Raw genomic sequence first — 57,671 nt, forward strand, 5'->3', positions numbered from 1 at the left:
GCCCAGCACGCCGAGTTCACCTTCGACGGAAATACCGCCCAGATGCGCCATTTCGGTGACCGTCTTCGTGACGCCGACATTGTAGTCCCAGTCGGCCGGGGTTTTCGCATCGGCCTTGAGCGAACCGTCCATCATCACCGATGTGAAGCCGGCCTGGATGGCGGTCATACAGCTCGAAGCATCGTTGCCGTGGTCGAGATGCACGCAAACCGGAATGTGAGGATAGATTTCGACGACGGCATCCATCATGTGCTTCAGCATGATGTCGTTGGCATAGGCTCTGGCGCCGCGCGACGCCTGGATGATGACAGGCGCATCGGCGGCATCGGCCGCTTCCATGATGGCCAGGGCCTGTTCCATGTTGTTGATGTTGAAAGCGGGCACGCCATAGCCATTTTCCGCAGCGTGATCGAGCAACTGTCTCAGCGTAATGCGTGCCATTCAACTCTCCTTTGATAATACTAGGCGGCGACAATCAGCCGATCATCGACCGAAATATCGGCGTTTTCCACGGCATGAGAACGGCGATTCCGCAAGCTGGCGACACCCATCGGCGCTTGCCTAGAGGTTTTCAGGCAATTCCCCACACACGAAATCCCACTCAGGCGCAGATCAACATATCCAGCTACATAACAATATAAAATGACAAAATCACATTATTTATGACATTTTGCCTCGATGTACCCTTCGCGCCTTGGCCGGCCCCTGGGTGGTGCTCCATTGAAACTTTGTCTGCCCCCATCAGGCGAGGCGTTGTGTAACTATCCTGCTAGCTTCGACTGGCCGGCCACGCCTTGCATTTGCCTCCAGTCCGACGCGGAGAGGCAAGTTGAACGCCGTGGATGGTGGAGAGAGCATGGATCTGCAAAAGATCAAAACGCTGATCGAATTTGTCGGTCGGTCACGCATTTCCGAACTGGTGGTGAGCCAGGACGGGACGACCGTGCGGATCTCGAACGGCACTTCCAGACAGGCGACCGCTGCGCGGCAACAGCCTGCGCGCTCACCTGTCGTCAAGGCTGCTGTTTCGACTGATGGCGACAAAGCCGGTCAAATGGTCGTCGCGCCTGTCTTCGGGTTACTGCATCGATCGCCAAGTCCCGGCGCGCCGCCTTTCGTCAAGCTGGGCGATGTCGTCGAAGCGGGCCAGAGCCTCTGCATCATCGAGGCGATGAAAGTTTTCAACACGGTGTCGGCGCACAAAACGGGGCCGATCCTGCGTATCCTGGCCGATGACGGTCAGGAAGTGGAAGCCGGGCAGCCGCTGATGGAGATCGGCTGATGTCGCCACGTGAACGGGACCGTCGGTTCGACACCGTGCTGATCGCCAATCGCGGCGAGATCGCGCTGCGCATTCAGCGGGCATGCCGCGAGCTGGGCCTGCGTTCGGTGATGATCTGCTCCGAAGCGGACCGGGATGCGCCCTATGGCGCGACGGCCGACGAATTCGTCTGCATCGGGCCTTCGGCGCCGGGTCAAACCTATCTCAACCAGGCCGCCATCTTGCTTGCCGCGCGCACGATGGGGGCAGAGGCCATCCATCCGGGATACGGCTTCCTGTCGGAGAATGCGGGTTTCGCCCAAGCCGTGGAGGATGCCGGCCTGATTTTCATCGGGCCGCCCGCCTCGGCGATCCGCATGATGGGCGACAAGATTGCCGCCAAGCGAGCGATGATCGAGGCTGGCGTACCCTGCGTGCCTGGCCCAGATACGGCGCTCCCCGACGATGTCGCGACAATCAAGAATATCGCCCACGACATCGGCTATCCGGTGATTGTGAAGGCTGCGGGCGGCGGCGGGGGACGCGGCATGCGCGTCGTTCGCGACGACTCCGCATTGGAAGATGCCGTGTCGGTGACGCGGGAAGAGGCCAGAAGAGCCTTCGGCACGCCGGAGCTCTATCTCGAGAAATTCCTCGAGCATCCCCGGCATGTCGAGATCCAGGTTCTCTGCGACAACCACGGCAATACCGTGTGGCTCGGTCACCGCGATTGCTCGACGCAGCGGCGCCATCAAAAGGTGGTCGAGGAGGCGCCAGCGCCGGGCATTCCTACGGACATTGCGGCGGCTGTCGGCGAGCGTTGCGCGGAGGCATGCCGCCGGATCGGTTACCGGGGCGTGGGTACATTCGAGTTTCTCTACGAGAACGGTGCGTTCTATTTCATCGAAATGAACACGCGTCTTCAGGTCGAGCATCCGGTCACGGAAATGACCTCGGGCATCGATATCGTCTGCGAGCAGCTTCGCGTCGCGCAAGGGCTACCGCTTAAGATTTCCCAGGCGGATGTTCAGACATCGGGCCACTCCTTCGAATGCCGCATCAATGCGGAAGATCCATTCACCTTTGCCGCGTCTCCGGGCCGGATCACCAATGCGCGGTTTCCGGCAGGCCCCGGTGTCCGTGTCGATAGCCATGTGGAGACAGGCTACAAGGTGTCGCCCCATTACGACTCCCTGATCGCGAAACTAATCGTGCATGCGCCGACGCGCGACCAGGCAATCCGCCGCATGCAGGTAGCACTGGCGGATACCAGAATCGAGGGGATCGAGACCAACGTTGCGCTGCATCGGGAAATTTTTGAGGACCCGGCTTTCTGTGCCGGCGGAACGGACATTCATCATCTTGAGCACTGGTTGAGCGAGCGGAAGCCATGATGAAGCGAGCAAAACGGACAGCCAAAGTGATGACCGAAGACTTCACCGACCCGGCGGTCATGCAGCAGATTGCTACCTGGCTGGAAAGTGCCGGCGCAAGCGCGATCGAGGTCGAGACGGAGGACGGCCGTCATGTTCGAATCGTCATGGACGACGAGGCCTCTCTGCGCGCCGACGACGGCCCACGCGACATGGTTCCGACAGCTCCTGCGAGCGTCGTAGCCGCGAAGGCGTCTTTCGCCGGACATTTTCTCGACACCCACCCGGCGCGCGGCACGCCCGCAGCGGCGGAAGGCATGGCTGTTACCGCCGGGGATATCGTCGGGTTCACCAAGGTGGGACCGCTCCTGATGCCGGTTCGCGCGCCCGACGCCGGCACGTTGAACGAATACCTGGTTAAGGCCGGTGCTCTGGTCGGCTATGGCGACACCATTTTTTCGATCGAGCCAGCACAATGACCGACATGCAAGCAACAGCTCTTTCAACACCGGGGCTTATCTCTCCCGCGCTTGCCGATGCTCCGAAAATCTCCGTCATCGGCACCAGCGCCTATCTGGTGGAAGCGCCGGGGGATTTCGATCTTCCGACCCAGAGGCGGATCTGGGCGTTGGCCAAGGCGGTGGAGACGTGGTCCGAGGTTCGCGAAATCGTCCCAGGGGTTACCAACCTTCTGGTGATCCTCAAGCAGACACCCGAGGAGCCGGACGAGGTGGAGGCTCGGCTGAGACGGGAATGGGATCGTGCTCACGGTATCGATCTTGCCGGCAAGACGATTGAGATTCCGGTGACCTATGGCGGTGAGCATGCGACGGATCTCGCGGCCGTTTGTGATTTCTCGGGCCTGAACGACCGTGAGGTCGTCCGGCTGCATTCGGAAGGCAACTATACCGTTTTCGCACTCGGAAGCGCTCCGGGTTTTGGCTATCTGCACGGCCTTGATCCGCGCATCTACATGCCGCGCAAGACGGTGCCGTCGCTGAGAATGCTCAAGGGCACGGTGACGATCGGCGGTATGCAGACGGGTGTGTCGGTTCTGACGGGGCCGAACGGCTGGAACTCCATCGGTTTCGCGGAGCTTTCCGTATTCGATCCCGCGAGGACGCCGCCGGCGCTGTTGGCCCCCGGCGACAAGGTTCGCTTCCTGCCCGAAAGGATCGAGCTGTGATCGAAGTTCTTCAGACCGGACCACTGAACACAGTGCAGGACCTTGGCCGCTTCGGCTACAGGAACATCGGCGTCACGTCGAGCGGCGCGATGGACAGGCTGGCGCTTACCGTCGGCAATCTGCTGCTTGGCAATGAGGAGGGGGCGGCGGCCCTTGAGATCCAGACCTTCCCGTTTCGCCTTCGGTTCGAGAAAGACACGGTCGTTGCCGTCACTGGTGCTGACTGTGACGCGCGCCTCGACGGGCGCCCGCTACCGCCCTGGTGGGCAATGCCGGTTTCGGCGGGGCAGGTGCTGGAGCTCAGCACACCTCTCCAGTCTGCTCGCGCCTACCTTTGCCTTGTCGGCGGGCTTGATGTCGAGCCGGTGATGGGCTCGCGCAGCACCTCGCTACGAGGCGGATTTGGTGGACTGGAGGGTCGCTTTCTGGCGGCGAATGATCGCTTGAGTATCGCCGAGATGCAGATCAGCGCAGTGCCGGATGGTGGTTTCGGCGCCATGCCGCCGGAAGCAGCGCTTGCCGCGCATTTCCCGGCGCCGGAAGACGGTGTGCTTCTCGTTCGGGCCATCCCGGCCGGAGAATACGCACTTTTCGGCGACGAGGCGGAACGTTTCTGGACGCAGACATGGAAGATCTCGTCCCAAAGCGACCGCACCGGCTACCGGCTTTCGGGTGCCCCCATCATGCTTGCCTCACCCATGGAGATGCGCTCGCACGGCGTTGTTCCAGGCGTTGTCCAGATGCCGCCGGCGGGAGAGCCGATCATCCAGATGAGCGACGCCAATACGGCCGGCGGCTATCCCAAGATTGCCGGTGTGGCGGAGGTCGATCTCTGGCGGCTGGGTCAGGCGCGCATTGGCAGCTGCATCCGGTTCATTCGCTCCGATGTTGCCGAGGCGCGCGCTGCCGAACAGGCGGTCAAATCCTATCTCGACGATATCAGACGCACGGTACCGATGCTCGCTCAGGCGCTCGGGGCCATGTCGCGCCGATAGCGATCAAATAGAGCAAGGCAAGACAGGAGAGGAAACGATGAAGATCGATCTCAACTCGGACATGGGCGAGGGTTTCGGACCCTACCGGCTCTGCGACGACGAGGCGCTGATGGACGTTGTATCGTCGGCGAATATCGCATGCGGTTTCCACGCCGGCGACCCGGAGACCATGGCGCGCATGGTGCGGCTGGCGAAGGCTCGCGGCGTCGGCATTGGCGCGCATCCGGGCTTTCCCGACCGCCTCGGTTTCGGGCGCCGGGAAATGCCGGTCGAGGCGGACGAGATGCGCCAGCAGGTCCTCTATCAATTGGGGGCACTGACGGCGATCGCCAGGGGCGAGGGGGTTCCGGTCGCCCATATCGGCTTCCACGCCGCCATGGGCAATATGATCAACCGCGACGCTGCGCTTGCCGACCTGATCATGCAAGCAATCAGCTCCGTGGATCCCGATCTTATCGTCTTCTCCATGCCCGACACGGAGATAGAGCGGGCGGCGAAACGTTCAGGGTTGAGGACGCTGACGCTCTTCCTCGCGGATCGAGCCTATGACGCCACCGGCCAACTCGTGTCGCGCAAGCTGCCGAATTCCGTCATCAAGGAAGAAGCCAAGGTCCGCGCGCGCGTGCGGCAATTTCTGGAGAGCGGAACGGTCACGACCATCGATAACCGGACGATCGAGGTGCGGGCACGCTCGATCCTGGTCCATAGCGATACGCCGGGCTCGCTTGAACTGGCAAGGATTGTCCGCAGCGAGATCGAGGCCACCGGAGCAGCGATCGCGCCGGCCCGCGACATCCTTGCCTGAACAGCCCGGCCGCAACCCAATATTTCAACGATCACCGAAAGTAGCAAACAATGCCGACCCTAGCCGACCGCCTCAAGAATGTTTCCATATCCGCCTCCGCTGCTATGACACAGCGCGCCCGCGATCTTGCATCGAAGGGGATCAATGTTGTTTCCCTGTCGTCGGGCGAGCCGGATTTCCCAACGCCACTCCATGCGATCGACGCGGCCCATGCCGCGGCTCTCGCTGGAGACACCAAATATCCGCCGCTCGACGGCACGCTTGCCCTGAGAACGGCCATTGCGCGGAAATTCAAGCGGGAGAACGGGCTCGACTATGATCCAAGCCAGATCGTCGTCGCCGGCGGCGGCAAGCAGGTGATCTTCAACGCAATCCTTGCGACCTGCAACCCGGGAGACGAGGTGGTGATCCCCGCGCCGGGCTGGATCAGCTATGCCGATATCGTCCGCTTTGCGGGTGGCGTGCCTGTTCCCGTCGCATGCAAGCAGGAAAACGGTTTCAAGTTGCGTGCCGAGGATCTGGAGGCGGTGATCACGCCTAGGACGAAATGGCTGTTCCTGAATTTTCCGAACAATCCGACGGGCGCTGCCTGCTCGCGGGCCGAAATGGCGGCGATTGCCGAGGTCATGCTGCGCCATCCCGACGTGTGGATCATGACCGACGACATTTATGAGCATCTGATCTACGACGATTTTGAGTTCTGTACGATCGCCGAGGTCGAGCCGCGCCTCTACGACAGGGTGCTGACCGTCAACGGCGCGTCCAAGGCCTATGCCATGACGGGATGGCGGCTGGGCTTCTGCGGTGGGCCAAAGGATTTGATTTCCGCCATTAGCAACGTCAACGGCCAGAACAGCGGTGGAACGTCCACGATCACCCAGGCCGCCGCCGTGGCGGTTCTGGACGGTCCGCAGGATCTTTTGAAGGAGCGGGCGGCGATCTATAAGCAGCGCCGCGACTTCGTGCTCGACAAGCTCGCCTGTATCGAGGGGCTTACCTGCCACAAGCCGGAAGGGGCATTCTACATTTTCCCCAGTATTGCCGGTCTTATCGGCAAGACCAGCAAGTCCGGCCGTAAAATAGAAACCGATGCGGATTTCGTCATGGGGCTCGTTGACGAGCAACATGTGGCGACCGTGCAGGGCGGGGCCTACGGCATGAGCCCGTTCTTCCGCATCTCCTACGCCACCAGCATGGAGAAGCTCGCCGACGGCTGCGCGCGCATAGCGCAGTTCTGCCATGATCTGAAATAGGATGGGACCTGAAATAACATGATGAGGCAGGCTGAGCGGCGAGAGGCTTACTGCTTCAGCCGCTCGGTCAGCTCCCGGAGAATCTCCTGCACGGCGGCGGCAGGGTCGGAGAGCGATGTGTGTTCGGACACGCAGAGCGACAGCGTCTCCTCGATCTTCGGCGAGATGCTCCGCGAAACAATCGGACCGGTGCCCTCGGACACGATACGGTCGGCGACTGCCTTGGGCATGATGGTCGCGCCGAGGCCGGTGCCGACGGCCCGCGCCAGCGTCCGGATGACCTCGACCTCACCGATTACCGTCAGATTGGTGCGGCTTCGCGAGAAGGCGGTTTCCACTGCCCGCCGCACGAAATTGTAGGGCGGCGGCAACAGGAACGGCAGGGATTCGAGTGCTGAAATGGCAATCGGGGCGTCGCTGGCTTCGATGCCGAATTTCTCATGCGCAACAAGGTAGAAATCCTCCCGGAGAAGGGGGGAGAACCGCAGGCCTTTCATCGGGCCAGCGCCATGGATCAGCGCGATTTCGAGCCGGTTGTTCATCAGCATCTGGCTGTATGTCTGCCCGACGCTCTCCGTGAGGTGAAGCACGATGCCCGGATGGCGACGCCTTGTTTCCGCCAGAAGCTCGAAGGAGAGCGTTGCGGCACCGCTGAACGGCGTGAGGCCGACGGAGACCCGGCCCGCGAGATGCTTGCCCGCCGCGACCACATCGGCGTGGGCTTGTTCCATCTGGCGCAGGATGATCTGGGCGTGCCGATAAAGCTCGGCACCGGCATCCGTCATGACGACACCTTGCTGGCTTCGTATGAGGAGCTTCGTTCCGAAGTGTTCCTCGAGTGCGGCGAGCTGCTGGCTGAGTGCTGGCTGTGCGATGTGGAGTATATCGGCAGCTCTTGTGATGCTGCCGGTATCAACGATCACAACGAATGATTTGAAACGCCTGATATCCATTCGATGTTGATGCTCACCATTGCAGCCGACCGGCATGTTACAGCCTGACTGTTAGTTTACAACGTCTTCCCTCCCAAGCACTTTTTAAGCGGAAAACGCTGGAGTGGAAGCGCCGCCGACCGGCCTTCGGCTATGAAAACATGTGGATTCATCCAATGGAATCAATGCCCGGATGCGGCTGGATACCCTTCATAAGATAGGCTTATCCCTCCAAAGATAATCGGAATTATCGCCCGACGGAAAGGTCGGCTAAGGTTCCGCAAACAAAAGGGAACAGTGATGCCATTCTCCGATTATAAGACCGCACTGGTCACAGGTGCGTCCTCCGGAATAGGGGCGGCGATCGTCGAGCGTCTTTGTGCCGAGGGGCTTGAGGTGCACGCGGTTGCGCGCAATGGCGAGCTTTTGCAGAAGCTGGCGGAGCGCACCGGCTGCATCGCGCATGTGATCGACGTCACCGACAAAGCGGCCCTCGCGGATCTGACGAAGCGCATCCCGTTCGATATTCTCGTCAACAATGCCGGCGTTGATCGTCCCAAGAAATTCCTGGATGCCGACGAAGGCGATATCGATCTCCTTATCGACGTCAACCTGCGCGCCGTCCTCCATCTCTGCCGGATGGTGGTGCCGGGAATGGTGGCGCGCGATCGCGGTCACGTCATCAATATCTCGTCGATCGCCGGCGTCTATAATTTTGGCGGCAACTCCTCCTATCACGCGACGAAGGCGGGCGTCAGCATGCTGTCGAACCAGCTGCGCATCGACGCCTTCGGCAAGCGGGTGCGCGTAACGGAAATCTGCCCCGGCCGCGTCGCGACCGACATCTTCGCGCATGTCCATGGTGACAGCCCTGAGGTGCGGGAACGCTTCATCGATGGTTTCGAGCTCCCCCAGGCGAAGGATATCGCCGATGCCATCGCCTTTGCGATCGCAGCACCAGTTGCCGTGAACATCGGCCATATGGAAATCACGCCGACCCTTCAGGTGATGGGCGGCTTGCAAACGGCAAAGCCCCAATCTTCCAAGCAAGGGGATTGAGGTCGTGGGCAAGCTCGATCTCTCCGCGATCCTGAGCAATCCAGAATATGTCTCGATGCTGCTGCACGGGGTCGAGATGACCTTTGTCGTGGCGATCGGTTCCTGGCTTCTGGCGATGACCCTTGCCATGCTTCTTCTCGGCCTGCGATATGCGCCCGGTCTGGTCGGCAATGCAATCGTCTCCGCCTATGTCTCCTATCACCGGAACGTCCCGACGCTGGTGCAGCTGATGCTCTGGTATTTCGGCATTTTCGCCCTGATGCCGCAGCCGGTCACCGATTGGCTGAACGATCACAATGCCGAGGCGACCTTCGCGATCATCGGGCTTGGCCTGTGCCAGGCGGCCTATTTCAGCGAAGATCTTCGCTCCGGCCTGCGCTCGGTGAGCCCTGGGCAAATGGAGGCGGCGCGCGCGCTCGGCCATGGATATATCTCGGCCATGCGCTTCGTGATGATCCCGCAGGGGATCAGAAATGCGCTGCCCGCGCTGATCAATCATAGCGTTTCCCTGTTCCAGAACAGCAGCCTGGCAGTCGCAATCGGTGTCGCGGAACTGACCTACGCCGTCAAGGAAGTGGAGAATCTCAGCTTCCTGACCTTCGAGACCTATCTGCTGGCCACCGTTCTCTATCTCGCCTTCTCGCTGATGATCATGGTTGCCGGCGGATATGTCACCCGGAGAACCAATCCGATCAGGAGTGGACGGGCATGATCGGCGATATCATCCAGATCATCCATGATTACTGGCTCCTGCTGCTCGTCGGGCAATATCCGAATGGCCCGATCGGCGGGCTTGCGGCAACGCTGATCCTCTCGGTCCTGGCAATCGCCTTTGCCTTTCCGTTTAGCATCCTCCTGGCGCTGGCCCGGCTTTCGAAGTCACCGTTTTTGAGGTGGCCCGTCACCGCGCTGGTTTATTTCACGCGTGGCGTACCTCTGCTGATGCTCATCCTCTGGGGTTATTTCCTCGTGCCCCTGCTGACGGGCGCCGACGTTCCGAGCTTCGTTACCATGCTTGTGACGCTGGTCGTCTATCAGGGCGTTTTCCTCAGCGAAGTCGTGCGCGGCGGCATTCTTGCTCTGGGGCACGGCCAGACGGAAGCGGCCCGGGCGCTTGGGCATGGCTATTTCAATACCATGCGCTACGTCGTCCTGCCCCAGGCGCTGTTCAACGTGATCCCAAGCATCCTTTCTGTTCTGGTGTCGACGATTAAGGACACCACGCTCGGATACGTGATCAACGTGCCGGACCTCACTTTCGCGGCCAACCAGATCAACAACCAGCTTTTGACCCAGCCATTCCAGGTCTTCTTCATCCTGGCGGCCGTCTACTACGTGATCTGCTGGTCATTGACCCAGGTGGCATCGTTTCTGGAGCGGCGGATCACCCGCAAGCGCGCCGGCACGGCCGCACAGAAGCCCGAGAACGTCCTGCAACTCAAAGCTCTTACGGATCAGTCGCTATGACCCTCACCCAGTCCTCCCAGAATCCGCCCATGATCCGGCTGTCCGGGGTGCGTAAGTCCTATGGCCATTTCGAGGTCCTCAAGGGGATCGATGCCGAGGTGGCGCGGGGCGAGGTTGTCGTCGTCTGCGGCCCGTCCGGTTCGGGAAAATCCACCTTGATCCGGACGGTGAACCGGCTTGAGGAAATCGCCAGCGGATCGATTACCTGCGACGGCAATGACATGCATGGTTCGGTGCCCGCCAGTGAGATGAACCGCCGACGCAGCCGCATCGGTTTCGTGTTCCAGAATTTCAACCTGTTCCCGCATCTGTCGGTTCTCGACAACATCGCGATGTCGCCGATCCGAGTGAAAGGGGTCGCGCGCGATGTCGCCCGCAGCAAGGCGAAGCAGCTTCTCGACAGGGTGGGGCTGGCCGACAAGGCAGGCGCTTTTCCCGCCCAGCTTTCCGGCGGGCAGCAGCAGCGGGTGGCGATCGCGCGCGCTTTGGCCATGGAGCCGCCGGTGATGCTGTTTGATGAGCCGACAAGCGCGCTGGATCCGGAAATGGTCGGCGAGGTGCTCGCGGTCATGAAGACCCTGGCAGCCGACGGCATGACGATGATGTGCGTCACCCACGAGATGGGATTTGCCCGCGATGTCGCCGATCGCGTCTGGTTCATGGATGACGGGCTGATCCTCGAGGCGGCGCCACCCAAAGAATTCTTTTCCAACCCGCAACATGCGCGTGCTCAGCGGTTTCTCGCTGATTTGCGGCATTGATTTTGTCCAACCCACAGGAGACTTTGCAATGAACATGACGTCATGGACCCTAAGCATCGCGCTCGCAACAACAGCGCTGGCCGGGTCGGCGAATGCGGATCAGCTGGCCGATATTATGACGGCGAAGGTGATCCGTTGCGGAACCTTTGCCGACGTTCCACCCTTTGCCTCTCCGGACCCGAAAACGCGCGAAATGGTCGGCTTCGACGTCGATCTCTGCGGCGCGATCGCCCAAGCACTTGGCGTTAAGCCGGAAATCAAGCCGGTTTCCGTCGAAGCGCGCGTTCCCGAAGTCAAGCTCGGTCATGTCGATATCGCCGTTGCCAATCTCGCCTATACCGTCAGCCGCTCCGAGCAGATCCAGTTCAGCGACCCTTATTACCTGGCTAAGGAAATGCTGATCGTCAAGGTCGGCGATGCCGGCCAGAAGAAGGCTGATTTTGCCGGCGTTCGCCTGGCATCGACCAAGGGTTCGACCTCGGAACTCTCTATCCGCCTCAACAAGTCGCAGCCGCTGACCTTCCAGGATACGGGGTCGGCCTATCTTGCCGTCCAGCAGGGCAAGGCCCGCGGCATGGTCGCCAACACGATGACGACGACGAAGATCGTCAATGAATCGAAGACCAAGGGTGCCGAGATGCGGATGATCGACGAGCCGATGCTCTATCAGCCGATCGGCATCGGTATGAAAAAGGACGAACCCGCGCTGACCGCGAAGATCAATGAAGTCCTGGTCTCGCTCGACAAGTCCGGTGAGATCAACAAGATCTGGGACAAGTGGCTCGGCCCGAACACCGAGTACAAGATGACCCGCACGGACAAGGTCGTCCCGATCACCGAACTGAAATTCGATCCGATCCCGTAATTTTATGAATGGGGCGCGAATGCCCCAGCGCTCTTGGCGATACGGCCGGCTTCTTGCCGCGCCGTATCGCGACCACGCGACGTTTTCAGCCTGCCCGATGAAGCAGGCGTCCAATTGCTAATTTGTCTGGAGGACCATGAAGTGGTGATACTGAAGCAGAAGATCGATCGTCCCAGCCAGGAAGAGATCGCGGCCATCGCGAAATTTTCGCCGGCGACCCTTCACGAAGCTCAAGGACGTCGTGGTGCTTTGTCTTCGCGGTTGAAGCCGATCGATTATCGGATGAAGCTCTGCGGCCCCGCCTTCACCGTCAAATGCGCGCCGCGCGACAACATCATGCTTCAGGTGGCGATCAACTACGCGCAGCCCGGCGATATCATTGTCGTCTCCGCCGGCGAATATGAAGAGGCTGGCTCGTTCGGCGATGTGCTCGCCAATGCCTGCCTCGCCAAGGGCATTGGCGGACTGGTGACCGACACGGGCGTGCGTGACACGCTACAACTGCGCGATCTGGGCTTCCCAGTCTTTTCGCTCAGCGTCTGCATCAAGGGTACCGTCAAGGAAACGCTCGGCGCCACCAACGAGCCGATCCTGATCGGTGACGAGATCGTCCATCCGGGCGACATCATCGTCGGTGATGCCGACGGCCTGGTCGTCGTGCGCAAGTCGGAAGCTGTCGAGGTCGCGAAGCTGGCGCAGGCCAGAGAGGATGCCGAAGCGGGCTACATCGCCGCATACAAGGCCGGAAAGTCGGTGGTCGAAGTCAGCAATCTCGAAGCCGTGCTGAAGGCCAAGGGCCTGGTGATCGAAGGCTGAAAAGCCAGGGCCTGCCGCTCGCTAGGCGCGGCAGGCCTCATTCTTCTTTGACGTGAGATGGAGGCGTGCGGGCGCGCCAGACCTCATGCGACCTAAGCGTTCGTTCCCGGCAGCCCGAAAGCCTGTTGGAAATATCGCCTGAAGGCCAGCATCTGTGGCGAGAATTCGCTGTTGGCCCGCCATGCCAGCCCGACATCCATCGGCGGAACGGGATCCTGGATATTGACCGTCTCGATGCGCCGGCCTTCCAGCGACCAGGGTCTGTGAACCATATCGGAGAGGATGGCGACGCCAAGGCTGTTGGCGACCATGGAGCGGACCGCTTCGATGGAGCTCGTCCGCAGCAGGACCTTGGGCTGATAGGGAGTGCCGCTCCAGTATTTCAGCGACGAGTGCGCCGCCTCGTCGACTGTCAGCATAATATAGGGCTCCTCGGCGATCTCGCGAAGGCCGACGCCGTCGCGTCTCAACAGATTATGTTGCGCGGGCACCCAAAGGCGTCGAACGGAACTCAAGAGCGTCTCCGTAGTCAGCATCGGGTTCAGGATATTCGAGGTCAACAGCACGGAAATATCGTAGCGGTTGGACAGCAGCCCTTCCTCGATGGTCTCGCGATTGACCTCATAGAGTTGGATGCGCAGCCGCGGATACAGGCGCCGCATGCGTTCGATGTGAAGAGGCAGGAAGTATCCGATCACCGTATAGGTCGCGGCGACGACCAGCTCGCCTTCGATATCGCTGCTGACGAGATTGAGATGGGTGGCCTCGTCGACCTTTGCTAATATTTCATAGGCATGGGAGAGAAACTGCCGGCCGGCGGCCGTTAACTCCATTCCCTGCGGGGTTCTGTTGAACAGCATGACGCCCACGGTCAGCTCGAGATCCTTGATCGCCGCAGTCACCGCAGATTGCGAGATCGAAAGGTTCATCGCGGCGAGGGAGATCTGACCGTATTCGGCGGTCGCGACGAAGTATCGAAGCTGGCGCAGGCTGAGGCTCATCGTCTTTTCCCCTATCGGTTAATCTGAAAAATTCACTCATTAAATCAGATATCGCCGCCACAACTGCGGGCGAGCAACGATGGATTTCGATGCAATATGACTAACTATGTGAATTTAAACGAATAATTTTGATGGTTTTTTATGCGCTGATATCAATTTATCAGATAATGATATATTGAAGATTGTATTTTTCAAATCCTATTTTTCCTCCTAGCGTTTCGTCGCAGTCGCAGTCGCAGTCGCAGCCGCAGCGGAGAACAGGCATGAGGAAATACGCTTGAAAGAAGTCGTCGACATCAATTGTGATATGGGAGAGGCCTTCGGCCGGTGGCGTATCGGTGATACGCGCGACGAGCATCTCATTCCATTGATCAGTTCCGCCAATATCGCCACCGGCTTTCATGCCGGTGACCCGAATCTCATGGACGAGACGGTGCGCATGGCGGCCGAACATGGCGTCGGTGTGGGCGCACATCCGGGCTACAACGATCTGCAGGGCTTCGGCCGGCGGAAAATGAACGGGACCAGCAAGGAGATTGTCAACGACCTGGTCTATCAGGTTGGTGCGCTTCGCGAGTTTGCCCGTCGCTACGGCGTGCCGGTCCAGCATGTGAAGCCGCATGGCGCGCTTTATATGGAACTGGCGGCCAACACCGAGCTATCCCGGATTTTCATCCAGTATATGCGCACGGTGGCGCCGAATACGCCGGTCTTCTGCATGGGGCGCTCGGCAACGCATATTGCTGCCCAGGAAGTCGGACAGCCGACGGTGCGCGAGTTCTACGCGGATCGCGACTATGGCGACAATGGCTGGATCGTTTTCACCCGCGACGCGGGCCGTCCCGATCCCAAGGCCGTTGCGATGAAGGTTCTGCGGGCCTGCATCGAAGGAAAGGTCCGCACGGTGACCGGAGCTGACATCGATATCGAGTTCGAATCCGTCTGTTTTCACTCGGACACGCTGGGAGCGCTGGAGATCGCCCAAGAAATACGGGCGGCCCTTGTCGGTGGGGGGCTCCGGATCGCACCCGTTTCCCAATTCCTGAACAACGAGATAGCGCGGAGGCCACATGAGTAAGCTTGAGATCAAATCGCCCCTTCCGGGAACTTTCTATAGGGCTTCCTCTCCAGACGTGCCGGTCTTCAAGGCAGATGGCGATGCCGTTTCAGCCACCGATACGATCGGCCTTATCGAGGTCATGAAGACCTTTCAACAAATTCCCGCCGGCCTCGACGGCAAGAACATCAAGTTTCTCGTCGACAACGAAGAGCCCGTCATGGCTGGGCAGGTCATCGCGGAGGTCGAGGAATGACTATCCGGTCCGTACTCATCGCCAATCGCGGTGAAATCGCCGTGCGGATCATCAAGGCGGCAAAGGCACTCGGCATTCGCACGGTCCAGGTCCATAGCGCCGCCGACGCGGATATGCTGGCGGTCAGGCTTGCGGACGAGGCGATCGATATCGGGTCGCCGGCGCCGAAAAAATCCTACCTGAATATCGAGGCGGTGATCGCCGCCGCAAAGGCATCCGGCGTCGATGCCGTGCATCCGGGCTACGGCTTCCTCTCCGAAAACGGCGATTTCGCCGACGCCGTCGAGGCGGCGGGCATGATATTCATCGGCCCTTCCGGCGATGCGATCCGCATGCTGGGCGACAAGGTGGCGGCGCGGCAGGTTGCGGCAAAAGCCGGCGTTCCGACGGTGCCTGGAAGCGACGGGCGGGTGGCGGGGCTTGACGAGGCGCGGGCGCTGGCGGCAACGACAGGCTTTCCGGTGATGATCAAGGCGGCGGCCGGCGGCGGCGGGCGCGGCATTCGCATCGTCGCTGATATCACCGAGCTGGAGCAACAATTTCCGCTTGCCTCGGCCGAGGCGCTTGCCGCCTTCGGCGACGGTGGCCTCTATATGGAAAAGGTCATCACCCGCGCCCGGCATGTCGAAGTGCAGATCTTCGGCGACGGGCAGAATTTCGTGCATTTCTTCGAGCGCGAATGCTCGCTGCAGCGCCGGCGCCAGAAGGTCTGGGAAGAGGCGCCTGCCTTCCTCCTGCCCGCCACTGTACGCGAGCGGCTTTGCGGTAGCGCCGTGGCGCTCGCCCGCGAGGTCGGTTATCGCGGCGCCGGCACGGTGGAATATCTCTATGATGACGAGACGGGTGACTTCTATTTCATAGAGGTCAACACCCGCATCCAGGTGGAACATCCGGTCACCGAGATGATTACCGGTTTCGACCTGGTTCAGGAGATGTTCAAGGTGGCGGGCGGCACGGCCCTTTCGGTATCGCAGGGCGATATCAGGGCGAGCGGTCACGCGATCGAGTGCCGCATCAACGCCGAGGACCCATTCAAGGCGTTCCAGCCGTCACCGGGAACGATCACGAAACTCTCCGTTCCCGAGGGCGAAGGCATAAGGTTCGATACGATGCTTTATGAGGGCTACACGATCCCGCCCTTCTACGATTCCCTGCTTGGCAAGCTGATCGTGCACGCCGAGACGCGCGATGCCTGCCTTGCAAAGCTAGGCCTCGCGCTCCAGGCGCTCGCCATCGAGGGTGTGCCGACCACGGTGCCGTTGCATCTGGCACTGGCGCGCGATGCGAGGGTCGCCAACGGCCTATTCCATACCCGCTTTCTCGAACACTGGCTGGACAATGATTTCGCTGCTCTCGCCGGCCGGACCCAGGAGGTTGCCTGATGCCCGCACGCTATACATTCGGAGGTGACGAACATCTCTTCGTCGAATGCAGCGATGAGATGTCGCTTGAGGCTTTCTTCAAGAGCCTGTCGATGGCAACCGGCGTTCGTGATAGCGCCATCAAGGGCGTCACTGAAATCTGCCCGGCGAACGCCTCCTTTCAGGTCAAGTTCAACCCGGACCTGATCAAGCCAGACGACCTTCTCAAGGAGGTGCGGGCGATCGAGGGGGCGGCCGAAAAGGCCGAGCCGGTGATCAAGACGCGCATCGTCGAAATTCCGGTCTTCTACAACGACCCTTGGACGCATGAGACCCTGATGCGCTTCCGCGAGCGCCATCAGGAGCCGTCCGGCACCGATCTCGATTATGCCGCCGGGATTAACGGTTACGGCGCGGTCGACGATTTCATCGCTGCTCACGCCGGCTCGCCTTGGTTCGTCTCCATGGTCGGCTTCGTCGCCGGTCTGCCGTTCATGTACCAGATGGTCGAGCGTCAGCGGCAGATCGAGGTCCCAAAATATCTGCGTCCCCGCACCGATACGCCGCGACTGACGGTCGGTCATGGCGGCTGCTTCGGCTGCATCTATTCGGTGCGTGGCGCGGGCGGCTACCAGATGTTCGGGATCACGCCGATGCCGATCTTCGATCCGACGCAGACGACGAGCTATCTCCGAGACTTCATGGTGTTCTTCCGCCCGGGCGATATCGTCAAGTTCAAGCCGATCGATCGCGACGGCTACGACAAGGCCGTCGAGGAGGTCGACAAGGGCCTGTTCAGCCCGCCGATCCGCGAGGTCAGCTTCGATCTCAGGCAATACCAGACCGATATCGACGGCTACAATGCCAAGCTGGAGGGCGTGCTTTATGGCCATTAAGGTTCTTCATCATGGCCTGGCGACCACCGTCCAGGATCTGGGCCGGCCGGGCTATTTCCACCTCGGCATTCCCATCGGCGGGGCGATGGACCGCTACGCCATGCGCGCGGCAAACTTGCTCGTCGGCAATGACGAGGGTGCTGCGGGCCTTGAGGCTGTGTTTATGGGGCCGCAGCTGGAGTTCTCGGATGACGCCGTGATCGCGGTAAGCGGCGCCGATATGCCGGCCAAGATCGACGGCGTCGCCCAGCCGGGATGGACCGCGCTGACGATCAAGGCCGGTCAGGTCCTGAGCTTCGATTTCCTGAAGTCCGGGGCGCGCATCTATATCGCGGTATCGGGCGGCATCGACGTGCCCATAGCGCTCGGTAGCCGGTCGACCTATCCGATCGGCGCGCTCGGCGGCTACAAGGGCAGGGCGCTGGCGGTGGGCGACGAGCTCCCGGTCGGGCAAGGTTCCGTGGTGAAAGAAGGCAAATCGGTCGAAGAGGGCCTACGCCGCACTCCGGGCACGCCGGCTGAGCTTCGGGTCTTGCCCGGGCTCTACTGGGATCGTCTGACGGATGAGGCCAAGCAGAGCTTCTTTGCCGATCCATGGAAAGTCGCGCCCGAAGCCGACCGTATGGGCTATCGGTTCCGCGGCGGCCGCAAGCTCGAATTTGTCGAGCGCAAGCAGCCCTTCGGCGCTGGTTCGGATCCATCCAACATCGTCGACAGTTGCTATCCCTACGGCTCGATCCAGGTGCCCGGCGGTACCGAGCCGATCATTCTGCACCGTGATGCCGTCTCCGGTGGCGGCTATTTCATGCTCGGCACGGTGATTTCGGCCGACATGGATCTGATCGGGCAAATGCAGCCGCATACGCCGACCCGCTTCGTCGAAGTGACGATGGAACAGGCGCTTGCGGCAAGGGCAGAGCGGCAGGCGCTGATCGAGCGCATGCGCGCCTCCCTGATCTGAGGGGAAAAGCGATGGCCGTCTTGCCAGTCCCGCGCCGAAGACAGAACATGCAGCCGTCCAGCGGCCGCCTGCTCCTACTCGAGAACGCGCGTCAGATAGGCGGCCGTCACGCTCGGGCCGGGAATGATCGCAACGATCTTCATCTGGGCGATCATGCGCTTCACCGAGGCGTCCAGATGGTTTTCCATCATCGCGGCGGCGGCGGTGATGGCGCCGCGCAACAGCAGCTCCGTCACCAGGCGAAGCTCGGTGATGACAGCGGGATCGCCCGGCAGCCCAAGCCGCCGCAACAGCCGCTCGGTCGCCGTCACCGGCAGAAGATTGTTGCGGATCGATTCCTTCAGTCGCTCATTCGGCGTCGCCAGGATGCAGATGTCGACGAAATCCGTATAAATGGCTTCCAGAGCCTTGAGATGGTCGGCGATATCGTGCCTTTCCAGTTCGGACAGGCGCTGAAAAAGCTCGCTCAGCCTGCTGCGGTCAACAGATTCGGCTCCGGCGATCAGGGCTTGGGGTTCGAGCATTCCGCGCAGCACGAAATGATCCTTGATCATTTGCGCGGTCAGCGGTCCGGCGATCCAGTGGGACGACTGGTTCTTGCGCACGAGACCGCGCTCGCGCAGGCGCGTCAGCACGTCGCGCACCACGGTGCGGCTGACGTTGAAATGATTGGCCAGTTCGATCTCGATGATGCGGTATTGTCCGAAGACGACGCAGCCGGCCACGTCGGCCTCGACGGTGTTGTAGATCCGCTCCCAGGAGGAGCGGCTTTGCAGCGCCTCGTCGGCATGGCGCGGAATGGTCAGGCCCAGCGTCTTGATGTCGGTGCGGTTCGGCTCGATGCCCCGATCGGCAGGCCCGACGAGATAGCCGCGACCGTTGAAGCGATGCACAAGCCCTTCGCTTTCAAGCGCCTGAAGCGCCCGTTGCACGGGCGCACGCGAAATCTGAAGGATTTCAGCGATCGGGCCTTCGAGAAGCACGACGCCGAGCGGGAGCGTGCTGTCCTCGATGTTGCTGCGCAGGACATCCTCCGCGATCTCATAGCGCTTCTGCGCGTTGGGTCGTGCGCCGTATTCGGTCATCTGATTCAATGTGCCCACACCATTCCGATGCCTCACTCTTACGCTATTTATAGCGGTAAAATAGCTCAAAAATAAATGCTTATTGAATACAAAGTTTGATTTTTATGCGGTGCATATGCGGACTGATGGCGCGACTGGATTGTGGCGTTATGCCGGTATGTGCCCGATTTTACGGATTTTTTGTACGAAGGTCGCGGATCATCGACTCTTCGATGGGGGCTATATACGGTAATTTCCGAGCGCCTGACCGGGGCGGGCGCGCAGTTGTGCGACTTTCGACACCCTTTGGTCTTTCATCCGCAATTTCTTTCACTGTCGTCATCCGTTTTGTTTTAAAAAGTCTATTGAATACAAAAATCATTTATGCAATGCTTCAAGACATCAAGGCGCTCGTCAGAAGCGCCACAGGTGGAACTCGTTGAAACGCCAAGGAACATCTCTTTGAAGCGCATGTGATGCATGCGTGACGGCTGACGTCCAGCGTTCGGATCGATCCGATTCCGAGCCCTGGCGGAGCTTTACCCAAAGGGTGGTCCTTGCCTGGAACTGGTAGGAATTCGGTGTCGACCGTTCTTCAACTCAAGCAAGTCGCCAAGTCCTATGGCGGTGTACCTGCGCTGGCCTCGGTGGATTTTGCCCTGCCAGGCGACGCCTATATCTCGCTGCTTGGCCCCAGCGGTTCCGGCAAGACGACGCTGCTGCGCGTCATCGCCGGTTTCGAGGAGCCCGATTCCGGTTCGATCCTGTTTCATGGCGAACGTCTCGATGGGGTCGAGCCGCATGCGCGCGGCATCGGCTTCGTCTTCCAGAACTTTGCTCTTTTTCCCCATCTCTCGGTCACCGATAACGTCGCCTTCGGGCTGCGCAACAGGAAGATTGATCCGGTCACGGATGTCAGCGTCGTCAATGCAAGGGTCCGCGACATGCTGGCCCTCGTCGGGCTCAAGGGCTTGGAGGATCGCGCCGTCACGCAGATATCGGGCGGCCAGCGCCAGCGCGTCGCCCTGGCGCGCACCCTGGTGACGGAGCCGAAGATGGTGCTTCTGGACGAGCCGCTCGGGGCGCTCGACGCCAATTTGCGCAGTCGCATGCGAAGCGAGCTGAAGACGATCCGTGAACGCTGCGGCGTCACCTTTCTGCATGTGACGGGCAGCGAGTCCGAAGCACTGGCGATGGGCGACATGGTTCTGGTGCTCGATCAGGGCCGCATTGCGCAGGCGGCGACCTCGGATGTGATCTACAATCGTCCGGCCTCGGCGGCCGTGGCGCGCTTTCTCAACTGCTATAACCTGTTTGCCGGCGATGTTGTCGACGATCACTTCGTCAGCCAGACCGGACGTTTCCCGCTGAACGCTTCGCTGAGGAAAGCGCCGCAGCCGGGCTATGCCATTCGCCATGATCGCGTCGCCATCCGCCCCTTCGATGCGGCGATTTCCACCGAAGAAATCCGCATCGACGGTGATTTCATCGCCAGCGAATATTCCGGCGCGGCCATCAACTCTTTCTTTGCGCTCGGTGACGGGCGCGTCTTCGAAGTGGAGTCGCATCTCAGTCATTCGCGCCCGCCCGCCTTTGTCGAAAAGAGCCGTTACGCGCTGGTCTGGAAGAAGGAGGACGCTCTTGTCTTCGGCTGACGCGCGCCTCTTGCAACGACCCCACGGACCTGCCCAGGAGAACGAGAGATGACCATGGTCGTAACGAGCGAGGATGCCGTGCAGGAGACGACGATCACGCGCCGTCCATCGAGAAAGGCCCTGTGGTTGCTGGCGCCGGGCGTGCTCTGGATGCTGCTCTTCCTGGTGCTGCCGCTTTTGATGATGGTCTATGTCTCCTTCTGGACCCAGACGACCTTCAAGATCGAGCCGACGCTCACCCTGCAAAGCTGGATCACTTTTCTCACGAGCCCGACCTACCTAGGCGCGCTCTGGACCACCGTCCGCATCTGGCTTCTCGTCCTCTTGTCGACGCTCGTCGTCGGCTATCCGGCAGCGCTCTTCGTCGGCCTTCTCGTCAAGAACAAGACGTTGCAGACAGTTCTTCTCGTCCTCTGCGTGATCCCCTTCTGGACGTCGTTCCTGATCCGCGTTCTCGCCTGGCGCCCGATGCTCGGCACGGAGGGCGCGATCAACATGATCCTGATGAACCTCGGCATCATCCATCAGCCCATCGAGGTGCTGCTGTTTTCCGAGCTGTCGGTGATCATCGGCATGACGCAGATCTATTGCGTCTTCATGGTCGGTCCGATCGCCTTCATGCTCGGCCGCATCGACGCCTCCGTCATCGAGGCCGCCCAGGATCTCGGCGCCGGCTTCTGGCGCATCTTCCGCACGATCATCCTGCCACTCTCCCTGCCGGGCGTGGTCGTCGGCGCGATTTTCGTATCGGTCATGGTGCTGGGAGAGTTCGCCACCTCGGCGGCGCTGTCCGGCCGCAAGGTCAACCTTTTGGGCAACATCATCGTCACCCAGGTCGGCTCGTTGAAATGGGCCTTTGCGGCGGTGGCCGGCGTCGTGCTGACGATCATCATGGGGGCGGTTGTCGCCGTGCTTCTCAAGATCGTTGATCTGAGAAAGGAGCTCTGATTATGAACGCAAGCGGCATCAAGCTCGGCCTCGGCGTCTACACCACCCTCTTTCTCGTTTTTCTCTACGGACCGCTGGTGGTTCTGGCGATCCTGTCGTTCCAGACCGGCCCCGAGGGCGGCCCGCAATTCCCGATCATCGAATGGTCGACCTATTGGTATCGGCATCTGTTCGGCCTGACGCCGCCCTCGCGCATCGCGCCGCTGCCGATCGATCAGTCGCTGATCCGCTCGCTTGCGCTTGCGGTGATGACCATGATCGTCTCCACCGTGCTCGGTGTGACCTCCGCCCAGGCCTTCCGGCGCAAATTCCGCGGCTCCGGCGTCGTCTTCTACCTGATCGTCCTCGGCATGATGGTGCCGGGCGTGTTGGTCGGGCTCGGCATGGCGCTGGTTGCCAATACATTCGGCATCGATCGGCATTGGTGGAGCACGGCATTCGTCCTTCATGTCGTCTATACCTTCCCCTTCGCCTTCCTGGTGATGCTGGCGATCTTCAACAGGTTCGATCCGAGCATGGAGGAAGCCTCCTGGTCGCTCGGCGTGACACCGGCACGGACCTTCCGCAAGGTCACCTTTCCGCTGATTTTTCCCGGCGTGCTCTCGGCCATGCTGTTTGCCTTCACGCTCTCCTATGATGAATTCTCGCGTACCTTGTTTGCGTCCGGCCGTGAATTGACGCTGCCGCTGGCGATCTACGGCACCTTCTCGGTCGAGGTTCATCCCAATGTCTTCGCCTTCGGCGTCCTGACGACCCTGTTTTCCTTTGCGCTACTTGGCACCTACGCCACCCTCATGGGGCTGTCGGTTCGCCGCGCCAGGCGCGTTCGCGTTCAGGAGGACGCATGATGACGAAAAAACCTTCGGCGATCGTGACAGGCGCGGGTTCAGGCATTGGCCGTGCGATCGCGCTGAGGCTTGCGGCTGACGGCTACGGCGTGCTGGTGAACGATCTTTCGCGCGACCGCGCGCAGACTGTCGCAGACGAAATCGGCAAGGCGGGTGGCTTGGCTGCGGCCGCCGCCGGCGATGTTTCCCGATCTGAAGACGTGGTCGCCATCCATGCGGCTGCCGTGGCGCAACATGGCGAGGTCGATCTCCTCGTCAACAATGCGGGGATCGTGCATCAGGCATCCTTCGAAAACCTCGCGCTTGAGGATTTCGACCGAATGTTTGCCGTCCATGTGCGCGGCACGTTCTTGATGACCAAGGCGGTCCTGCCGTCGATGCTCGAACGCGGCGAGGGGGGCATCATCAATGTCGCCTCCCAGCTCGGTCAGATCGGCGGCATCGAGCTGGTTCACTATTCCGGCGCCAAGGCGGCGATTATCGGCATGACTAAGGCGCTCGCCCGCGAGGTTTCCAGTCGTGGGGTACGCGTCAACGCCGTCGCCCCCGGGCCGATCAATACGCCGCTGGTGCTTGGCCTTTCGGACGAGTGGCGCGAACGCAAGAAGCGCGAACTGCCGCTTGGCCGGTTCGGCGAGCCGGAGGAGGTGGCGGCGACAGTGGCCTTCCTCGCCTCCCCCGCCGCCAGCCTTTTCGTCGGCCAGACGCTCGGGCCGAACTCCGGCGATGTGATGCTCTGAGAGGAAGATGAATATGACAACGACGGAAAAACGCATTGTGATCGTCACAGGTGCAGGCATCGGGATCGGCCAGGCGACGGCGAAGGCTTTCGCGGCTCTCGGGGATCATGTCGTCGTGACGGATATCTTGAAGGCGGAAGGCGAAGAGAGCGTCCGCGACATCGTCGCCTCCGGCGGATCGGCCGAATTCCGGTTCTACGACGTCCGCTCGACCGAGGCTGCCAATGCGCTGGTTGCGGATCTGGAGGCGCGGTTCGGCAGGATCGATGTCATCGTCGCGAATGCGGGCATCGCCCATCGCACGCCGCTTGCAGACCTCAGCGACGACAAGTGGGATCTGACATTCGATATCGATCTCAAGGGTATCTTCCGGCTGGTGCGCGCCGCCGCAACCGGCATGAGGCGCCGTAGATCGGGGAGCATCGTTGCGCTCTCCTCCATCATGGGTGTCGCCTACGGCTGGGATGAGCATGTGCATTATTCCGCCGCGAAATCGGGTGTCGTCGGGCTGGTGCGCGGGCTGGCGGTGGAACTCGCCAAGGATGGCGTGCGGGTCAACGGAGTCGCGCCTGGCTACATCCGCACTGCGCAACTGCTGTCCGAGGAAAATTCGCTGGGTGCGGAAGGTGCCGAGAAGGCTCCGGAATTCATCCCCATGGGTCGGATCGGTGCTCCCGAAGATATCGCCGATGTCATCGCGTTTCTCGCGTCGAACGGCGCGAGATACATGACCGGCCAGGTTCTGGTCGTGGATGGCGGCCTTCTCGTGGGCCGTTACTGAATCGCGGAGATCCCGGCGGCAACCTGCCGCCGGGCGGCCGGCGATACGACAATGAAAGAAGCTCAAAGCGGCTTCAGGGAACAGCAAACAACACTGGAGAACAGAAATGTCCAAAATGGAAATGAATAGACGCTCTCTGTTGAAGCAGTCCGCCGGCGTGATGGCTCTTGCCGCCATCGGTGGCGGGACGTCCTTGCTCTCGTCGCGCAGCGCCTTCGCGCAGGCCGCCAATCTTGCCGGCGAGCAGCTGCGCACCATCGGCCTGTCGGTCACCGTACAAGAGCGCATTCTCGCCGATTTCCGCAAGGCAAGTGGTGTCGGCCAGACTTCCGGCACGGCGGCGACCTTCCCGGATGCGCAGACGAAGATCCTGTCGGGTTCCAAGGATTACGATTGCTGGGAGATCATCGCCGAGCGCCTGCCGTCGATCGTCATGACCAACAATGTAGAGCCGGTCCCGGCGGCGTCTCTGAAGAATTGGGCCAACATCCGTGACACTTTCACCAAGCCTTCCGACAAGTGGGGCGCCAAGCAGCAGATCGTCGGCCAGATCTGGGCCGACGACGCCCAGACGACGCTGAACATGGTTCCGGCGGTCTATAATTACGACTCGATCGGCTACAATCCCGATATCCTCAGCGCCGAGGAAGCCAATAGCTGGGCTGCACTCTTCGATCCGAAATGGAAGGGCAAGTCGGGTCTGAACACCGATCCGCTGATCGCGTTTGGCCAGGCCATCATGGCGATGAACACGCTCGGTCTGTTGAGCGTGAAGAACCCCGGCAATCCGAGCACGGCGGAAATCGACGAGGCTGCGAAGTTCCTCGTCTCCAAGAAGAAGGACGGCCAGTTCCGCGCTCTCTGGGGTGATTTCGGCGAGCTGGTCAACCTGATGGCCTCCGGCGAGATGGTTGTCTGCGACGCCTGGCAGCCTGCTGTCATGGCCGTCAAGGCGCAGGGCAAGCCTTGCAAATACGCCGTGCCGAAGGAAGGCTATCGCGGCTGGGCGATTGGCCCGTCGATGATCGCTGGCACGACCAACAAGGAGGCCGTGATCGCCTATGCCGATTATTGGCTGTCGGGCGAGCCGGGCATCACCGTCTCCGAGCAGGGCTATTACTCGCCGTCCACCAACATCAAGAACGTCATGGCGCCGGATAAATATGCCTTCTGGTATGAGGGCAAGCCGTGGGTTGGTGCGGCGGAGCGCGGCATCAAGGAAGGCGACCTGCGCGACGGCGGCTCGCTCGAGGAGCGCGCCAAGAACGTTGCCTACTGGCACCAGTGGCCGGACGAATACGACCACCTCGTCCAGAAGTGGGACGAGTTCCTGAACGCCTGACGCAATGCCGGAGCGGCCTGCCGCTCCGCACCCGAAACGCGAGAAGACCGGCTGGCGGTCTTCTCGCCCGCGCCTGGAGAATGGTTATGATTTACGACCTGGAACTCATCAACGCCGGCAAGGTCTACGACAACGGCACGCCGGCCGTCGCCGATTTCAATCTGACGGTCACCAAGGGCGAGTTCATCGCCTTCCTCGGCCCGTCCGGTTGCGGCAAGACAACGACTCTGCGCATGATCGCCGGCTTCGAGACGATTTCCTCCGGCGACATGATGATCAAAGGCGAGCGGATGAACGATGTCCGGCCGCAGAACCGCCCGACGTCGATGATCTTCCAGAATTATGCGCTCTTTCCGCATATGACAGTCCGTCGCAATGTCGGTTACGGCCTTGAGGTCAAAGGTGTCGCAAAACCCGAGCGCGATGCCCGCGTCGACCGGATTCTGGCAACGCTCGGGCTGGAGGATATTGCGGAGCGCAAACCGGACAGGCTTTCGGGCGGCCAGCGCCAACGCATCGCGCTTGCGCGCGGTCTTGTCGTCGAGCCTGATGTCTTGCTGCTGGACGAGCCGCTCGGAGCCCTCGACGCCAATCTGCGCAAGGCGATCCAGAACGAGCTGAAGCTCCTGCAAAAGAGGCTCGGTGTGACCTTTATCTTCGTCACCCATGCCCAATCCGAAGCGCTGGCGCTTTCCGACCGGATCGTGGTGATGAACCAGGGTCGGGTCGAGCAGATCAGCCCGCCGCATCAACTCTATACGCGGCCGAACACGCCATTTGTCGCGCAGTTCATCGGCCGCAACACGATCTTCCACGGCGAGGTGGCCGGCAGCGAAGGAGACAACACCGTCGTCAACACCCCGCTCGGCCTGTTGTCAGGCCGCCCGAATGGCGCGGTTGCCGACAAAGGAAAGGTCGATATCGTCATCCCGTCTGAGGCGATCGAAGTGCATACGAGCGAAGGTGCCGACCGCCAGCGCATTGCCAGCGCTTTCGGCGGCAATGTCGTCGGTGCCCGTATCGAGCGTTTCGATGTCGTCGGCCATATCTCGCACCTGACCGCCAGTCTTCCCGATGGGCGTTCGCTCGCGCTCGAGGCGCATGTCGACAAATACAGGCCCGGCGCCTTTGCGGTCGGTGCCGGCGTGTTGCTTGCCTGGAACCCGGCGGAAGCCACCGTCATTCCCGCTTACTAGAACCATAGAAACCCAAGGAGGTACTTCCCATGGCGAAAGAGATTTTGTGCAGTTTTGGCGTTGACGTTGATGCCGTGGCCGGATGGCTTGGCTCGTATGGCGGCGAGGATTCGCCGGACGATATTTCTCGCGGTCTTTTTGCCGGCGAGGTCGGCAGCCCGCGGCTGGTCAAGCTGTTCGAGCGCTTCGGCATCAAGACGACCTGGTTCATTCCCGGCCATTCGATCGAGACCTTTCCCGAGCAAATGCAGGCCGTGGCGGATGCGGGCCATGAAATCGGTATTCATGGCTATAGCCACGAAAATCCGATCGCGATGACACGCGAGCAGGAGACCGAGATCCTCGACAAGTGCATCGAGCTTGTCACCAAGCTTTCCGGCAAGCGCCCGACGGGCTATGTCGCGCCCTGGTGGGAATTCTCCAACGTCACCAACGAGCTGCTGCTCGAGCGCGGCATTAAATACGACCACTCGCTGATGCATAAGGACTTCACCCCTTATTATGTGCGGGTCGGCGACAGCTGGACGAAGATCGACTATTCGAAGAAGCCGTCCGACTGGATGGTGCCGTTGAAGCGCGGACAGGAGACCGATCTGATCGAGATTCCGGCCTCCTGGTATCTCGATGACCTGCCGCCGATGATGTTCATCAAGAAGGCCCCGAACAGCCACGGCTTCGTCAATCCGCACGATATCGAGCAGATGTGGCGCGATCAGTTCGACTGGGTCTATCGCGAGATGGACTATGCCGTCTTCCCGATCACCATCCACCCCGACGTTGCCGGCCGTCCGCAGGTGCTGATGATGCTCGAGCGGCTCTATGCCCATATGATCAAGCATCCGGGCGTGAAGTTCGTTACCATGAATGAAATCGCCGACGACTTCGCCGCACGCTTCCCGCGCAAGAAGTAAGCGGCGGCAAGGCCTGTGAGGAGGTAGACACCATCATGTGCTCGCTCTGCGGTGTTCTCGGCGGCAACGAACACTGGACCGACGCTGCGGCGCGGCCGGGGGTGTTTACGCGCAATGACAGCCGTCTCGACCGGCGGCGGGAGCGGGCTAACCGCGTCGCCGCCGCCAATCGCATGCTTTCGGCCTTCGGCCTTGTTCTATCGGACTGGCAGGGCGCCTCTTTCGTCCTCTCCACGAAGACCGGCAAGAGCGAGATCGTCGAGGATCTAGGACATCTCTGGCCGGCGGCCGAGCGGCTTATCGGCCACCCCTGCGATCCGCTCGATCCCGGCCTCATCGCCCGTATGGAGGCCAGCCGTGATGCATGACGAGCCCGGCTTCGTGACCGTCAACCTCCTCACCGGATTTCTCGGGTCGGGAAAGACGACCTTGCTCAGGCGGCTGCTCGCGGAGGACGCCTTTGCCGATGCCGCCGTGCTGATCAACGAGTTTGGAGAGATCGGCCTCGATCATCACCTGATCGAGCGGATCGATGACGAGATCGTGCTGCTGCGCTCCGGATGCGTATGCTGCACCGTTCGCGGCGAGCTCGCCGAGGCGCTCAAAGATCTCTATTCCAAGCGCGAACGAGGGCTGGTCCCGCCGTTCCGGCGTGTCATCATCGAGAGCACCGGGCTGGCCGATCCCTTTCCGGTCCTCTCGACCATCAAGGCGGATCCGATCCTCCGGCATCATTTCCGGCCCGGAAGCGTCGTGACGGCGGTGGATGCCGTCAACGGACAACGTCAGCTCGATACCTATATCGAATCCAACCGGCAGGCGGCGATAGCCGACCGACTTGTCATCACCAAGACCGATCTTGCCACCGATAGCGAGAGACAAGCCCTGGAAAGCCGCCTGCGGCGCATCAACCCCGATGCGCTCCTCGTCTGTGCTGGGGATGACGATCTTGACCTGTCCTCGCTGTTGCAGAACGCAACCACAATGCGCGGCGATCACGTCCAGTCGCCGAGTGGCTTTTATTGTGAGGAACCAGTCTGGCTTACCAATGCCGACGGCGCTCCGCATCGTGCCGCGATCTCCTCCGTCACCATGACGGTGGACCGCCCTATCGACTGGACGGCGTTCGGCATATGGCTGACCATGCTGCTCAATCGCCATGGCGAGCGGGTCCTGCGGGTCAAGGGTATTCTCAATCTTGTGGGCGAGGAACGGCCGGTTGCCATTCATGGCGTGCAGCACCTTGTCCACACGCCTGTTCATATGGAAGCCTGGCCGTCGAACGATCGAAGCTCCCGTCTGGTCTTCATTCTGGACGGCCTCGACGGAGAAGTGTTGAAACGGTCCTTCGAGGCTTTTACGCTGGCGGACGCGGACGTTAGGCCACCTCTGGCCATCCCGGCGGAATAGGATAAGTCATTCCTTCATGAATAAGCATCAGTCTCCGGCAAAGGCCACTTCCGCACCTGCGCTGCATCTGGCCGGCCGGCCGAAACTGCGCATTCTCGGGACCGCCATTTCGCTGCTCGAGGAACTGCGCATCCGGGCTCAGGACGATCTCGGCATCGAGGTGACATTCGACAACAATGACTTCCTCACCACCCAGTATAAGGCGGCGAGGGAGCCCGAGACCTATGACATCTACGATCAATGCTTCCACAATCTCGATATCGTCTGGCACTGGCGCGCGATCCAGCCGGTCGACACGAAGCGCATCACCTTGTGGGATGAGATCAACGACCTGACCAAGACCGGCCATATCGGCCCGAACCCGCGACTGGGGCTCGGCGACGTGCCGGCGCGCAAGCTCTATGTCCAGCCTAACCTTGCGCTTGGCGACACGCCGTCCCGTTTCATCTCCATGCTGCCGACGACGCATAATTTCGACAGCTTCGCCTACCGAACCGACCTCGTGGACAATGCTGTCGCCATGCATTCCTGGGGCGCTCTTTTCGATGAGCGATGGGCGGGCCGGGTCGCTCTGGTGGACGAACCGGCCATCGGCATCTTTGATGCCGCATTGGCCGCGCAGGCTGCCGGCCTGATGTCCTTCAACGATATCGGTAACATGTCGATTACGGAAATCGACCAGTTGATCGACCTATTGGAAGAGCGGAAGAAGGCAGGCTTCTTCCGTGGCTTCTGGCAGACGGCGGAGGATGCGGCTCGCTTGATGATGGCTGGCGATACGGCGGTTCAAAGCATGTGGTCGCCGGGTATCGGCATATTGAATTCCAAGGGCGCTCCGGTCGAACAGGCGGTGCCGGCGGAGGGTTATCGCGCCTGGCACGGTGGCCTGTGCCTTTCGAAGAATCTGAGCGGGCGCCTGCTTGATATCGCCTACGAGTATCTAAACTGGTGGCTCTCCGGCTGGCCGGGAGCCGTGGTTGCTCGCCAGGGCTATTATATCTCCACCCCGCAGCGCTCCCGCCAGTTCATGACGCCGTCGGAATGGGATTATTGGTATGAAGGTCTTGCCGCCGCCGAAAATCTGACCGGCCCGGACGGCCTGATGCGAATAAAGGCGGGTTCCGTCAGGAGTGGTGGATCCTATTGGCAGCGTGCCAATTGCATTGCGGTCTGGAATACCACTATGGATGAACATAATTATCTCGTCCGCCGGTGGATGCAGCTCGTCGGTCGATAAGGGAGAAGAGGGTCATGGCATATCCACATCTGGGCAAATCGATCGCGCAGCTATCCGTTCTGATGCAATCGGGAGCGCTCGATCCCGTGGCGCTGGCCGAGGAGAGCCTGGATGCGATCCGGTCCCATAAGGATCAGGCCATCTTTATCAGCCTGCTTGAGGAAAGGGCGCGCCAAGAGGCTGCTTCCGCCTCGAAGCGGCTGCGGGACGGACGGTCGCGCGGGCTTCTCGACGGTATTCCCATCGCCTGGAAAGACCTCTTCGCCATTCGCGGGCTGCCGACGACGGCAGGGTCCAGCGTTCTCGCGCGTGAAGCACCCGCAGCCAAGGATGCCGATGTCGTCCAGGCGCTGGCAGAGGCCGGTATGGTCAGTCTCGGCCGGGTCAATATGAGCGAATTTGCCTTTTCCGGCCTCGGTCTCAATCCACATTACGGCACGCCACTCAATCCGGTATCCACGGATGTCGAGCGGGTGCCGGGGGGCTCTTCCTCGGGTTCAGCCGTCGCCGTCGCCGCCGGCCTTGTCCCTGTCTCTATTGGGACGGACACGGGTGGGTCGGTGCGCATTCCATCCGCCTTCAATGGGCTGGTCGGCTACAAGGCAAGCCGTGGCCGCTACAGCATGGCCGGTGTTTTCCCCCTGGCGACCAGCCTCGATTCCCTCGGTCCTCTTTGCCGCAGCGTTCAGGATGCCATCTGGGTCGATGCGGCGATGCGGCGGCTAACTGCGCCTCAGATCGTTCGCGCTAGCTTGAAGGAAATTTCGCTCGTCGTGCCCGAGACCGTTGTGATGGACGATATAGAAGATGGCGTCCGTGACGCTTTCGAAGCCGCCATTGGGAGATTGCAGCAGGCCGGGGTTCGGGTGCGCCGGGCGGCATTCCCGATGTTCAGCGGCGTCTTTGACCTGATGGCAAAGCACGGTCCGATGGTGACGGCCGAGGCTTACGCACTTCACTATCACCGCCTTTCCGGACCCGACGCTGCGGCCATGGATCGCCGCGTTGTGGCTCGCACATCGCTGGGAGAGAAAATCGGCCTGGTCGATTATATCGCGCTGTTGAAGGGACGCGAACAGCTGATCGAGGCGTTTGCAACAACCATGGCGCCGAACGAGTTCATCGCCCATCCGACGGTTGCCCATGTGGCGCCACCGCTTGCGCCATTGCGCGATGACGACGATCTTTTTGTCAAGACGAACGCAAAGACCCTGCGCAACACGCTGATCGGCAATTTCCTTGATGGCTGCGGCGTATCTCTGCCTTGCGGTGCAGGCGATGGCGACATGCCGGTTGGCTTCCTGTTGTCTGCTAAGAGAGATAAGGATGAAATACTGTTGGCGGCCGCCCTGGCCGTCGAGCAAATCGTTCGTCCCAATCCCTGACCGGTTGAGCGGCAAAACGGCTATCATTCGCGTAAGGGAATAGCAGTTGCTTAAATCTTAGTATGCAAATCTATTAAAATTATCGTCTTTTTGATTTCCCCAACTTGCAAACTTGCTTTGCCACCGCAATCATAAGGAATGACCATCAGTCAAACTCGTTTCCAACCGCCGAGTGCCGGCAATGAACATGTCAGGCGCCGAAACCTTCTGGCGATGCTGCAACGTTCGGGGTTAAGGCGCTTAACCACGATCGTCGCCCCGGCGGGATATGGCAAGACGTCGCTTGCCGCGCAGTGGTACGAGATGTTCAAAAGCCAGGGTGCTCAGGCGGTCTGGATTCCCCTTGATCCTGAGGATGGTGACCAAAGCCGTTTCCTTCTGGCCTTGCTGGAATCGCTTCAGAAACTGCTTCCTGACGGAAGGAAGGGATCGGATGCCAACAGCATGCCGGTGGCATCGCTTCTCTCGGCGCTTGTCACGCGACTGCGCCGGATAAAAGAGCCGATTGTTCTCTTCCTCGACGACTATCACTTCGCCCAGAACGATGCCACCGAATCGCTGATGGCAAAACTGCTGGCGGCCGGCGACCTCGGGCATGTGAAGTTCGTACTGATTTCGCGCAGCCCGCCCCGATTTCCGGCATCCGCCCTGCGGCTCAACAGCGAGTTGAAGCAGATCGGCGTTGCCGATTTGAGTTTCACCGACATGGAGGCCCAGGAGTTTTTCGGCAGCCGGGCAAAAAAGCTGACAAGCGAGCAGATCAGCGAGCTCAACCAGCGCACGGAAGGCTGGGCGGTGGCGCTGCAGATGGTTCGGGTTCTGGTCAACGACAATATGGATAGCAGTGCCATCCTTGCATCGTTCGATGGCAGCAATGCCGAGATGGGCCGTTATCTCTCGGAGCAGGTCTTTTCCAGCTTGCCGGAGGATATCCGGCATTTTCTGACCGAAAGTGCGGCACTTCCTGCTGTCAGCCGGGCGCTCATCGCCGCTGTATCGGGCCACGACAACGCGGTGGCGCTGTTCAACCGGCTCGGCGATTATGCGCTGCCGATCGCCGTTCTCGATGGCCAGGGAACGTGGATCCGCTATCATCCGGTATTCAACAGCTACCTCAAGGAGGCGGCGGAGCGTCTCGACATCGATACGAGACAGATATTGCGAAAGGCGGCACACTGGTTCGAGGCCGGCGGTGACTGCGATGCGGCGGTGCGCCACGCGCTGCTGGCGGCCGACGCCACGCTTGCCGCCCAGATCATCGAAAGAGCCGGCGGATGGCGGCGCGTCTATGCGAAGACACGCGGCGGCACGGCGCTGTTTCAGACGTTGATCGCCAAGGCAGCTGATATCAATCTGGCGGATTTCCCACTGACGACCTTGGGATTGTCGGTGATCAACGCCAAGGCGGGCCAGCTCGATGCCGCCAACCACTATCTTTCACTTGCCGAGCGTGCCGGAGCCACGATGAGCGAAAAACTGGCGCAGGACCTGCGCGTGGTTCGCGTGCTGCTATCGCTCTATACGGACAGGTGGGCGACTGCCGCGGATCTCTCGGCGCTCGAGGCGGACTTGTCTCAGGACAGCGGCATGGAGCCGATCCATCGAGCTCTGGCACTCAATATGCTGTCTTACAATTTCCTGATCCGCACGGATCTGGAGCGCGCATTGCACTACGGCCAGCTTTCCATACGTTCCTTCCGTGATGCGGGTGCCGATTTCGGTGCGATGCATCTCTACACCCATATCGGACAGGCCTCATTCTTCAGCGGCGATAGCGCGAGTGCCACCGATGCCTATCGAAACCTTACCACCGAGGCCCAGGCCAATATCGGCAAGGGCTGCGATCTTGATGCCATCAGTCAGGTGTTGCAGAGCGAGTTGCTTTCGATGAACGGCGACCTTCAGGCCGCCGCCTCCGTGCTTGCCTGGGCACTGCCGCATCTGGAGCGGCATGACACCTGGTTTGACCTTCTCGCCGCCGGTATCATGGCGCAACAGCGCATCTTGCGGTTGAACGGCGAGATCATGGCGGCTCATGCCGCGATCGACAGTGCGCGCGCCGCCGCCAAACGGCGTGGTTTCGATCGCTTGATCCGGTTGATCGATGGTGAACGGACCGGGCTTCTCCTTGCGTCGGGCGACATCGACGAGGCGGTGCGTTACGCCGAAGTCAGCGGCTTCGGGGCCGAGAGCCTCAATTCTGATAGCGCCAACGATTTTGGTGTTAATCTACGTGGCAACGTGCCCGCCTTGTTGTGGACGCGGATCTATCTCGCACAAGGCGAGATCGCCCACGCGCGTGGTGTCTTTGAGCGCCTGATCATGAGCCAGTGGCAGAAATTGCATGTGCCGCGACGCATCGAGTTGGGGTTCCTCGATATACGCCTGTTGCTCGCCGAAGGCGACGAGCCGACAGCTGCGGCGCGGCTGTCTGAGATGATGCTGTCGTTACCGGTGGCGGATTATCGGGCCATTCTGCTGGTTGAGGGACCGGAATTCGGCAACCGCTTGCGTCTGCTGGCCGCTAGCCGGGGCGTGCCTGACGTCGTGATGCAGCGGCTGGAGCGCTTGCTGGAGGTTGTGGCGACAACGAGCGCGCAAGCCAGCGACCCGCTCTCTGTGCCGATCCTTGCAACCGGTGGACTGACCGAGCGTGAGCGCAGTGTCATCCAGCTGCTCAGCGCCGGTCTCAGCAACAAGGAAATCGGTCGCAAGCTCGACCTCAGCAACAACACGGTCAAGTTCCATCTGCGCAACATCTACGCCAAACTCAACGTCACGACCCGAACGGCGGCTGTGACCATCGCGCGCGACACGGGCGTCCTTCTTTGATCCAGACCCCACCCGAACGGGTAGGGTCTGCAAATCCTACCCACCCTTCTGGCAGGCTACCTGCGTCCAGGGATCACGCCTAGTTTACCCGCGATGTCAATGATGAGGGTGACTGAGACGATGACCATTGAGGAAATTTCCGTCGATCCCGTGACCCAGGAAATCATCGAGGGCAAGCTAACCGCCGTCGTCGACGAGATGGGGATCGTCATGGCGCGTACCAGCATGAGCCCGGTGATCTATGAAGTCCTCGATTTTGCCTGCGGGCTTCTCACGTCCGATGGCGAACTCGTCGCCCAGATGAACGGCATCACGCTGTTCACCGGCACTTTCGGCGTCCAGGTGAAGGCGCTGATCGAGAAATCTGCCGGAAATCTTTCCGATGGCGACGTCCTCCTCTCCAACGATCCGTACGCTGGCGGCACCCACGCCTGTGATTTCGCCATCGTCAAGCCGCTGTTCGTCGATGGCGAGATTCTCGGCTACGCCATCAACGTCGCTCATTATCTCGATGTCGGCGGTTCTGTACCGGGAAGCCTGGCTCCGAATGCCACCTCGGTCTTTCAGGAGGGAATCCGTCTGCCGGGCGTCAAGATCGCGCGATCCGACGTATTTTCCAACGATATCCTCAGCATCATTTGCGAGAATGTACGCCTTCCCGAAATCGCGCTCGGCGACCTCAACGCGCAGGTAGCGACAGTTCGGGTGGCGGCGCGGCGTCTCACTGAACTTGCTGCGAAATACGGATCCGATGTCGTCAGGGCAGCTTTCGCCAACCTGTTGACGGCCAGCGAAAAGCGTAGCCGGGCAGCAATCGCCGCCCTTCCGGACGGCCGCTACGAAGCCAGCGATATTATCGATGGCGACGGCATCACCGACGCGCCGATCCCCGTGCAGGTGGTCGTGACCATCGCCGGCGACAGCATTATCGCCGATTTCACCGGTTGTCCGCCGGCTGTGCCTGGCCCCATCAACTGCGCGCGCGGCGCCTTGCAGTCGGCGGTCAGAACCATCGTCAAGGCGTTGGTCGGGCCACAGGAGCCGTCCAACGAGGGATGGTTCCGGCCCCTGACCGTGATTGCACCGCCCGGAACGATCTTCACTGCGGAGAAGCCTTCGCCGACCGGCTGGTACTATGAAGGGTCGGTGCATGCGTCCGAGCTTGTCTGGAAGGCGCTCGCGCCCTTGGTGCCGTCGCGCTTTTCCGCCGGTTCCTATTCCAGCCTTTGCGTTGTCTACATCTCCGGTAAGGACCGCAACGGTCAGCCCTTTATCCATATCGAGCCGCAGCATGGCGGCTGGGGTGCGAGCGAAGAGGCCGACGGCGCCGGCGCGCTGATAGCGCTGACGGATGGGGATACCTACAATTATTCCGTCGAAGCCATCGAGGCGCGGTTTCCCTTGCGGGTCAAGAGTTACGGATACAATATCGACGCGGGCACTGGCGCTGGTCGCAGGCGGGGAGGGTTTGGTATCGTGCGCGAGTATGAAATCCTCAGCAAGGACGCATCCGCCTATGGCAGTTTCGGCCGTACCCGCACCCGCCCCTGGGGTATGGACGGCGGCGGCAGCGGAACGGTGAATGCGCTGCAGATCGCATCCGCGAGCGATGGAAAAGTGCGGACTTACGGCAGGATTGCCCATATTGATCTCAATGCCGGCGATATTCTGCGCGTCATCACCGGCGGCGGCGGGGGATGGGGCGACGCGCGTGAGCGCGAGCCGCATCTGATTGAGCGCGATTTGCGTAACGGCTTCATTACCGAAGCACAAGCAGTGAAACTTTACGGTTACCAAACGAAAGTGGCGGTATGATCAGACTGGCAACCGACGTCGGTGGCACCTTCACCGATCTCGTCGGATATGATGAGCGCAGCGGCGAATTGTTTACGGCCAAGAGCCTGACGACGGTGCCCGACCAGTCCATTGGAGTGCTCGACGCGATCGCCTCGGCGGAAGCCAAGGATGGGCTTCGCACACGGGATGTCACGTTCTTCGCCCATGGTGGCACGACGGTGATCAATGCCATTACCGAGCGTAAGGGCGTGCGAACCGCGCTGGTGACGACCGCGGGTTTTCGTGATGTTCTGGAAATCGGTCGCGGTAACCGTCCCGATCTCTACAATCTGCGGTTCCGCAGTCCTGCCCCCTTTGTTCCCCGGAGCTTACGCTTCGAGGTGCGGGAGCGGCTCGACGCTTCAGGAAAAATCATTACGCCGCTGCAGGTCGAAGACCTCAAGCCGATCATCGCGCAGTGCAAGGCGGAAAGGATCGAAGCGGTCGCGATCCTCTTTCTCCACAGCTATACAAATCCCGAGCACGAGATTCTTTGCGCCGATATTCTGGCCGCCGCCCTGCCGGATGCGACCGTCTGCGCCAGCTATGAAGTCTCGCGTCAATGGCGCGAATATGAACGTTCGAACACTGTCGTGCTCAATGCCTATGTGCAACCGATCATCCGCCGCTACTTCGCGCGGCTGGAAGATGCGTTGATGCGGCGCGATCTGACATGCCCCTATTACGCGATGCAGTCGAACGGCGGTATCGCCACCTTCGAACAGGCGGTCAACAGTCCATTGACGCTGGTCGAATCCGGGCCGGCGGGCGGTGTTGCGGGCGCGGCGCGGATCGGCAATGCTCTCGGCGAGAGCGAAGTCCTGTCGCTTGACGTCGGCGGCACGACCGCCAAATGCTCGCTGATCCACGGCGGGCGCCCGACGCTGAATGTCGAATACAAGCTTGAGCATACCCGTATCGAGCCGGGTCATCCCATTCAGGTGCCGGTGGTCGATATTGTCGAGATAGGCTCCGGCGGCGGCTCGATTGCATGGCTCGACGAACGCGGCGTCCTTCGAGTCGGCCCGGAAAGTGCCGGCTCCGTGCCCGGGCCGGCCTGTTACGGTCGTGGTGGCACGAGACCGACGTTGTCGGATGCCATTCTCACGATCGGGGTCTTCGATCCCAACAATTTCGCCGGCGGCTCCATGCACCTCGACAAGCAGAAGGCCGCCGAAGCGATCGCCACTATCGCCGCCCCCCTCGGCTTGAGCATCGAGGATGCTGCGATCGCAATTATCGATATTGCCCACGCAAGCATGATCAATGCACTGAAACTGGTGACGGTCCAGCGCGGGCATGATCCGCGAGACGTGGCGTTCGTCATCAGCGGCGGTGCCGGCCCGGCGCTTGCAACCAGGCTCGGACGGGATCTGAGCGTCAAGTCGACGGTCATCCCGCTCCATCCAGGCCTTTTTTCCGCCTGGGGCATGCTTGCCGCCGAACCCCGCGCCGATTTTCGCCATACCTGGTTCTCGGCACTGACCGCAGAGGCGATCAAGGCGTTGCTGGCGCGCTTCGACAAACTCGAACAGGAAGCGATCACCTATTTCGCCAAGGGCCACGACGCCGATATCCGCTTCACCTATCAGGTCGAGGCGCGCTATCGTGGGCAGGAACACGGGGTTTTTGCCCAGTTCCATCGTGGTGACGATCGCGATGTCTTTGCCGAGCGCTTTCATGCCGTCCATGAGCGCGCTTACTCGTTCCGCTTGCCGCATGCGGCCATCGAAATCACCACAATTCATCTCGAAGCGGTTCTGAACGGCCCGGTGATCGCGCTACCGCTTTTGTCTAAAAACGGACGGAGTCTCGATGCTGCGTTGACAGGTCGCCGCAATGTATATTTTGGTGCTGTTCTCGGCTGGGTCTCTTGCCCGGTCTATGAGCGCAGCCTGCTGGCGCCCGGTCAATTGATCGAGGGTCCGATGATTGTCGAGGAGGCAACGGCGACGACGCTCGTACAGGAGAAACAGCAACTGAGCGTCGCCGATAATGGCGTCCTGATCATTCGCGAAAGCGTCTCCGAGGCAGGCTAGTGGCTATATCCATTCAGATCGAGAAGGTCAGCAGGGAATACGGGCCGGTCAAGGCTCTTGACGATGTAACGCTTGATATCGCCGCGGGTGAATTCTTCACGCTGCTCGGGTCGTCGGGTTGCGGAAAGAGCTCGCTGTTGAAGCTCATCGGCGGCTTCGACAGGCAGACCTCAGGCCGTATTTCTTTCGATGGCAAGGATATGAGCGACGTGCCGGCCAACAAGCGGCCGGTCAACACCGTCTTCCAGAGCCTTGCGCTTTTCCCGCACATGACGGTCGCGCAGAATGTCGGCTACGGGCTGCGGCTTCGCGGGGTGTCGGGAGGTGCGCTCGCGGCCAGGATCAACGATGCCCTCGATCTGGTCGAGCTCTCCGGTTTCGGCCCGCGCGACGTCAACCTTTTGTCCGGCGGTCAGCGCCAGCGTGTCGCCCTTGCCCGGGCCTTGGTCATGGAGCCCGGTATCCTGCTGCTCGACGAGCCGCTGACCGGCCTCGACGAGCGCTTGCGCCAGCAGATGCGCGACGAATTCGGTCGGCTGCACAAGCGCACCGGTGCAACCTTCGTCCTCGTCACTCACAATCAGGATGAAGCGCTCAGCCTCTCGGATCGCATGGCCGTGATGCACAAGGGGCGCATTGAACAGGTGGGTGTGCCCGCCAGCTTCTTCGAGGCTCCGGCCAATGCTTTCGTCGCCCGTTTCGTCGGCATCGATACGCTGGTGCGTCCGGAGGAGATCGTGACTTCCGATGGACAGATCTACGCGGTCATTGCCGGGCAGAGGGTGCCGGTGCGTGTCGCCGGCCCGATGGACCCGCTTCAATCTGTCGTTGCCATCCGTGCGGACAGGCTGTTTCTCGCGGCCGCGGATGCATCCGGGACGCTGATGCTGACCGTGGTCGAAACGACGTTCCGCGGCTTGTATCACGAACTCAAGCTCGCCTTCTGGGATGGCCAGACGTTGACGATGGCGATTGAGGAAGAGGCGGGGTTGAGCGGGCTCGAGGCCGGAAGATCCGTTCGGGTGGGCTTGAAGCAGGATGCCGCCGTTCTGATTTCCAATGCGGGACTATTGCCTATGAGCTGAATGGCTGCTTTGTGGTGGGAGGAGTGATTCAACCGAGCCACAAAGGGGAATGGCAATGACGAAGCATGTCGGAATGTTTGCATCGGCGCAGCATAGCAATGTGCAGCGACGCGATTTTCTGAAGCTTATGGGGGCAGGAGGCGCTGCTCTCTCCGTCGGCAGTCTTGGCTGGGCCTCGCGTCTTGCCGCGCAGGATGCCGCGACCGTCGCCTTCTGGGCAACCGCGACACTGGATATCGGCGACAAATGGAAGGCCTTCGCCACCCAGAACGGCATTGCTCCCGAGTTTACCGACAACGGTAACGATATTGGCCCGGTGATTGCTCGTCTTGCCGCCGGCAACGCCAATGATCTTTTCGACGTCGGCGGCTTCCAGGGCGGTGCCGAGAAGGAACTGGCGCGCCAGGGTGTCATCATTCCCTGGGATCTGACGAAGATCCCGAATTATGAGGGCGTCTGGCAGTGGGCCAAGGATATTCCTTATCTCAAGCAGGACGGCAAGCAGTACAGCATCCCGACCGTCGTCAATGCCGACTCGATTATCTACCGGCCTGACAAACTCGGTAAGGTCGATAGCTACGGCGTCATCTTCGATCCCAAGCTCAAGGGTCGCGTGGCCATGGAGGATGCCTGGATCAACAGCGCCATCTTCACCGCGATGTATCTGAAGGAGAGCGAAAACAAGCCGATCGTCGAGCCGGGCAATCTGACCGAGTCCGAACTCGGCCTGGTCATGGAATTCCTGATCAAGCACAAGAAGGACGGCCAGTTCCGCACGTTCTGGAACGGTTGGGAGCAGGGCGTTCAGCTGGTCGCCGATCAGGAAGTCGATGCAATGACCGGCTGGGAGCCGATCGTTTACGAAGGGCGCAAGCGTGGCCTTCAGGTCGAATATGCGGCACCCGTCGAAGGCTATGAAGCCTGGGGCAACAATACGGTGCTCCTGAAGGGCGCGGGCGATCGCGGCGTCACAGATGCCGCCCACAAATTCGTCAACGGCCTGCTCGGCGGTTTCTACGGTTGCGAACTCGGCCAGGCCCGTGGCTATCTGGTGCCGACGGACAACAACCTGACCTATGCCAAGGCCCATCCGGATGAATACAAGCCGGACGAGGTCGAAAAGCTGGCCGAGCACGTCAAGGCCAAGTTCGCCGGCAAGGTCTATTGGCAGAACACCCGGCCGGATAATTTCCAGCTTTACGAAGAGTGGTGGCAGAAGCTGCGCAACGCCTAAGTTCCCCATTATAGGCAGCGGCGATTTCTTTTTCGCCGCTGCCGTCAGTCCTTGAAGGCCCACTATGTCCAGAGCGCGTTTGCCGATTTCGTCGATGCTGATGGCCCCGCCGTTGCTAGCGATCCTGGCATTCGGGCTGGCGCCGTTGATCGTCGTCGTCGTCTGGAGCTTCTGGAGCTGGGATCCGGTGACATACTGGATCAAGCCGGACCTCAGTCTCGCCGGCTATGCCGGCATCCTCGAGGCCGGGCGCTGGACGGTCATCGTCTCGACCTTGATCAAGGCGTTCGGTACCGCGCTGCTATGCCTGCTGATCGCCTATCCGACCAGTTATGCGATCCATTTCCTGGCCGGGCGGCGGCTGAACGTCATTCTCATGGCGCTGATCACCATTCCTTTTTTCACATCCTATCTGATCCGGTCCTTTTCCTGGCGGCTCGTGCTCGGGCGCACCGGAATTATCAATGAATGGCTGCAGGGCATCGGCATCATCGATGCGCCGCTTGACTGGCTGCTGTTCAGCAATTTCGCCGTTATCGTCGGGCTGGTTGCTTCCTATTTGCCGTTCGCGATTTTCCCGCTGCTCCTGTCCATGCGTCGGGTGGATCCGACCTTTCTCGCGGCCGCGCAGGATCTCGGTGCCGGATTCTGGAAGAGCCTGACGACGATCCTTTTGCCGCTGACAAAATCGGGCATTTTCGCCGGCTTCCTGTTCGTCTTCGTCATGGTGGTGGGCTCGTCCACCGAGGTGCAGATGCTGGGCGGGGCGGGCGCGTCGATCGTGTCGGTGATGATCAACGATGTCATGCGCGTCGCCAACTATCCGATGGCCTTCGCTATTTCGACCATCGTGCTCGTGGTGATCTTCGGCCTCGTGCTGGTCGGCAACCGCATCTTCGGCCTTGCGTCGCTATTCGAGGACCAGTCGCCATGATGTTGCGCGAAGGTCTTGCCAACCGCATTCTGCTTTGGGCCATCACGATCGCCGGCCTGCTGGTGATCTATGCGCCGCCGCTCTATCTGCTGGCGATCTCCTTCAACCCCGCCCTGCAGCCGGGCTTGCCGAACATCTCCGAACTCAGCCTCAAATGGTACGCATCGCTGCCGCAGGAGACGGCGCTGATCGGTGCGCTGGAGCAGTCGCTGATCATCGCCACGGCCACGGCGGTTCTCGCAACCCTTATGTCGCTGCTGGCGGCGCTCGCCTATTTCGAATTGCGCTCGCGCCGAACGGCATGGCTTTTGACGGTGATCCTACCGATGTTCGTGCCGGGCGTGATTCAGGGACTGGCTCTGTCGGCTGTGTTTGCGCGCACAGGCATCAAGGCGTCGATGCTGACGGTCATCGCCGGTCACTTGCTGTGGGCCATGCCTTTCGCCTTCATCGTCATTCTGACGAGCTTTGCGGCCGTGCGGCGATCCTATCTCGTCGCGGCCGCCGATCTGGGGGCGGACTGGTGGCATCGGTTTTTCGATATCATCCTGCCGCTGATCCGCCCCGGCTTGATCAGCGCCTTCATCTTTTCCTTCTTGCTGTCGCTCAACGAATTCACGCGCGCCTTCTATCTGGCGGGACGGCAGAACACCCTGCCAGTGGTGCTATTCGGCAAGATGAACTCCGGCGCATCGCCGGTAATCTATGCCATGTCCGGCGCCATCTTCCTGATCTCGGTCCTGTGCGTTGCTCTGATTGCGCTCCGCTTTCTGTGGCAAGGACGGGCAGGGAATTCAGCGCGCAGCAGCGGCTGAGGCGGCCACATCGGCGGTGATCATCCTGCGCGCCAGGAGCGATAGTTTTTCCACGGGGATCTCGGCCAGCATCACCTTGCTAGGCTTGGCCATGGTTTGGTCACACGGCATTCACCAACGGAAATGTGCGGGACATATCCAAGCCCACAGCCGACGCTAGAGAACGGTTCACACATGGCGTGACAGCCTTCTCTGGAGTATCCGCGTTGCCGAACCGCACCCAAACCTACCGCAAACGCCTTTGCCTGTTGATCATCCTGTTGCTTCCCCTTGCGGGTTGCATGGCCACGTCGCGCCCGCAATATCGTGCCGATCAGTCCTCTTCCGCCGAGGTTCCGGGGTTTCCGGGGGTTAGATCCTATCTGGACGAAGGATCGAAGTCATGGGAAGAGGCCTTTGGCTGGCAACCCGCCACCTCGCAGGGAGACGTCAACTATTTGATGATCTCGGGAGGTGGGGCTGGAGGCGCCTTCAGTGCCGGAGTGCTGTCCGCATGGACAAAGACTGGCGCCCGGCCGCGGTTTGACATCGTCAGCGGTGTCAGCACCGGTGCCCTCATCGCTCCCTTTGCCTTTCTTGGATCATCCTATGACGATCTGATTGCTCGGCTCTATACGAGCGGCGTTGCGAAGAACCTCGTCGATCGCAGGCTGCTGCCAAATCAGATGCTCGGAAAGAGCCTTTTGCGCGGACAGACGCTTCGCAGCATGGTCGATCAGTACATCACGCGGGATGTCTTCGATGCGATTGCCAGAGAGCATCGAAACGGGCGTCGGCTCCTGGTTCTCACCTCCAATCTCGATTCACAGAGGGCGGTTATCTGGAATATGGGTGCGATCGCGACAAGTGGCCGGCCGGATGCCCTTCAGCTCTTTCGGGACGTCCTCGTCGCATCTGCCAGCATTCCCGGAATATACCCACCAGTGCTGATCAAGGCGCAAGCGGGAGACCGGCATTTTGAGGAGCTCCATTCCGACGGCGGCTCCTCCTCGCAGATCCTTACCTTCCCGAGCATGGTGCTGGCGTCCACATCCCATGCGCCCCGGCCGAAGAACCGGGAACTCAATATTTTCGTGCTCGTCAACAACGCCCTTATGCCGGAATTTTCCAATACGTCCGAGCGGACATTGCCCGTCATGGCGCGGGCATATGCCACACTGATCAAGGCACAGGAGCGCGATGCGCTGATGGCGCTATACGGCTGGACGCGCCGAGCCGGCGCGACATTTCACGTTGCTTCGATCGATTGCCAAATTCCCTATGACATCGCCGACCCATTCAACGATCGTTATATGCGGACTGTATTCACTTTGGGTGCGCGCGAGACATTGAACGGAACCCTTTGGAACGATGTTCCGATCTTTACCACCGCCACGTCGAATCCCGAGTGCCATGCGGTTAAAATGTCATGATACTCATTTTAAAAGAAAGTTCCGCCCGCCAATCACGGGCGAAGGCGGCAACCCGGCCATAGGAGCCGGTAAAGCCGAGAGACACCAGATCCGCGTGAAGCTGCTTCAACGTTCTGCGCTGCTTGCGCGACTTTCCGGTCTCTGTCTTCAGCCAGGCCGCCAGTTTGTCGGCAAAGGGATCAAGCTTGCTCGGTCGTTCCGGTATCGTGAACGTCGGCTCGATCGTACCAGCGTTCAAATACTTCGCGATCGTTTTGCGCGACAGCCCGGTGCGCCGGCTGATCTCGCGGATCGACTGCTTCTCTCGCAGCGCCATCCGACGGATGATGTTTAAAAGTCCCGTGTGGATCACTCCGTTGCCCCCGTCGCTCACCGCGTTGGGAGGAAGGTTCACATGGCTCAATTCTCAATGGAAATTATGCGCCTAACCGGCTCAGTTCTACGTGGAAACCAGCAAAGATCGTTCAGTGGCTGCTTCGAGGCGCGAAACAGTCGTGACGTGTGAAACGCGCGGGGCCAGCCCACTCGTCGGCTTGTGGCGCCACATCTCCTACCGCGAATTCAGCGTTTCACTCCATCGTCACTCATTGACGTGGACATGCTTCACCACAATAAGGTCAAGCCGAAAAATGTGGTAAGCGCCATCGAAACAACAACAGGAGTGTAATAGTGAGTGAACTGACCGTAGCAGATGCCACCAACCGCATTTATGAATCGCTCAAGGCGGACAATGCTGACATCGACTTGCATATCGCAAATCTCAAGGCAGCCTTGACGCGGGCGGGCTTGAAGGAAGCCGTATTCGACACGGCTAGGCTCGTGCATAACAATCGTTCTGGCAGAAAACTTATGCAGGCCTATTTTCGGCAGCGTGGCGTGACGGTGAAATTCGACGCCTCGTGACCCTCCCGTTACGTCCTTCGCCCGTGCTGCTCGAAATCTATCCGCCACGGCACGGGTATCCACTCATTGTTGAACGAAAATCCGTTCAATCGGGTTCGGACATTAAGAGAGCAGTTTGAAAATCTATTGCTCACCAAGTGAAACGAGGACCGAAAGAGCCATAGGAACCCGGTGCCGACCCGCTTGGATCTAGCTGATTATCTCGTTCAACCCTCTCAGACCATCGCCGACGCTCGGCCGCTTTTTCTTTGGCGTTGGCGGGATCTGTCGATTTGCTCGCGGTCACGGGACCAGATTGACCGCGAGTTCCGCCGATCGTCGAGCAGGAAACAAAGAACACGGCAGGGAAAATAATCAGCATGCCTAAGGCAACTACCCTCGTGAGCCCGTAGTAGATCGGCTGCATAGACATCCCTAATGCTCTCTTTGACCTTCTGTCATAAAGAGAGATGTTATTCGATTTCGCATCGAGTGGAAACTAGAGGCTATTCGGATTTGCGAGTGATGGACAGTAACCGGTGTTCCGGCCCCGTGTTAAAGTGAAGGACGCTTGTCCGAGGTAGGATGCCGCCCCCAAAACTTAACTCTGCCTACAATATACCGTTGCATTATCGTGCTGCTGAGTTCTAGTGTCCTGGCTGAGCGCAAGATATCTGCCTGCATCGCCGTCAGGCCACGGCACATTGGAATGCCGTTGCTGGCGTCGCCGCCTGATCCCGACATATCCGTCCAAAATCGGCTCGGCGAATTTAACCTGATATCACCCCGCCGAGACTTGTCCGGTGACGCCGAAGGGATCAAGCACATGGACCGACCCGAATGTCTGTCGGGCACGATAGGTGATCCTCGCCGATACGTGAGAAAGCCAGCCGGACCCGCTTCTAGACATGCGAGCAAACCAGAATAAATTATCGGAACACCTGTCTACCACCCTTGTCCGTCTCCTAGTAGTTGGCGCAGGCGCTGCTGTCGCCAACTGCTATTACAATCAGGCGTTCGTCGGCCATCTCGCGAACGATTTTGGGTTGGTGGCCGGCGCAGCAGCCATCGTGCCGGTACTAACCCAGGCCGGTAACGTACTCGGCGTATTGTTCCTTCCCCCGCTTGAGGATCGGCTGGAACGCAAATCCCTCATCCTCGATAGAGTTTGATAGGCACTGAACAGAAAATTATTTCTAATCAGTGGCTTATGTCGTAATTTATTGCCATTTTGGATGGCGGCGGATGGGCCTGAATCATTCCCACTCCATCGGTCGTGATGGCCGCTCAGCCCTCGTCCAATTGATGCTTGGCAAACCAAGATCTTCGGGAAAGGCCCACCGCCGAATCTCTCGTCGGCACAGGGGGGGATCTGGACAGGAGTTGATCCACTGCCTCTGCCGTGGTTCATTCGCCAAGCGTCTTGGCGAGGAGAGCGTAGCGATGAAGAAAGCGATAGCAGCCACGGAGAACGGTGACCCGAAGGAAGGCAATGGCGAAGGCTCTCCCTCTCATCTGATCGATGCGAGGATAGAGGAGCTGGGTGATTGGCGGGGCGATATGCTCGCCCGGATCCGGGTTCTCATCAAGCAGGCCGACCCTGAAGTGGTTGAAGAGTGGAAGTGGAGAGGTGTTCCGGTATGGTCGCATGACGGGATCATCTGCACCGGTGAGACCTATAAGAGTGTGGTGAAGATGACCTTTGCCAAGGGCGCTTCATTGGAGGATCCTTCAGGCCTCTTCAACGCCAGCCTCGAGGGCAATGCCAGACGCGCCATCGATTTTGAGGAGGGCGCTAGGATTGATGAAGGAGCGTTGAAGGCGCTTATTCGGGCTGCCGTGGCATTGAACATTTCGGTGCAAGCTGCCGCTCGTGTCCGTTCTCGAAAGAGTCCGAAGCGTATTTAACGAGCGTCGTGAGATGACAGCAATCCGTCACCCTCTATGCCCGATGGCGACATAGCGAGCAGCAATATACCTCTTCAGACAATGGGAATACGCGGTCGAAAGCCGAGGGCTGACGCGCATGCTTTCCGACCGCCCAGGCAGTTTTCCCGCTCTATAGCCTTTGCCTTCGTTACGGTGACACACTATACCGCTTACCTAAATAAGGCGTGGCTATATGCCGTCGTCACTCGCGAGATTTTTCCGTCAGAAGGAAAAACGATGAATAGTATTGATGGCGTCGAGCGTTCCGCCAAGTCGGGCCTGTTTTCCGATCTGCGATGGGTGCCATGGGCCCTTGCGGCCTATTTCCTCGTGCAGGCCATCGTTCGTATAGCATTGCCGAATTCGTTGCGTGTCGATGAGGCGCAGCAATACGTCGTCGCGCAATGGCTCGATTGGGGCTACGACGCGCAGCCGCCTCTCTACAACTGGATTCAGCAAGGCGTATTCGCCGTTTTCGGCACCACCTTGGCGTCGCTGGTCCTTTTGAAGAACCTCCTGCTCTTCCTTGTGTATTACACCTACTATCGGCTGGCCCGATTGCTGCTTGCCGATAAAGGATGGGCAGCTATCGCCACCCTGTCGTTGCTGACGATGCCGCAGATGTTCTGGCAGGCGCAGCGGGACCTGACCCATACGGTTGGAACACTGCTGGCAATCTGCCTGTTTCTGCATAGCGTCGTTTCGACGCTGCGAAAGCCCAGCTTCATATCCTACGCGTCGATGGGGTTGTGGGTCGGCGTAGGGATGCTGACGAAGTACAATTTCATCCTGATCGTCCTTGCCGCCTTTGTCGCCGTCATCAGGCATCCGGATGGGCTGAAGAGAGTTCTCGACAAGCGGCTCCTGCTGACGATCCTGCTGACGATCCTTGTCTTTCTGCCCCACGGCCTCTGGATGATCTCGCATATGGGCGCTGTTCTCGACCAGACCTCGCGGACCATGTCCGAACAGGGAGAGGGCGGCAAACTTTCCGACATCGGAAATGGGCTGAAGGAATTGTTCGGGACCGGTGTCGTTATCGTCTTGCCGACCGCTATCATCTTCCTCATCTTTTTCCGCAAGGCGTTCCTGCAGAGTTTTCGTGCAAGAAGCGAATGGTCGGATTTCGTGGGCACGATCTTCGCCGCGACGCTCGCCATACTGCTGTTGATGATCCTCGTGGTCACGCTGACCGTATTCCGGGATCGCTGGTTGCTGCCGTTCCTGTTCCTGACGCCGCTTTATTTCTGCCTGAAACTGGAGGCATCCGGTGTCGGATCCGCCCAGGTGATCCGCAAATTTCTGTATGTGCCGCTTACGATGATGGTGGCGCTGCCGCTCATCATCGCGGGAAGCGTGCTCGTTCCGAAGTTCTTCGGCTCCTATGAGCATCTGAACACGCCCTACACCCCGTTTCTCGAGCAGGTCGTGGCGGCAGAAGGACGAAAGCCGGCGGCGGTGGTTACAACGACATGGCAGAAAGCCGGAAATGTCCGCATCAACATGCCGGACACCCCCGTCATCTCGATTGCTTATCCCTTGTTCGACATCGATCACACCAGTATAGGCCATCAGCCTCTGCTGGTGGTCTGGAACGAGCGGGACGGCAAGCCGTCGACCATGCCCGTCTCGCTCACGGCGTGGCTGAAGGAGAAATACGGGGAGGCGCTGTCCAATCCGGAACAGCATGACATGGCCGTGCCTTACTATTATGGCCGCGAACCCGACCGCTATCATTTCGGCTATGCCTGGGTCTATCCAAACGGGAAATAGCCTGCATAGGGAATATCAGTCGGTGAATGCATGCTCTGAGCGAGCAATATCTTGCTCGACATAGACCTGAGCTGGCAATTTTTTGCCAGAAGCGCCGATCGCCAGGATAAGAGGCAATGCCAGAGCGATCCGATGTCGTCTTCCCAGTGAAGGTGAAAACATCATGATTTCAAGGTATTAATATCACGCGAGACACAAGGATCCTGTTTCCTGCCGCCGCGCAAGCATGGCGGTGGCAACTGGCACACCCCTTGCTCCCTATTTCTCGATCCGACTGTCGGATTGGTGTTTTGGGAGGAAAGCATGAGACATTTGAAGCGCCGGCTGCTGCTGGCGGCGGTTGCCATTATGACCGCAGTATCAGCCAACGCCGCCGACAAGGTCCGGCTCGGCAATCTTAAATTCGCCCACTACGGCGCGATCTCCTACATGAAGGAACTGGCTCCGAAGTACGATCTGGAAATCGATGAGCGGTTCTTCGCAAAGGGCATCGATATCCTGCCCGCAATCGTTGCCGGCGAGGTGGATATTGCCGCAAGTGCGGTCGACGCGGCGATTGCCGGCCGCGCCAAGGGCGTGCCGATCTATGCCGTTGCCGGTTTCGCGAAGGGTGGCGCCCGCATCGTGGCCGGCACAAAGTCCGGCATTACGTCGATCGCCGAGTTCAAGGGCAAGAAGGTCGGCGTTGCTCGCGGCGGCGCTCAGGAACTATTGCTCCTGGCCGAACTCGACAAGGCTGGCCTGACCTGGTCGGAAAAGCCCGGCAAGGATGTGCAGATCCTCTATATGGCCTTTGCCGACCTCAATCAGGCTCTCATGGCCGGCGATATCGACGGCATGAGCCAGTCCGAGCCACAGGCAAGCCAGGCGATCAACAAGACCTTCGGCGTCGAGATCCTCAAGCCCTACGACACGCCGATCGGCATGCCCGTTCGTTCGTTGGTCTTTTCTGAGGAGTTCTACAAGAAGGGCGATGTCGCCGAACGCACCATGAAGCTTTTCGTCGAGGCGACCAAGACCTTCATCGACAAGCCGGATCTGGCGGAGAAATACGTCATCAACGAGATGTTCAAGGGCCAGATCACGCCGCAGGACTTCAAGGACGCGATCGGAAACTCGCCCTACAGCTACGAGATCACGCCTGAACACGTCCAGATCACCACGGATCTGATGGTGAAATATGGTGTCGGCAAGCTCGTCAATCCGCCGAAAGCGACCGACTGGGTGAAGACGGATCTTCTGGAAGGCGCCCTGAAATGATGAAGCGGCTGTTGCAGAATCTGGCCGTTCCGGTCGTCCTTTTGAGCATATGGCAATTGATGTCGGTCTTCGGTCTGGTCAGGCCGGAGATCCTGCCGTCTCCCGTGGCGATTATGGAGCGTCTTTGGCTCTACCTGATCCCGGAGGAAACCTTCCAGGAGGCCGGCAGCTTCAGTGCCTGGATTATGTCGAGCGAGCTTCTGGGCGATCTGCTGGCGAGCCTCCAGCGCGTTGTTCTGGGCTTTGTTGTCGGGGCGGGTCTTGCACTTCCCCTCGGATTGCTGATGGGCACGGATCGCACGGTCGAGCGATATCTGAACCCGGTCATCCAGTTCCTGCGGCCGATCCCGCCGATCGCCTATATCCCGCTGGCGATCCTCTGGTTCGGTCTCGGCAATCCGCCGGCCATCTTCCTGATAGCCATCGGGGCCTTTTTCCCGGTGCTGATCAATACGATCAGCGGCGTTCGCAATGTCGACAGCATCTATATCCGGGCCGCCACCAATCTCGGCGCGGGCAGGCTGACCTTGTTCAGGCGCGTCATCCTGCCCGCCGCCACACCCTATATCCTCACGGGCATGCGGATCGGTATCGGCACGGCCTTCATCGTCGTCATCGTCGCCGAAATGATCGCGGTCAACAGCGGCCTTGGATACCGAATTCTGGAGGCTCGGGAATATATGTGGTCGGACAAGGTGATCGCCGGGATGATCGCGATCGGTCTGCTCGGCCTTGCCATCGATCTCGGCGTCAACAGGCTGAACAGCCACCTGTTGCGCTGGCATCGCGGGATCGAGTCCTAGCCGGAGCTATGAGCCGGTCAGTCTTCAATCTGCCGGTCCGCCTGTCCCAATGGATGGATGGGACGCGGGCCGGCCCGATGGCATTGATCCGTCAATGTCCACAATGGGAGGAATTTTATGTCGATCATTCCTGTAAACCTTGCCCCGCAGACAGCGATTGCTTCTGCGCCCCAGATTTTTGCGCGGGGCGTGAACAAGATCTTCGGCAAGGAGCCGGCCGCCGTTACGGCGCTGAAGGACATTGATCTTGAAATCAATGCCGGAGAATTCGTCTGCCTTCTCGGCCCTTCCGGCTGCGGAAAATCCACCCTGCTCAACGCCATCGCAGGCTTCTCCCTGCCGACCGCCGGGACGCTGGAAGTCTCCGGCAAAGCCGTCACGGCCCCCGGGCCGGATCGCGGCATGGTGTTTCAGGAATATGCCCTGTTTCCCTGGATGACGGTCGAGCGCAATATCGCCTTCGGGCTGGAAATACGCGGGTTGGCGAAGCAGCAGATCGCCGAGACCGTCACGCAGCTTCTGGATATGTTGGGGCTGAAGGAATTTCGGCAGCGTTTCCCCAAGGATCTCTCCGGCGGCATGCGGCAGCGCGTGGCGATTGCCCGTGTTCTGGCGCTCGATCCGCCGATCATGCTGATGGACGAGCCGTTCGGCGCGCTCGATGCGCTGACGCGGCGCTCGCTGCAGGATGAACTTCTGCGCATCTGGCAGGCAGTCGGCAAAACCATCGTGTTTGTCACCCACTCCATCGAGGAAGCCATCTATCTCGGCTCTCGCGTCGTCATTCTCACCTATCGGCCGGGCACGATCAAAAGGGATATCCGTATCGAACTGCCCTATCCAAGAGACACCAATTCCGTCGAATTCAACGAAATCAAGCGGGAGCTGGCGCAGATCGTCCATGCCGAGCAGGACCGCTTCGCATCGGATGAGCGCCAGGGCCTTACCCTGGACTGACTGGTCGAAAGGTCGCGCGATCAAAAGTGTTCAAGGATACTACTTTGCCGCGCGACCGATCCTGCTATGATCACGAGATTGGGGTATGGTTTGGGGGAGCACCATTGCGATGGAAATACCTGATACTCGCACTTGTGTTCATGATACTCGGTGTCGGCATACCGGGGCTTGTTCAGGACGCAACGCGGAAATACGGGCTGCGTGAGGCAGCCGCTCAGTCGCATGAGCGGCTGAGGCTCATCTCGGCCACCCTGTCGGCCCGCATCGAGCGGTTCCGCTATCTGCCGGATGTGGTGGCACGCTCCAGCGAGATCGAGGATCTGTTCCGTGCCGGCATGGCTGAGGACAAGCGGCCGGACATCAATCGCTTCCTGGCCCGCCTGTCGAATGCATCCGGTGCAGTGGCGCTCTATGTCACCGATACGAAGGGATTGACGATAGCCGCCAGCAACTATGACACGCCCGAAAGTTTCGTTGGCCATGACTACAGCTACCGACCGTATTTTCGCGACGCGATGGCCAATGGCAACGGCAGTTACTACGCCATCGGCACGACCACAGGGCAACCCGGCTATTTTCTCTCCGTTCCCATCAGGGTCGACGACAGGGTTGTCGGCGTCTCCATCGTCAAGATCGATCTCCTGCCCGTCGAGAAGCAGTGGCGGGATGCATCCGAGCATGTTGCCATGGCGGATAGCGAAGGCATCATCTTCCTGTCGTCGCAGCCGGATTGGCGATACACAGCCACATCACCGATTTCGCCCATGGCTTTGGCGCAACTGAAGCAGGAACGCCGCTATGGAGATGCGGCGCTCACGCCGAAGATCAAGGTTCAGCAGTCCTCCGGCTTCGATCTTGCGACAGTTGAAAACGACGACACATCGGAACAGCGCTTGCAGGTTACCGCACCGTTCGGTGAAAAGGGCTGGACGCTGATCTACTTCGCCGACTTGGCCGACATCAGGCGCCAGGAGGACATCGTCGCGATTGCCACGGCGCTGGCGGGCCTGCTGGTTCTGGCCGGCATTACCATCGCCATGCAAAGGCGACGCGGCCGGCAGGCGGCAAAGCGTGCCTTCGAGCAGCTCGAACACCGTGTTACCGAGCGCACCCAGCAATTGAAGCTGAGCCATGATCGACTGGAGCTAGAGATTGCCGAGCGTAAGGAAGCCGAGCGGCAACTGAGCGTTACGCGCAGCAATCTTTCGCAGGCGGAAAAGCTTGCGCTGATCGGACAGGCCTTTGCCGGGCTTGCGCATGAAATCAATCAGCCGCTGGCGGCGCTATCGACCTACATCGCCTCGACCCGGTTGCTGCTCCAGCGCAGGCAATATGATTCCATCGGGGAAAATATCGATACGATGAATGAGGTCGTCAGCCGCATCTCAGGCCTTACCGGGCAACTGAAGCGTCTGGCGCGCCGAAGCGATGATGATTTCGTCGATGTCGATCTTGGCGCGATCATAAGGCGCACTCTGAAACTGCTGAAGTTTCGCTTCTCCGACCTCGGCATCGACGTCGCGCACGAGATCGGCCCGGGCCTCAATGTCCAGGGGAGTGCGGCGCAGCTTGAGCAAGTGGTCCTCAATCTTCTCAGCAATGCGATCGATGCTGTCAGGAACCGGAAAGAGCCTTGCATCCGTATCAGCGGTGCCGCCGAAGGGGCATGCTGCGTCATTGCCGTCGACGACAACGGCCCGGGGATTGCCGCCGATACGGGCACGCAGTTGTTCGAGCCGTTCTACACGACCAAATTGCCCGGCGAGGGCCTCGGTCTTGGTCTGGCGACGGCCCATCGCATCGCAAACGATCATGGTGGCACATTGTCTTTCGATCAGTCGCCGCTTGGCGGGGCCAGATTCATTCTACGCCTCAGGCAGAACGGCAAGCGCGCATCGCGCCGGCAAGGGGAGGTCGCATGACGGATGCATTGCCGGTCGTATTGCTGATCGAGGATGATGCCGCGCTGCGGCGCTCGCTCGCCCAATGGCTATCGCTCAACGAACTCTCGGTGATCCAAGCGCCTGACGGCAATGAAGCACTCAAGTTTCTTCGCTCGGATAAAGTCGATGTCGTGATTTCGGACGTGCGGATGCCTGGCATGTCTGGTCTCGAGGTGCTTGCGATTATCAGGAAGAACTGGCCGGAACTGCCGGTGATCATCCTTAGCGGTCATGGCGATGTTCCCATGGCGGTCGCAGCCATTCAGGCCGGTGCGTTCAATTTTCTAACGAAACCCTATGTGCCGGAACAGTTGATCGGTACGCTCCAGAATGCGCTCGAACAGACCCGTCTGCGCCGGCGTGTCGTCTCCCTGGAAGAAAGCAACGCAACCCAGGCCAGGCTCGAGCGGCAATTGCTGGGTACCGATCAGGCGACCACCCGCCTGAAGTCCACCATCGAGCAGCTTGCTCCCTATCACGTCGACGTGCTGATCAAGGGTGAAACCGGTTCGGGCAAGGAGGTCGTGGCCAGGTTGCTGCACGAGTGCAGCCCGCGCCATGCCGGCCCCTTTGTGGCCATCAATTGCGCTGCCCTGCCGCTCGACATCGTTGAAAGCGAGCTGTTTGGTCACGAGACAGGGGCGTTTACCGGCGCTTCCGGCACGCGCATCGGCAAGTTCGAGTTCGCGAATGGCGGCACGATCTTCCTGGATGAGATCGAAAGCATGCCGCTCGCCATACAGGCGAAGCTCTTGCGCGTCCTACAGGAACGCAAGGTCACCCGCCTGGGCTCGAACCGGGAAATCCCGATCAACATACGCATCCTTTCCGCGACCAAGGAGCAGCTTCGCGATCTCGCCATGCGCGGGCGTTTCCGGGAGGATCTTTATTATCGCCTGGCGGCTGCGGATGTTGCAATTCCTCCGTTGCGGGATCGCGGTCACGATGCGCTCATGCTGTTCGAGCATTTCACGCTCTCGATGGCGACACGTCTGGAGCGGAGCGTACTGCCTTTGACGGGTGAGGAAACGCGCTTCCTTCTTGCCTATGCGTGGCCCGGCAATGTGCGGGAGCTCAAGCACCTGGCAGAGCGCCGTGCACTGGGGCTGGATTGGCGCCCCGACACGGATCAGCGGGACGATCTGACGGTGGAGAATTCCTCCCTGGCCGATCTTGTCGATCAGTTCGAGCTCAAGGTTATCGAACAGGCCTTGAATGATGCCGGCGGCAGGGCCAGCCTTGCCGCGGAACGGCTACAGCTTCCCCACAGAACGCTGAATGAGAAGCTGAAAAGACTGGGCATAAAGAACAGAGGCGACCGCTCGTGACGGCGAAGATGCCTGGCGCCGTGCATTTAGGTTTGTCCGGCCTACTCTCCGCATGTTTCCGGCATGGATCGTATGGCCGAACGTCTTGTCACGGAGCGCTGCGTCAGCAATATCCTCGAATATCTTGGCGGCCGCCCGCAGGCGATCGTCCTCCATGTCGTTAATCCACAAGCATTGGCAGGCTGACACTATGCTCAAGAAGATCGAAGGTATCGTTCCCGTCATGATCACGCCGTTCACCGAGAGCGGCAAAATCGATTATCCCGGTGTTGCACGGCTGGTGGAATGGTACATCGCCAATGGCTCCGACGCCCTGTTTGCCGTCTGCCAGTCCAGCGAGATGCAGTTTCTCAGCCTCGAGGAGCGTGTCGAACTCGCGGCTTTCGTCAAAACGGCGGCAGCCGGCCGTGTGCCGGTCATCGCGTCCGGCCATGTCAGCGAGAGCCTGGAAGACCAGCTTGCCGAGCTGAGCGCAATTGCCGCCACCGGCGTCGACGGTATGGTGCTCGTCACCAACCGTCTCGACGTCAAGCAGCAGGGCGGCGCGAAGTTCATCGATGATCTCAACTGGCTCCTCGAGCGCCTGCCGAAGAATCTGACGCTCGGTCTCTACGAGTGCCCGGCGCCTTATCGCCGTCTCTTGAGCGATGATGAATTGTTGTTCTGCGCCCGCAGCGGCCGGTTTGCCCTTCTGAAGGATGTGTCCTGCGATCTCGAAACGGTCAAGCGTCGCGTGGCACTGACCAAAGATACGCCGCTTGCCATCGTCAACGCCAATGCGGCGATCGCCTATGATGCCATGAAGGCAGGGTCGCGCGGCTTTACCGGTGTGTTCACCAACTTCCACCCGGATCTCTACAAGTGGATGCTGACGAAAAGCGCTTCCAATCCGGCGCTGGCGGATGAGCTCTCCGTCTATCTCGCTCTCTCCGCCATGGCTGAGCCGATGGGGTATCCGAAGCTTGCCAAGCTCTATCATCAGCGCCTCGGCACATTCTCCTGCACCGATAGCCGCGTGATCAACTTCGATATCCGGGAGCGGTTCTGGGCACTCGACGCGCTGATGGACAAGATCGTCGAGGGCACAGACCATTTCCGTCGTCGGATTGCAGCCGGCTAAAGACCTGAGTGATCTGCGGACTGAAGAGGCTCCTGGCGGACTATGGCCCGCCGGGAACCATTGTGCCTTTCGTTGCCGCGCTTCGCCGATCAGGCTTCGAAATAGGCCGCATGATCGATATCGGCGATAAGCCCGGGCTGCGTCGGCTCCCAGCCCAGCAGCCGGCGTGTTCGCGCGCTCGACGCCGGGACATCCATCCCAATGAAATGCCCGATCCAGCCGAAATGGTCTCGCGCTTCCTCAGCGGTCTTGCTGACGACGGGCACGTTCAGGCGGCGGCCGATCACGTCGGCGATGTCCTTGAACGGCACGCCTTCTTCGGCGATTGCATGATAGGGACCGTCCGTGGCACCGCGTTCAAGTGCGAGCCGATAGACACGGGCGGCATCGATCCGGTGCACGCCCGGCCAGCGGTTCAACCCTTCGCCAACATAGGCCGAAACGCCTTTTTCCCGGGCGGTGCGGATCAGGATCGGCACAAAACCATGATCGCCGTGACCGTGAACCGATGGTGGAAGACGCACAACCGCTGTGCGGAGCCCGAGCGACGCCAGAGCGGCGGCGGTTGCTTCCGAGGCGCGGGGATAGGAGTCGGATGGCTGAATAGCCGGATCGCTCTCGACCGCGGTGCGGCCTCCTGCCAACAATGCCATTCCCGAGGTGACGATCAATGGCCGGTCCGTTCCCTCAAGTGCTGCGCCAAGCGCTTCGATGGCGCTGCGGTCCAGCTCGCAATTTGCTGCGAATTTCGAAAAATCATGGTTGAAGGCGGTATGGATGACGCTGTCGGCGGCGGCAGCGCCACTGTGAAGGCTGTCGAGATCCTCGAGCGAACCATGATGGACCTCGGCCCCTGCAGCGGTCAGCGCCGCCGCTCCCGCATCCGAGCGCGTAAGGCCGAGTACCTTGTGCCCGGCGGCAAGCAACTCGTTGACGACAGCAAAGCCGACCCATCCGGTGGCGCCGGTGACAAAGACACGCATGATGATTTCTCCTGATTTTGGTCGATGACCGCGTTCGCAGCCATCACGGGCCAAGCTAGGAGATTGATGGAGAACGATCTATGCTATAGAGTTCGTATTATCTTCGCGATCGTTCGGAAATCCTATGGATCCGCTCTCAGATGTCCTGTCACTGCTGAAGCCGCGCAGCTATATGTTCGGTGGTTTCGAGGCGGGTGGCGACTGGTCTATCCGGTTCGGCCAGCATGAAGGCATCAAATGTTATGCTGTTGTTTCCGGCCAGGCCTGGCTCGTAGTCGAAGGCGTTTCAGACCCGGTGCAGCTGAAGACGGGAGACTGTTTCGTTCTGCCGCGCGGCTGGCCCTTTGTTCTGGCAAGCAATCCGTCCTTATCACCTATCGACTATCGCCAACTCTTTCCGACGCGACCGAACGGTAGCATGCGGGTGCTCAACAACGGCGGCGATTTCTCGATCGTTGGCGGGCACTTTACGCTGACCGGTGGCCATGCCAGCGTCCTGTTGGCAATGCTGCCGCCGATCGTCCATATCCGAACGGAGGCGGATAGGGAGTCGTTGCGCTGGTGCATGGAGCGCATGCGGTTGGAACTGCGCGAACCGAAGCCTGGCGGCTTCCTGATTGCGCAACAGCTTGCCTATACGATGCTGGTGCAGGCGCTGCGACTGCATCTTGCGGAAGGATTGAC

At 60.2% G+C, this 57,671-nt stretch carries 53 protein-coding genes and 1 pseudogene (2 of these 54 running past the window's edge); 48 read left to right on the top strand and 6 right to left on the bottom strand.

Translation table 11 applies throughout. The features are described 5' to 3' along the window. Positions 1-441, bottom strand: partial view of a class II fructose-bisphosphate aldolase gene (fba, locus tag HB780_RS03515; RefSeq protein ID WP_183688687.1) — the start only. 624 nt of this gene lie to the left of the window's left edge; only the first 441 of its 1,065 coding nucleotides appear in the window; the start codon lies at positions 439-441; its stop codon lies beyond the left edge, outside the window. A 415-nt stretch (positions 442-856) separates the two neighbouring features. Here fba and HB780_RS03520 point away from each other — a divergent pair, with 415 nt between their 5' ends. Genes HB780_RS03520 through HB780_RS03550 form a run of 7 tightly spaced genes read left to right on the top strand, consistent with a single transcriptional unit; the run spans position 857 to position 6,873 of the window. Further along, the gene (locus HB780_RS03520) at positions 857-1,282 is read left to right on the top strand and encodes an acetyl-CoA carboxylase biotin carboxyl carrier protein (RefSeq protein ID WP_183688688.1); all 426 of its coding nucleotides are present in this window, start codon (positions 857-859) and stop codon (positions 1,280-1,282) included. Beyond that, complete coding sequence (gene accC / locus HB780_RS03525) at positions 1,282-2,655, top strand: acetyl-CoA carboxylase biotin carboxylase subunit (protein ID WP_183688689.1); 1,374 nt, start codon at positions 1,282-1,284, stop codon at positions 2,653-2,655. Before HB780_RS03520 ends, accC begins: the two co-directional genes overlap by 1 nt. Positions 2,656-2,684: 29 nt before the next feature. Next, a complete protein-coding gene (locus HB780_RS03530; RefSeq protein ID WP_286203019.1) occupies positions 2,685-3,113 on the top strand; it encodes an acetyl-CoA carboxylase biotin carboxyl carrier protein in 429 nt (142 codons plus the stop codon). Next, positions 3,110-3,820: a 5-oxoprolinase subunit PxpB gene (gene pxpB, locus HB780_RS03535; protein WP_183688691.1), complete on the top strand. Its 711-nt coding sequence runs from the start codon at positions 3,110-3,112 to the stop codon at positions 3,818-3,820. Before HB780_RS03530 ends, pxpB begins: the two co-directional genes overlap by 4 nt. Continuing rightward, entirely contained in the window at positions 3,817-4,815 is a 999-nt protein-coding gene (locus HB780_RS03540; RefSeq protein ID WP_183688692.1) for a 5-oxoprolinase subunit C family protein, read from the top strand. The genes pxpB and HB780_RS03540 overlap by 4 nt, the downstream gene beginning before the upstream one ends. 37 nt (positions 4,816-4,852) lie before the next feature. Continuing rightward, positions 4,853-5,620: a 5-oxoprolinase subunit PxpA gene (locus HB780_RS03545; RefSeq protein WP_183688693.1), complete on the top strand. Its 768-nt coding sequence runs from the start codon at positions 4,853-4,855 to the stop codon at positions 5,618-5,620. Between the two features lie 50 nt (positions 5,621-5,670). Then, positions 5,671-6,873 (top strand): pyridoxal phosphate-dependent aminotransferase, encoded by a 1,203-nt coding sequence (locus tag HB780_RS03550; RefSeq protein WP_183688694.1) that lies wholly within the window; start codon positions 5,671-5,673, stop codon positions 6,871-6,873. A 47-nt stretch (positions 6,874-6,920) separates the two neighbouring features. Here HB780_RS03550 and nac read toward each other — a convergent pair whose 3' ends face one another. Beyond that, a complete protein-coding gene (gene nac / locus HB780_RS03555) occupies positions 6,921-7,826 on the bottom strand; it encodes a nitrogen assimilation transcriptional regulator NAC (protein WP_183688695.1) in 906 nt (301 codons plus the stop codon). Positions 7,827-8,105: 279 nt separating this feature from the next. Here nac and HB780_RS03560 point away from each other — a divergent pair, with 279 nt between their 5' ends. The 6 genes from HB780_RS03560 to HB780_RS03585 all read left to right on the top strand — a co-directional run bounded on the left by HB780_RS03560 (position 8,106) and on the right by HB780_RS03585 (position 12,773). Further along, entirely contained in the window at positions 8,106-8,864 is a 759-nt protein-coding gene (locus tag HB780_RS03560) for an SDR family oxidoreductase (RefSeq protein ID WP_183688696.1), read from the top strand. 4 nt (positions 8,865-8,868) lie between these two features. After that, positions 8,869-9,576, top strand: coding sequence for an amino acid ABC transporter permease (locus tag HB780_RS03565; protein WP_183688697.1), 708 nt, complete (start codon positions 8,869-8,871; stop codon positions 9,574-9,576). After that, complete coding sequence (locus HB780_RS03570; RefSeq protein WP_183688698.1) at positions 9,573-10,331, top strand: amino acid ABC transporter permease; 759 nt, start codon at positions 9,573-9,575, stop codon at positions 10,329-10,331. Before HB780_RS03565 ends, HB780_RS03570 begins: the two co-directional genes overlap by 4 nt. Then, a complete protein-coding gene (locus tag HB780_RS03575) occupies positions 10,328-11,092 on the top strand; it encodes an amino acid ABC transporter ATP-binding protein (protein WP_286202961.1) in 765 nt (254 codons plus the stop codon). Before HB780_RS03570 ends, HB780_RS03575 begins: the two co-directional genes overlap by 4 nt. 28 nt (positions 11,093-11,120) lie before the next feature. Next, positions 11,121-11,957, top strand: coding sequence for an ABC transporter substrate-binding protein (locus tag HB780_RS03580; protein ID WP_183688699.1), 837 nt, complete (start codon positions 11,121-11,123; stop codon positions 11,955-11,957). A 141-nt stretch (positions 11,958-12,098) separates the two neighbouring features. Beyond that, positions 12,099-12,773: a 4-carboxy-4-hydroxy-2-oxoadipate aldolase/oxaloacetate decarboxylase gene (locus HB780_RS03585; protein ID WP_183688700.1), complete on the top strand. Its 675-nt coding sequence runs from the start codon at positions 12,099-12,101 to the stop codon at positions 12,771-12,773. Between the two features lie 92 nt (positions 12,774-12,865). Here the strand turns inward: HB780_RS03585 and HB780_RS03590 are convergent, their stop codons facing one another. Continuing rightward, positions 12,866-13,774: a LysR family transcriptional regulator gene (locus tag HB780_RS03590; RefSeq protein WP_183688701.1), complete on the bottom strand. Its 909-nt coding sequence runs from the start codon at positions 13,772-13,774 to the stop codon at positions 12,866-12,868. A 277-nt stretch (positions 13,775-14,051) separates the two neighbouring features. Here HB780_RS03590 and HB780_RS03595 point away from each other — a divergent pair, with 277 nt between their 5' ends. The 5 genes from HB780_RS03595 to HB780_RS03615 are packed head-to-tail and all read left to right on the top strand — an operon-like array spanning position 14,052 to position 18,305. Beyond that, positions 14,052-14,852 (top strand): 5-oxoprolinase subunit PxpA, encoded by an 801-nt coding sequence (locus HB780_RS03595; protein WP_183688702.1) that lies wholly within the window; start codon positions 14,052-14,054, stop codon positions 14,850-14,852. Next, complete coding sequence (locus HB780_RS03600; RefSeq protein WP_183688703.1) at positions 14,845-15,087, top strand: acetyl-CoA carboxylase; 243 nt, start codon at positions 14,845-14,847, stop codon at positions 15,085-15,087. The genes HB780_RS03595 and HB780_RS03600 overlap by 8 nt, the downstream gene beginning before the upstream one ends. Beyond that, on the top strand, positions 15,084-16,469 hold the full coding sequence (locus HB780_RS03605) for an acetyl-CoA carboxylase biotin carboxylase subunit (RefSeq protein ID WP_183688704.1): 1,386 nt from the start codon (positions 15,084-15,086) through the stop codon (positions 16,467-16,469). Before HB780_RS03600 ends, HB780_RS03605 begins: the two co-directional genes overlap by 4 nt. Next, positions 16,469-17,344, top strand: a complete 876-nt coding sequence (locus HB780_RS03610) for a 5-oxoprolinase subunit B family protein (protein ID WP_042470913.1) — start codon at positions 16,469-16,471, stop codon at positions 17,342-17,344. The genes HB780_RS03605 and HB780_RS03610 overlap by 1 nt, the downstream gene beginning before the upstream one ends. Beyond that, on the top strand, positions 17,334-18,305 hold the full coding sequence (locus HB780_RS03615) for a 5-oxoprolinase subunit C family protein (RefSeq protein WP_183688705.1): 972 nt from the start codon (positions 17,334-17,336) through the stop codon (positions 18,303-18,305). The genes HB780_RS03610 and HB780_RS03615 overlap by 11 nt, the downstream gene beginning before the upstream one ends. Before the next feature lie 74 nt (positions 18,306-18,379). Here the strand turns inward: HB780_RS03615 and HB780_RS03620 are convergent, their stop codons facing one another. After that, positions 18,380-19,390, bottom strand: a complete 1,011-nt coding sequence (locus HB780_RS03620; RefSeq protein WP_183689592.1) for a GntR family transcriptional regulator — start codon at positions 19,388-19,390, stop codon at positions 18,380-18,382. A gap of 560 nt (positions 19,391-19,950) precedes the next feature. On the opposite strand from HB780_RS03620, the gene HB780_RS03625 reads away from it, so the two are divergent. The 20 genes from HB780_RS03625 to HB780_RS03720 all read left to right on the top strand — a co-directional run bounded on the left by HB780_RS03625 (position 19,951) and on the right by HB780_RS03720 (position 44,009). Beyond that, positions 19,951-21,024 (top strand): ABC transporter ATP-binding protein, encoded by a 1,074-nt coding sequence (locus HB780_RS03625; RefSeq protein ID WP_183688706.1) that lies wholly within the window; start codon positions 19,951-19,953, stop codon positions 21,022-21,024. 48 nt (positions 21,025-21,072) lie between these two features. Further along, complete coding sequence (locus HB780_RS03630; protein ID WP_435693866.1) at positions 21,073-21,972, top strand: ABC transporter permease; 900 nt, start codon at positions 21,073-21,075, stop codon at positions 21,970-21,972. A gap of 2 nt (positions 21,973-21,974) precedes the next feature. Beyond that, on the top strand, positions 21,975-22,820 hold the full coding sequence (locus HB780_RS03635; RefSeq protein WP_153363379.1) for an ABC transporter permease: 846 nt from the start codon (positions 21,975-21,977) through the stop codon (positions 22,818-22,820). After that, positions 22,817-23,560: an SDR family NAD(P)-dependent oxidoreductase gene (locus HB780_RS03640; RefSeq protein ID WP_286202962.1), complete on the top strand. Its 744-nt coding sequence runs from the start codon at positions 22,817-22,819 to the stop codon at positions 23,558-23,560. Before HB780_RS03635 ends, HB780_RS03640 begins: the two co-directional genes overlap by 4 nt. A 13-nt stretch (positions 23,561-23,573) precedes the next feature. Continuing rightward, positions 23,574-24,341: an SDR family NAD(P)-dependent oxidoreductase gene (locus HB780_RS03645; protein ID WP_435693867.1), complete on the top strand. Its 768-nt coding sequence runs from the start codon at positions 23,574-23,576 to the stop codon at positions 24,339-24,341. 106 nt (positions 24,342-24,447) lie between these two features. Further along, the gene (locus tag HB780_RS03650) at positions 24,448-25,683 is read left to right on the top strand and encodes an ABC transporter substrate-binding protein (protein ID WP_183688708.1); all 1,236 of its coding nucleotides are present in this window, start codon (positions 24,448-24,450) and stop codon (positions 25,681-25,683) included. Between the two features lie 86 nt (positions 25,684-25,769). After that, on the top strand, positions 25,770-26,879 hold the full coding sequence (locus HB780_RS03655) for an ABC transporter ATP-binding protein (protein ID WP_183688709.1): 1,110 nt from the start codon (positions 25,770-25,772) through the stop codon (positions 26,877-26,879). Positions 26,880-26,908: 29 nt separating this feature from the next. Continuing rightward, on the top strand, positions 26,909-27,790 hold the full coding sequence (locus tag HB780_RS03660) for a polysaccharide deacetylase family protein (RefSeq protein ID WP_007689414.1): 882 nt from the start codon (positions 26,909-26,911) through the stop codon (positions 27,788-27,790). Between the two features lie 35 nt (positions 27,791-27,825). Next, on the top strand, positions 27,826-28,158 hold the full coding sequence (locus HB780_RS03665; protein WP_183688710.1) for a hypothetical protein: 333 nt from the start codon (positions 27,826-27,828) through the stop codon (positions 28,156-28,158). Beyond that, positions 28,151-29,200: a CobW family GTP-binding protein gene (locus HB780_RS03670; RefSeq protein WP_183689595.1), complete on the top strand. Its 1,050-nt coding sequence runs from the start codon at positions 28,151-28,153 to the stop codon at positions 29,198-29,200. The genes HB780_RS03665 and HB780_RS03670 overlap by 8 nt, the downstream gene beginning before the upstream one ends. A 16-nt stretch (positions 29,201-29,216) precedes the next feature. Continuing rightward, positions 29,217-30,437 carry an ABC transporter substrate-binding protein gene (locus HB780_RS03675; protein ID WP_183688711.1) on the top strand — a complete coding sequence of 407 codons (1,221 nt, stop codon included), beginning with the start codon at positions 29,217-29,219 and terminating at the stop codon, positions 30,435-30,437. Positions 30,438-30,451: 14 nt separating this feature from the next. Then, the gene (locus HB780_RS03680) at positions 30,452-31,822 is read left to right on the top strand and encodes an amidase (protein WP_183688712.1); all 1,371 of its coding nucleotides are present in this window, start codon (positions 30,452-30,454) and stop codon (positions 31,820-31,822) included. Between the two features lie 138 nt (positions 31,823-31,960). Continuing rightward, positions 31,961-34,654 carry a LuxR C-terminal-related transcriptional regulator gene (locus tag HB780_RS03685; RefSeq protein WP_183688713.1) on the top strand — a complete coding sequence of 898 codons (2,694 nt, stop codon included), beginning with the start codon at positions 31,961-31,963 and terminating at the stop codon, positions 34,652-34,654. Between the two features lie 120 nt (positions 34,655-34,774). Next, a complete protein-coding gene (locus HB780_RS03690) occupies positions 34,775-36,469 on the top strand; it encodes a hydantoinase B/oxoprolinase family protein (RefSeq protein WP_183688714.1) in 1,695 nt (564 codons plus the stop codon). Beyond that, a complete protein-coding gene (locus tag HB780_RS03695) occupies positions 36,466-38,529 on the top strand; it encodes a hydantoinase/oxoprolinase family protein (protein ID WP_183688715.1) in 2,064 nt (687 codons plus the stop codon). The genes HB780_RS03690 and HB780_RS03695 overlap by 4 nt, the downstream gene beginning before the upstream one ends. Next, positions 38,529-39,614 carry an ABC transporter ATP-binding protein gene (locus HB780_RS03700; RefSeq protein ID WP_183688716.1) on the top strand — a complete coding sequence of 362 codons (1,086 nt, stop codon included), beginning with the start codon at positions 38,529-38,531 and terminating at the stop codon, positions 39,612-39,614. Before HB780_RS03695 ends, HB780_RS03700 begins: the two co-directional genes overlap by 1 nt. A gap of 55 nt (positions 39,615-39,669) precedes the next feature. Beyond that, positions 39,670-40,848 carry an ABC transporter substrate-binding protein gene (locus tag HB780_RS03705; protein ID WP_183688717.1) on the top strand — a complete coding sequence of 393 codons (1,179 nt, stop codon included), beginning with the start codon at positions 39,670-39,672 and terminating at the stop codon, positions 40,846-40,848. A 64-nt stretch (positions 40,849-40,912) separates the two neighbouring features. After that, positions 40,913-41,782, top strand: a complete 870-nt coding sequence (locus HB780_RS03710; protein WP_183688718.1) for an ABC transporter permease — start codon at positions 40,913-40,915, stop codon at positions 41,780-41,782. Continuing rightward, positions 41,779-42,597 (top strand): ABC transporter permease, encoded by an 819-nt coding sequence (locus tag HB780_RS03715; RefSeq protein ID WP_183688719.1) that lies wholly within the window; start codon positions 41,779-41,781, stop codon positions 42,595-42,597. The genes HB780_RS03710 and HB780_RS03715 overlap by 4 nt, the downstream gene beginning before the upstream one ends. 206 nt (positions 42,598-42,803) lie before the next feature. Next, positions 42,804-44,009, top strand: a complete 1,206-nt coding sequence (locus HB780_RS03720; protein ID WP_183688720.1) for a patatin-like phospholipase family protein — start codon at positions 42,804-42,806, stop codon at positions 44,007-44,009. A 19-nt stretch (positions 44,010-44,028) separates the two neighbouring features. On the opposite strand, the pseudogene HB780_RS03725 reads toward HB780_RS03720, so the two are convergent. Next, positions 44,029-44,325, bottom strand: a pseudogene (locus tag HB780_RS03725) (IS21 family transposase); the annotation flags it as partial. A 350-nt stretch (positions 44,326-44,675) separates the two neighbouring features. On the opposite strand from HB780_RS03725, the gene HB780_RS03730 reads away from it, so the two are divergent. From HB780_RS03730 to HB780_RS03775, 9 genes are all read left to right on the top strand, one after another. Next, the gene (locus tag HB780_RS03730) at positions 44,676-44,912 is read left to right on the top strand and encodes a hypothetical protein (protein WP_183689596.1); all 237 of its coding nucleotides are present in this window, start codon (positions 44,676-44,678) and stop codon (positions 44,910-44,912) included. A gap of 1,422 nt (positions 44,913-46,334) precedes the next feature. Continuing rightward, on the top strand, positions 46,335-46,799 hold the full coding sequence (locus tag HB780_RS03735; protein ID WP_183688721.1) for a DUF1801 domain-containing protein: 465 nt from the start codon (positions 46,335-46,337) through the stop codon (positions 46,797-46,799). 258 nt (positions 46,800-47,057) lie between these two features. Beyond that, complete coding sequence (locus HB780_RS03740; protein ID WP_183688722.1) at positions 47,058-48,593, top strand: glycosyltransferase family 39 protein; 1,536 nt, start codon at positions 47,058-47,060, stop codon at positions 48,591-48,593. Positions 48,594-48,941: 348 nt separating this feature from the next. Beyond that, the gene (locus HB780_RS03745) at positions 48,942-49,853 is read left to right on the top strand and encodes an ABC transporter substrate-binding protein (RefSeq protein ID WP_435693877.1); all 912 of its coding nucleotides are present in this window, start codon (positions 48,942-48,944) and stop codon (positions 49,851-49,853) included. Further along, positions 49,850-50,656 (top strand): ABC transporter permease, encoded by an 807-nt coding sequence (locus HB780_RS03750; RefSeq protein ID WP_183688724.1) that lies wholly within the window; start codon positions 49,850-49,852, stop codon positions 50,654-50,656. Before HB780_RS03745 ends, HB780_RS03750 begins: the two co-directional genes overlap by 4 nt. 117 nt (positions 50,657-50,773) lie before the next feature. Beyond that, positions 50,774-51,613 (top strand): ABC transporter ATP-binding protein, encoded by an 840-nt coding sequence (locus HB780_RS03755; protein WP_183688725.1) that lies wholly within the window; start codon positions 50,774-50,776, stop codon positions 51,611-51,613. Between the two features lie 104 nt (positions 51,614-51,717). Next, positions 51,718-53,535: a sensor histidine kinase gene (locus tag HB780_RS03760; protein WP_183688726.1), complete on the top strand. Its 1,818-nt coding sequence runs from the start codon at positions 51,718-51,720 to the stop codon at positions 53,533-53,535. Continuing rightward, positions 53,532-54,884 carry a sigma-54-dependent transcriptional regulator gene (locus HB780_RS03765; RefSeq protein WP_183688727.1) on the top strand — a complete coding sequence of 451 codons (1,353 nt, stop codon included), beginning with the start codon at positions 53,532-53,534 and terminating at the stop codon, positions 54,882-54,884. The genes HB780_RS03760 and HB780_RS03765 overlap by 4 nt, the downstream gene beginning before the upstream one ends. Positions 54,885-55,074: 190 nt before the next feature. After that, positions 55,075-56,004, top strand: coding sequence for a dihydrodipicolinate synthase family protein (locus HB780_RS03775; RefSeq protein WP_183688728.1), 930 nt, complete (start codon positions 55,075-55,077; stop codon positions 56,002-56,004). Positions 56,005-56,093: 89 nt separating this feature from the next. Here HB780_RS03775 and HB780_RS03780 read toward each other — a convergent pair whose 3' ends face one another. Further along, the gene (locus HB780_RS03780; RefSeq protein WP_183688729.1) at positions 56,094-56,987 is read right to left on the bottom strand and encodes an SDR family oxidoreductase; all 894 of its coding nucleotides are present in this window, start codon (positions 56,985-56,987) and stop codon (positions 56,094-56,096) included. 124 nt (positions 56,988-57,111) lie between these two features. Between HB780_RS03780 and HB780_RS03785 the strand changes: the two genes are divergently transcribed. Continuing rightward, positions 57,112-57,671, top strand: the 5' portion of a protein-coding gene (locus HB780_RS03785) for an AraC family transcriptional regulator (protein WP_183688730.1). 421 nt of this gene lie beyond the right edge of the window; 560 of the gene's 981 nt are visible here — the first part of the coding sequence; it begins with the start codon at positions 57,112-57,114; the stop codon falls past the right edge of the window.

It is taken from the genome of Rhizobium lusitanum (assembly GCF_014189535.1).
Taxonomy (GTDB): domain Bacteria; phylum Pseudomonadota; class Alphaproteobacteria; order Rhizobiales; family Rhizobiaceae; genus Rhizobium; species Rhizobium lusitanum_C.

Bases quoted from the DNA above. Each gene is read 5' to 3' on its own strand.
- HB780_RS03655 (WP_183688709.1), top strand. From the start codon at position 25,770: ATGATTTACGACCTGGAACTCATCAACGCCGGCAAGGTCTACGACAAC.
- accC (WP_183688689.1), top strand. From the start codon at position 1,282: ATGTCGCCACGTGAACGGGACCGTCGGTTCGACACCGTGCTGATCGCC.
- HB780_RS03745 (WP_435693877.1), top strand. From the start codon at position 48,942: ATGACCGCAGTATCAGCCAACGCCGCCGACAAGGTCCGGCTCGGCAAT.
- HB780_RS03710 (WP_183688718.1), top strand. From the start codon at position 40,913: ATGTCCAGAGCGCGTTTGCCGATTTCGTCGATGCTGATGGCCCCGCCG.
- HB780_RS03650 (WP_183688708.1), top strand. From the start codon at position 24,448: ATGTCCAAAATGGAAATGAATAGACGCTCTCTGTTGAAGCAGTCCGCC.
- HB780_RS03635 (WP_153363379.1), top strand. From the start codon at position 21,975: ATGAACGCAAGCGGCATCAAGCTCGGCCTCGGCGTCTACACCACCCTC.
- HB780_RS03530 (WP_286203019.1), top strand. From the start codon at position 2,685: ATGACCGAAGACTTCACCGACCCGGCGGTCATGCAGCAGATTGCTACC.
- HB780_RS03620 (WP_183689592.1), bottom strand. From the start codon at position 19,390: ATGACCGAATACGGCGCACGACCCAACGCGCAGAAGCGCTATGAGATC.
- HB780_RS03550 (WP_183688694.1), top strand. From the start codon at position 5,671: ATGCCGACCCTAGCCGACCGCCTCAAGAATGTTTCCATATCCGCCTCC.
- HB780_RS03780 (WP_183688729.1), bottom strand. From the start codon at position 56,987: ATGCGTGTCTTTGTCACCGGCGCCACCGGATGGGTCGGCTTTGCTGTC.
- HB780_RS03695 (WP_183688715.1), top strand. From the start codon at position 36,466: ATGATCAGACTGGCAACCGACGTCGGTGGCACCTTCACCGATCTCGTC.
- HB780_RS03560 (WP_183688696.1), top strand. From the start codon at position 8,106: ATGCCATTCTCCGATTATAAGACCGCACTGGTCACAGGTGCGTCCTCC.
- HB780_RS03630 (WP_435693866.1), top strand. From the start codon at position 21,073: ATGACCATGGTCGTAACGAGCGAGGATGCCGTGCAGGAGACGACGATC.
- HB780_RS03680 (WP_183688712.1), top strand. From the start codon at position 30,452: ATGGCATATCCACATCTGGGCAAATCGATCGCGCAGCTATCCGTTCTG.
- HB780_RS03670 (WP_183689595.1), top strand. From the start codon at position 28,151: ATGCATGACGAGCCCGGCTTCGTGACCGTCAACCTCCTCACCGGATTT.
- nac (WP_183688695.1), bottom strand. From the start codon at position 7,826: ATGGATATCAGGCGTTTCAAATCATTCGTTGTGATCGTTGATACCGGC.
- HB780_RS03570 (WP_183688698.1), top strand. From the start codon at position 9,573: ATGATCGGCGATATCATCCAGATCATCCATGATTACTGGCTCCTGCTG.
- HB780_RS03610 (WP_042470913.1), top strand. From the start codon at position 16,469: ATGCCCGCACGCTATACATTCGGAGGTGACGAACATCTCTTCGTCGAA.
- HB780_RS03640 (WP_286202962.1), top strand. From the start codon at position 22,817: ATGATGACGAAAAAACCTTCGGCGATCGTGACAGGCGCGGGTTCAGGC.
- HB780_RS03685 (WP_183688713.1), top strand. From the start codon at position 31,961: ATGACCATCAGTCAAACTCGTTTCCAACCGCCGAGTGCCGGCAATGAA.
- HB780_RS03665 (WP_183688710.1), top strand. From the start codon at position 27,826: ATGTGCTCGCTCTGCGGTGTTCTCGGCGGCAACGAACACTGGACCGAC.
- HB780_RS03520 (WP_183688688.1), top strand. From the start codon at position 857: ATGGATCTGCAAAAGATCAAAACGCTGATCGAATTTGTCGGTCGGTCA.
- HB780_RS03690 (WP_183688714.1), top strand. From the start codon at position 34,775: ATGACCATTGAGGAAATTTCCGTCGATCCCGTGACCCAGGAAATCATC.
- HB780_RS03755 (WP_183688725.1), top strand. From the start codon at position 50,774: ATGTCGATCATTCCTGTAAACCTTGCCCCGCAGACAGCGATTGCTTCT.
- HB780_RS03740 (WP_183688722.1), top strand. From the start codon at position 47,058: ATGAATAGTATTGATGGCGTCGAGCGTTCCGCCAAGTCGGGCCTGTTT.
- HB780_RS03675 (WP_183688711.1), top strand. From the start codon at position 29,217: ATGAATAAGCATCAGTCTCCGGCAAAGGCCACTTCCGCACCTGCGCTG.
- HB780_RS03750 (WP_183688724.1), top strand. From the start codon at position 49,850: ATGATGAAGCGGCTGTTGCAGAATCTGGCCGTTCCGGTCGTCCTTTTG.
- HB780_RS03580 (WP_183688699.1), top strand. From the start codon at position 11,121: ATGAACATGACGTCATGGACCCTAAGCATCGCGCTCGCAACAACAGCG.
- HB780_RS03660 (WP_007689414.1), top strand. From the start codon at position 26,909: ATGGCGAAAGAGATTTTGTGCAGTTTTGGCGTTGACGTTGATGCCGTG.
- HB780_RS03590 (WP_183688701.1), bottom strand. From the start codon at position 13,774: ATGAGCCTCAGCCTGCGCCAGCTTCGATACTTCGTCGCGACCGCCGAA.
- HB780_RS03545 (WP_183688693.1), top strand. From the start codon at position 4,853: ATGAAGATCGATCTCAACTCGGACATGGGCGAGGGTTTCGGACCCTAC.
- HB780_RS03615 (WP_183688705.1), top strand. From the start codon at position 17,334: ATGGCCATTAAGGTTCTTCATCATGGCCTGGCGACCACCGTCCAGGAT.
- HB780_RS03575 (WP_286202961.1), top strand. From the start codon at position 10,328: ATGACCCTCACCCAGTCCTCCCAGAATCCGCCCATGATCCGGCTGTCC.
- HB780_RS03605 (WP_183688704.1), top strand. From the start codon at position 15,084: ATGACTATCCGGTCCGTACTCATCGCCAATCGCGGTGAAATCGCCGTG.
- HB780_RS03715 (WP_183688719.1), top strand. From the start codon at position 41,779: ATGATGTTGCGCGAAGGTCTTGCCAACCGCATTCTGCTTTGGGCCATC.
- HB780_RS03600 (WP_183688703.1), top strand. From the start codon at position 14,845: ATGAGTAAGCTTGAGATCAAATCGCCCCTTCCGGGAACTTTCTATAGG.
- HB780_RS03765 (WP_183688727.1), top strand. From the start codon at position 53,532: ATGACGGATGCATTGCCGGTCGTATTGCTGATCGAGGATGATGCCGCG.
- HB780_RS03735 (WP_183688721.1), top strand. From the start codon at position 46,335: ATGAAGAAAGCGATAGCAGCCACGGAGAACGGTGACCCGAAGGAAGGC.
- HB780_RS03645 (WP_435693867.1), top strand. From the start codon at position 23,574: ATGACAACGACGGAAAAACGCATTGTGATCGTCACAGGTGCAGGCATC.
- HB780_RS03705 (WP_183688717.1), top strand. From the start codon at position 39,670: ATGACGAAGCATGTCGGAATGTTTGCATCGGCGCAGCATAGCAATGTG.
- HB780_RS03775 (WP_183688728.1), top strand. From the start codon at position 55,075: ATGCTCAAGAAGATCGAAGGTATCGTTCCCGTCATGATCACGCCGTTC.
- pxpB (WP_183688691.1), top strand. From the start codon at position 3,110: ATGACCGACATGCAAGCAACAGCTCTTTCAACACCGGGGCTTATCTCT.